The sequence below is a fragment of the Pseudomonas sp. B2021 genome (assembly GCF_018135665.1).
Taxonomy (GTDB): Bacteria; Pseudomonadota; Gammaproteobacteria; order Pseudomonadales; family Pseudomonadaceae; genus Aquipseudomonas; species Aquipseudomonas lactis.
The window spans coordinates 2,162,477-2,203,741 of the sequence record NZ_SMOF01000001.1 but is presented as its reverse complement, the minus strand read 5'-3'; the positions used below and the strand labels follow the sequence as shown (position 1 = coordinate 2,203,741).

The 41,265-nt window shown below is 60.3% G+C and carries 41 protein-coding genes and 4 tRNA genes; 29 read left to right on the top strand and 16 right to left on the bottom strand.

Annotated elements, in window-relative coordinates:
• Nucleotides 1-237: 237 nt before the first annotated feature.
• The 4 genes from rhtA (at nt 238) to E1K68_RS10060 (ending at nt 3,025) form a co-directional block, all read left to right on the top strand.
• Nucleotides 238-1,125: a threonine/homoserine exporter RhtA gene (gene rhtA / locus E1K68_RS10075; RefSeq protein ID WP_212614025.1), complete on the top strand. Its 888-nt coding sequence runs from the start codon at nt 238-240 to the stop codon at nt 1,123-1,125.
• Nucleotides 1,126-1,288: 163 nt separating this feature from the next.
• Nucleotides 1,289-1,570, top strand: coding sequence for a hypothetical protein (locus E1K68_RS10070; protein WP_003190182.1), 282 nt, complete (start codon nt 1,289-1,291; stop codon nt 1,568-1,570).
• A 98-nt stretch (nt 1,571-1,668) separates the two neighbouring features.
• Entirely contained in the window at nt 1,669-2,400 is a 732-nt protein-coding gene (locus tag E1K68_RS10065) for an SDR family oxidoreductase (RefSeq protein WP_212614024.1), read from the top strand.
• Nucleotides 2,401-2,434: 34 nt separating this feature from the next.
• The gene (locus tag E1K68_RS10060) at nt 2,435-3,025 is read left to right on the top strand and encodes a 2-hydroxychromene-2-carboxylate isomerase (RefSeq protein ID WP_003190179.1); all 591 of its coding nucleotides are present in this window, start codon (nt 2,435-2,437) and stop codon (nt 3,023-3,025) included.
• Between the two features lie 38 nt (nt 3,026-3,063).
• Here the strand turns inward: E1K68_RS10060 and E1K68_RS10055 are convergent, their stop codons facing one another.
• From E1K68_RS10055 to E1K68_RS10045, 3 genes are all read right to left on the bottom strand, one after another.
• Nucleotides 3,064-4,872: an aminopeptidase P family protein gene (locus E1K68_RS10055; protein WP_212614023.1), complete on the bottom strand. Its 1,809-nt coding sequence runs from the start codon at nt 4,870-4,872 to the stop codon at nt 3,064-3,066.
• 49 nt (nt 4,873-4,921) lie between these two features.
• The gene (locus E1K68_RS10050; protein ID WP_212614022.1) at nt 4,922-6,082 is read right to left on the bottom strand and encodes an aminotransferase class V-fold PLP-dependent enzyme; all 1,161 of its coding nucleotides are present in this window, start codon (nt 6,080-6,082) and stop codon (nt 4,922-4,924) included.
• 231 nt (nt 6,083-6,313) lie between these two features.
• Entirely contained in the window at nt 6,314-6,583 is a 270-nt protein-coding gene (locus E1K68_RS10045; RefSeq protein ID WP_212614021.1) for a hypothetical protein, read from the bottom strand.
• 266 nt (nt 6,584-6,849) lie between these two features.
• On the opposite strand from E1K68_RS10045, the gene E1K68_RS10040 reads away from it, so the two are divergent.
• The gene (locus E1K68_RS10040) at nt 6,850-7,947 is read left to right on the top strand and encodes a sigma-54 dependent transcriptional regulator (RefSeq protein WP_034134999.1); all 1,098 of its coding nucleotides are present in this window, start codon (nt 6,850-6,852) and stop codon (nt 7,945-7,947) included.
• On the opposite strand, the gene E1K68_RS10035 is transcribed toward E1K68_RS10040, so the two are convergent.
• Complete coding sequence (locus E1K68_RS10035) at nt 7,936-8,301, bottom strand: antibiotic biosynthesis monooxygenase (protein ID WP_003190171.1); 366 nt, start codon at nt 8,299-8,301, stop codon at nt 7,936-7,938. The two genes, E1K68_RS10040 and E1K68_RS10035, sit on opposite strands and share 12 nt — an antisense overlap.
• A 100-nt stretch (nt 8,302-8,401) precedes the next feature.
• Between E1K68_RS10035 and soxR the strand changes: the two genes are divergently transcribed.
• From soxR to E1K68_RS09985, 10 genes are all read left to right on the top strand, one after another.
• Nucleotides 8,402-8,851: a redox-sensitive transcriptional activator SoxR gene (soxR, locus tag E1K68_RS10030; RefSeq protein ID WP_034135000.1), complete on the top strand. Its 450-nt coding sequence runs from the start codon at nt 8,402-8,404 to the stop codon at nt 8,849-8,851.
• 84 nt (nt 8,852-8,935) lie between these two features.
• On the top strand, nt 8,936-9,397 hold the full coding sequence (locus E1K68_RS10025; RefSeq protein ID WP_094775472.1) for a VOC family protein: 462 nt from the start codon (nt 8,936-8,938) through the stop codon (nt 9,395-9,397).
• Between the two features lie 351 nt (nt 9,398-9,748).
• Nucleotides 9,749-10,951 (top strand): PepSY domain-containing protein, encoded by a 1,203-nt coding sequence (locus E1K68_RS10020; RefSeq protein ID WP_003190166.1) that lies wholly within the window; start codon nt 9,749-9,751, stop codon nt 10,949-10,951.
• The gene (locus E1K68_RS10015) at nt 10,948-11,484 is read left to right on the top strand and encodes a hypothetical protein (RefSeq protein ID WP_003190164.1); all 537 of its coding nucleotides are present in this window, start codon (nt 10,948-10,950) and stop codon (nt 11,482-11,484) included. The genes E1K68_RS10020 and E1K68_RS10015 overlap by 4 nt, the downstream gene beginning before the upstream one ends.
• The gene (locus tag E1K68_RS10010; protein ID WP_003190163.1) at nt 11,481-11,804 is read left to right on the top strand and encodes a hypothetical protein; all 324 of its coding nucleotides are present in this window, start codon (nt 11,481-11,483) and stop codon (nt 11,802-11,804) included. The genes E1K68_RS10015 and E1K68_RS10010 overlap by 4 nt, the downstream gene beginning before the upstream one ends.
• Nucleotides 11,801-12,361, top strand: a complete 561-nt coding sequence (locus E1K68_RS10005) for a DUF6162 family protein (protein WP_003190160.1) — start codon at nt 11,801-11,803, stop codon at nt 12,359-12,361. The genes E1K68_RS10010 and E1K68_RS10005 overlap by 4 nt, the downstream gene beginning before the upstream one ends.
• 19 nt (nt 12,362-12,380) lie before the next feature.
• A complete protein-coding gene (locus E1K68_RS10000; protein ID WP_034135210.1) occupies nt 12,381-13,301 on the top strand; it encodes a metal ABC transporter substrate-binding protein in 921 nt (306 codons plus the stop codon).
• Entirely contained in the window at nt 13,298-14,044 is a 747-nt protein-coding gene (locus E1K68_RS09995) for a metal ABC transporter ATP-binding protein (RefSeq protein ID WP_169912195.1), read from the top strand. The genes E1K68_RS10000 and E1K68_RS09995 overlap by 4 nt, the downstream gene beginning before the upstream one ends.
• Nucleotides 14,041-14,940: a metal ABC transporter permease gene (locus E1K68_RS09990; protein WP_054897877.1), complete on the top strand. Its 900-nt coding sequence runs from the start codon at nt 14,041-14,043 to the stop codon at nt 14,938-14,940. Before E1K68_RS09995 ends, E1K68_RS09990 begins: the two co-directional genes overlap by 4 nt.
• Nucleotides 14,940-15,893 (top strand): zinc ABC transporter substrate-binding protein, encoded by a 954-nt coding sequence (locus tag E1K68_RS09985; protein ID WP_212614020.1) that lies wholly within the window; start codon nt 14,940-14,942, stop codon nt 15,891-15,893. Before E1K68_RS09990 ends, E1K68_RS09985 begins: the two co-directional genes overlap by 1 nt.
• A 146-nt stretch (nt 15,894-16,039) precedes the next feature.
• Here E1K68_RS09985 and E1K68_RS09980 read toward each other — a convergent pair whose 3' ends face one another.
• On the bottom strand, nt 16,040-16,753 hold the full coding sequence (locus tag E1K68_RS09980; protein WP_034135004.1) for a UTRA domain-containing protein: 714 nt from the start codon (nt 16,751-16,753) through the stop codon (nt 16,040-16,042).
• Between the two features lie 351 nt (nt 16,754-17,104).
• Here E1K68_RS09980 and E1K68_RS09975 point away from each other — a divergent pair, with 351 nt between their 5' ends.
• From E1K68_RS09975 to E1K68_RS09940, 8 genes are all read left to right on the top strand, one after another.
• Nucleotides 17,105-18,181, top strand: coding sequence for an ABC transporter substrate-binding protein (locus E1K68_RS09975; protein ID WP_003190150.1), 1,077 nt, complete (start codon nt 17,105-17,107; stop codon nt 18,179-18,181).
• A gap of 179 nt (nt 18,182-18,360) precedes the next feature.
• Nucleotides 18,361-19,167 carry an alkaline phosphatase family protein gene (locus E1K68_RS09970; RefSeq protein WP_003190148.1) on the top strand — a complete coding sequence of 269 codons (807 nt, stop codon included), beginning with the start codon at nt 18,361-18,363 and terminating at the stop codon, nt 19,165-19,167.
• Nucleotides 19,164-20,009, top strand: coding sequence for an ABC transporter permease subunit (locus tag E1K68_RS09965; protein ID WP_003190145.1), 846 nt, complete (start codon nt 19,164-19,166; stop codon nt 20,007-20,009). The genes E1K68_RS09970 and E1K68_RS09965 overlap by 4 nt, the downstream gene beginning before the upstream one ends.
• Nucleotides 19,996-20,796 (top strand): ABC transporter permease, encoded by an 801-nt coding sequence (locus tag E1K68_RS09960; RefSeq protein WP_003190144.1) that lies wholly within the window; start codon nt 19,996-19,998, stop codon nt 20,794-20,796. The genes E1K68_RS09965 and E1K68_RS09960 overlap by 14 nt, the downstream gene beginning before the upstream one ends.
• Nucleotides 20,793-21,782: an ABC transporter ATP-binding protein gene (locus E1K68_RS09955; protein ID WP_003190143.1), complete on the top strand. Its 990-nt coding sequence runs from the start codon at nt 20,793-20,795 to the stop codon at nt 21,780-21,782. Before E1K68_RS09960 ends, E1K68_RS09955 begins: the two co-directional genes overlap by 4 nt.
• 33 nt (nt 21,783-21,815) lie before the next feature.
• On the top strand, nt 21,816-22,469 hold the full coding sequence (locus tag E1K68_RS09950) for an HAD family hydrolase (protein WP_192001921.1): 654 nt from the start codon (nt 21,816-21,818) through the stop codon (nt 22,467-22,469).
• 361 nt (nt 22,470-22,830) lie between these two features.
• Nucleotides 22,831-24,912, top strand: a complete 2,082-nt coding sequence (locus tag E1K68_RS09945; RefSeq protein WP_223816873.1) for a carboxy terminal-processing peptidase — start codon at nt 22,831-22,833, stop codon at nt 24,910-24,912.
• Between the two features lie 117 nt (nt 24,913-25,029).
• Nucleotides 25,030-26,799 carry a bifunctional diguanylate cyclase/phosphodiesterase gene (locus tag E1K68_RS09940; protein ID WP_003190139.1) on the top strand — a complete coding sequence of 590 codons (1,770 nt, stop codon included), beginning with the start codon at nt 25,030-25,032 and terminating at the stop codon, nt 26,797-26,799.
• Here E1K68_RS09940 and E1K68_RS09935 read toward each other — a convergent pair.
• From E1K68_RS09935 to E1K68_RS09920, 4 genes are all read right to left on the bottom strand, one after another.
• Nucleotides 26,796-27,167 carry a hypothetical protein gene (locus E1K68_RS09935; protein WP_003190138.1) on the bottom strand — a complete coding sequence of 124 codons (372 nt, stop codon included), beginning with the start codon at nt 27,165-27,167 and terminating at the stop codon, nt 26,796-26,798. The two genes, E1K68_RS09940 and E1K68_RS09935, sit on opposite strands and share 4 nt — an antisense overlap.
• Nucleotides 27,164-27,502: a helix-turn-helix transcriptional regulator gene (locus E1K68_RS09930; RefSeq protein WP_212614019.1), complete on the bottom strand. Its 339-nt coding sequence runs from the start codon at nt 27,500-27,502 to the stop codon at nt 27,164-27,166. The genes E1K68_RS09935 and E1K68_RS09930 overlap by 4 nt, the downstream gene beginning before the upstream one ends.
• Nucleotides 27,503-27,599: 97 nt before the next feature.
• On the bottom strand, nt 27,600-28,055 hold the full coding sequence (locus E1K68_RS09925) for a YkvA family protein (RefSeq protein WP_003190134.1): 456 nt from the start codon (nt 28,053-28,055) through the stop codon (nt 27,600-27,602).
• Nucleotides 28,056-28,726: 671 nt separating this feature from the next.
• A complete protein-coding gene (locus E1K68_RS09920; RefSeq protein ID WP_005786709.1) occupies nt 28,727-29,467 on the bottom strand; it encodes an FKBP-type peptidyl-prolyl cis-trans isomerase in 741 nt (246 codons plus the stop codon).
• 247 nt (nt 29,468-29,714) lie between these two features.
• Between E1K68_RS09920 and E1K68_RS09915 the strand changes: the two genes are divergently transcribed.
• Entirely contained in the window at nt 29,715-31,523 is a 1,809-nt protein-coding gene (locus E1K68_RS09915; RefSeq protein WP_212614018.1) for a di-heme-cytochrome C peroxidase, read from the top strand.
• A 29-nt stretch (nt 31,524-31,552) separates the two neighbouring features.
• Complete coding sequence (locus E1K68_RS09910) at nt 31,553-32,686, top strand: catalase family protein (protein ID WP_212614017.1); 1,134 nt, start codon at nt 31,553-31,555, stop codon at nt 32,684-32,686.
• 89 nt (nt 32,687-32,775) lie between these two features.
• Here the strand turns inward: E1K68_RS09910 and E1K68_RS09905 are convergent.
• From E1K68_RS09905 to E1K68_RS09890, 4 genes are all read right to left on the bottom strand, one after another.
• Nucleotides 32,776-32,852 (bottom strand) — tRNA-Asp (locus E1K68_RS09905).
• Nucleotides 32,853-32,871: 19 nt separating this feature from the next.
• A tRNA-Val gene (locus E1K68_RS09900) sits at nt 32,872-32,947 on the bottom strand.
• 176 nt (nt 32,948-33,123) lie between these two features.
• Nucleotides 33,124-33,200 (bottom strand) — tRNA-Asp (locus E1K68_RS09895).
• A 19-nt stretch (nt 33,201-33,219) separates the two neighbouring features.
• A tRNA-Val gene (locus E1K68_RS09890) sits at nt 33,220-33,295 on the bottom strand.
• 159 nt (nt 33,296-33,454) lie between these two features.
• On the opposite strand from E1K68_RS09890, the gene rdgC reads away from it, so the two are divergent.
• The 3 genes from rdgC (at nt 33,455) to sugE (ending at nt 35,928) form a co-directional block, all read left to right on the top strand.
• Nucleotides 33,455-34,375 carry a recombination-associated protein RdgC gene (gene rdgC / locus E1K68_RS09885; RefSeq protein WP_003190130.1) on the top strand — a complete coding sequence of 307 codons (921 nt, stop codon included), beginning with the start codon at nt 33,455-33,457 and terminating at the stop codon, nt 34,373-34,375.
• 166 nt (nt 34,376-34,541) lie between these two features.
• Nucleotides 34,542-35,501 carry a bile acid:sodium symporter family protein gene (locus E1K68_RS09880; protein ID WP_003190129.1) on the top strand — a complete coding sequence of 320 codons (960 nt, stop codon included), beginning with the start codon at nt 34,542-34,544 and terminating at the stop codon, nt 35,499-35,501.
• A 112-nt stretch (nt 35,502-35,613) separates the two neighbouring features.
• Nucleotides 35,614-35,928 carry a quaternary ammonium compound efflux SMR transporter SugE gene (gene sugE / locus E1K68_RS09875; protein ID WP_010211634.1) on the top strand — a complete coding sequence of 105 codons (315 nt, stop codon included), beginning with the start codon at nt 35,614-35,616 and terminating at the stop codon, nt 35,926-35,928.
• 108 nt (nt 35,929-36,036) lie between these two features.
• On the opposite strand, the gene E1K68_RS09870 is transcribed toward sugE, so the two are convergent.
• The 3 genes from E1K68_RS09870 to E1K68_RS09860 all read right to left on the bottom strand — a co-directional run bounded on the left by E1K68_RS09870 (nt 36,037) and on the right by E1K68_RS09860 (nt 40,418).
• Nucleotides 36,037-37,911: an MFS transporter gene (locus tag E1K68_RS09870; RefSeq protein ID WP_212614016.1), complete on the bottom strand. Its 1,875-nt coding sequence runs from the start codon at nt 37,909-37,911 to the stop codon at nt 36,037-36,039.
• Nucleotides 37,912-37,970: 59 nt separating this feature from the next.
• Nucleotides 37,971-39,119: a TDT family transporter gene (locus E1K68_RS09865; RefSeq protein ID WP_034135207.1), complete on the bottom strand. Its 1,149-nt coding sequence runs from the start codon at nt 39,117-39,119 to the stop codon at nt 37,971-37,973.
• A 111-nt stretch (nt 39,120-39,230) separates the two neighbouring features.
• A complete protein-coding gene (locus E1K68_RS09860) occupies nt 39,231-40,418 on the bottom strand; it encodes an MFS transporter (RefSeq protein ID WP_212614015.1) in 1,188 nt (395 codons plus the stop codon).
• A 91-nt stretch (nt 40,419-40,509) separates the two neighbouring features.
• Between E1K68_RS09860 and E1K68_RS09855 the strand changes: the two genes are divergently transcribed.
• Nucleotides 40,510-41,049 (top strand): TetR/AcrR family transcriptional regulator, encoded by a 540-nt coding sequence (locus tag E1K68_RS09855; protein ID WP_003190116.1) that lies wholly within the window; start codon nt 40,510-40,512, stop codon nt 41,047-41,049.
• Nucleotides 41,050-41,265: the final 216 nt, after the last annotated feature.

Below are 41,265 nucleotides of genomic sequence, written 5' to 3'. Positions count from 1 at the left end.
TTGTTTACCAAGGAGTTTTCCGTTTCGACTGCGCCGGAAGTGGGGCGAATTATAGGCTTCCAGAATCTGCCGTCAACCCAATTATTCAGTTTTCCTATCAAAAACCTCAAAAACCCGAAACTTCCACTATATAGATAGCAACGAGACAGTTTTTGCGCAATATATTGCTCATTCGCCGGCAGTTAAGCATCATAGCGCCACGTATTTATCGATCATGACTTCGGAAGAACTCCCGCAATGACCACCCCTCCTCGCAGCCTGGCATCCGCATTGTTTCCGATCGGCCTGCTATTAATCGCCATGGCGTCCATCCAATCCGGTGCGTCATTGGCCAAAAGCATGTTCCCTATCGTCGGAGCACAGGGCACCACTGCCCTGCGCTTGGTTTTTGCCAGTGTGATCATGCTGGTGCTATTACGCCCATGGCGCGCCACGCTGACAGCCAAGTCCTTGCGCACGGTGATCATTTACGGGATGGCGCTGGGCGGCATGAACTTCCTCTTCTATATGTCCCTTCGCACCGTACCGCTGGGGATTGCAGTAGCACTCGAATTCACAGGCCCGCTTGCCGTCGCTATTTATGCCTCGCGCCGAGCTGTCGATTTCCTGTGGATTGCCCTGGCAATCATTGGCCTGCTGCTGTTGATTCCGATGGGTGAGGCCAGTAGCGGTATCGACTGGATCGGCGCGGCTTACGCGCTGGGCGCAGGCGGATGCTGGGCACTCTATATTTTGTTCGGCCAAAAAGCAGGGAACGACAATGGTGTTCAGACCGCCGCACTCGGCGTGATGATTGCCGCCCTGTTCGTCGCACCGATCGGCATCGTGCATGCGGGCGCCGCGCTGCTGACACCTGCCCTGATCCCTATCGCCATCGGCGTCGCGATTCTCTCCACGGCCTTGCCCTATACGTTGGAGATGGTCGCGCTGACTCGGCTGCCCGCCCGCACGTTCGGCACGTTGATGAGTATCGAACCGGCGTTCGGCGCCCTTTCCGGCCTGTTCTTTCTGCATGAGCATTTATCTCTAGCCCAATGGCTGGCCATCACCTGCATTATCCTGGCTTCGGTAGGCGCCACGTTGACGATGCGTAACGAATCCAAACCGCTGGTGCCCGCCGACTGATCGTCTTTGAAGCCAGCGCTGGTATTTGCCGCTCATTTAGGCCATGTTTAGGCCGTAACCGAATGTCATTCATGGAGAATTTCGGCACGGACAGCATGAACGCTTCGCTCGAGAGCGAGTAAAGCGGCTCTGTTCTTTTGCAGGGCGGCTATTAAGGATGGGAATGAAACGAATTTTGATACTGTTGCTGGTTGTGGGCATCGCTGGCTGTGCTGCAACCACAAAAACAGAAGTGAAACGGGGTAAGAAAGGGCTGCATATCAACTGTTCGGGCCTGTCCTCCTCCTGGGACCAGTGCTACACCAGTGCTGCCAACTCATGCGGCGCCAAGGGCTACCGGGTGATCGCCAAATCCGGCGATAACTCCGAGGAGCCTGGGGACTACCCCTTCGGTCTCAACCCTGCCGGCTATACCAGCCGTAGCATGATCGTCATCTGCAAATAGTTGCCCGAGCAGTCTGTCCTGACTGCTCATCTTAAATCCCGGCCATTTGCGGCATGAAGGCTAAACTCCTGCTCGACCATCGAGCCAATGGAGTTCCCATGCCGCACAACAAGAAAATCGTATTAGTAGTGGGTGCCGGAGACGCAACCGGCGGCGCCATAGCCAGACGCTTTGCCCGCGAAGGCTACATCGCCTGCGTCACCCGTCGCAGCGCCGACAAACTGCAGCCCCTGGTAGACAGCATTCAGTCAGCCGGCGGTGAAGCCCATGGCTTTGCCTGTGATGCACGTAAAGAAGAAGACGTGATCGCACTGGTCGAGCAAATCGAAACCGAGCTGGGGCCTATTGAAGCGTTCGTCTTCAACATCGGCGCCAATGTGCCTTGCAGCATTCTGGAAGAAACCGCGCGCAAGTACTTCAAGATCTGGGAGATGGCGTGCTTCTCCGGCTTCCTGAACGCACGGGAAGTCGCCAAGCGCATGGTCACGCGCAACCGCGGCACTATCCTGTTCACCGGCGCCACCGCCGGCTTGCGCGGGAGCGCAGGGTTTGCCGCCTTCGCCGGCGCCAAACACGGGATACGCGCCCTGGCACAAAGCATGGCGCGGGAGTTGGGCCCGATGAACATCCATGTCGCCCATGTGGTGGTCGACGGCGCCATCGATACCGACTTCATTCGCGAGAATTTCCCGCAAAAGTACGCCCTCAAGGATCAGGACGCCCTCCTCAACCCTGACCATATTGCCGACAACTATTGGTTCCTGCATCGCCAGCCACGGGACGCCTGGACGTTCGAACTGGACCTGCGCCCCTGGAACGAAACCTGGTGACGCCCCCTATAACAATAAGCAGCGAGTACAGACCATGAGTAAAACCCTGGAGTTTTTCTTTGATCTCGGCAGCCCCGCCACTTACCTGGCCTATACCCAGTTGCCGGCGCTGTGTGCCGAAACCGGCGCACAGGTGGTGTATCAACCCATGCTATTGGGCGGTGTATTCAAGGCCACGGGCAATGCCTCGCCGATCACGGTGCCCGCCAAGGGTCGCTACATGCTCGATGACCTGGCGCGTTACGCCAAACGCTACAACGTGCCGCTCAGGTTCAACCCGCACTTTCCCATCAATACCTTGCTGCTGATGCGCGCTGTCACCGGCATTCAAATCCACCAGCCTGAGCGCTTCCTCGACTTCATCGACTGCCTTTTCCGAGCACTATGGGTGGAAGGCCGTCACTTGGGCGACCCAGAGGTCGTGGCCAATGTGCTCACCGAACAGGGGTTCGATCCCGAGCAGGTACTGGCCCTGTCAAACGATGCAGCCGTCAAGGACGCTCTCAAGGACAAAACCGAACAAGCCATTAAGCGCGGCGTGTTCGGCGCTCCCAGTTTCTTTGTAGGAAACCAGCTGTTCTTCGGCCAGGACCGTCTGGACTTTGTGCGTGAAGCGCTCAGCTAGATATCGATTGCAGCCGGCAATGCCTTGGCTGCAACCGATCAAATCGCCGCAGTGCGCACCTGCAACCACTCAAGCGCTGCACCATTGAGCAGCGGGCTCAAACGCTCACGCACCTGGGCGTGATACGCGTTGAACCATTCACGCTCATCCGCCGTCAGCAACGACGGCTCCAAGCACCGGGTATCAATCGGGCACAGGGTCAGGGTTTCGAACTTGAGGAATTCGCCAAACTCGGTCTTGCCCGCTTCACGGTTCAACACCAGGTTCTCAATGCGCACGCCCCAACGGCCAGGGCGATAAGTACCCGGCTCAATTGACGTAATCATCCCTGGCTGCATCGCCGTTTGTGGCGCCGCAGCGGCTTGATAGGCAATCACCTGCGGGCCCTCATGCACGTTGAGGAAATAACCTACGCCGTGGCCTGTACCGTGACCGTAGTCCACGCCTTCTGCCCAGATCGGTGCCCGGGCAATGGCATCCAGCAACGGTGAAAGAATGCCTTTGGGGAACTGCGCACGGGACAGGGCAATCACGCCCTTGAGTACCCGCGTGCAATCGCGCTTCTGTTCCTCACTCGGTGTACCGATGGGCACCATCCGCGTGATGTCCGTGGTTCCGCCCAGGTACTGGCCGCCCGAGTCGATCAACAGCAAGCCATCACCTTCGATCAGCGCATGCTCTTCTTCGGTGGCGTGGTAATGCGGCATCGCGCCGTTGGCATTGAAGGCGGCAATGGTGTTGAAGCTCAGCGATACATAGCCTGGGCGGCGGGTACGCGCAGCGGTCAGGTGTTCGTCAATCGTCAGTTCGGTAATGCGCTCGCGGCCCAGGGCACTGTCGAGCCAGGCAAAGAATTCGCACAGCGCCGCACCATCCTGTTCCATGGCTTGGCGGATATGTTCCGCGTCTGCCAGGCTCTTGCGGGATTTGGCCAGTGTGGTGGGGTTGAGGCTTTCAACCAGCTTGACGCCCGCGTCGAGGTTTTCCAGCAAGCCGGCGGTGACGCGGGCCGGGTCTACTTGCAAGCTTGCGCCCGCCGGTACCGCTCGCAGCGCGTGCGCCACCTCGCTGTAATCACGCAGGGTCACGCCATCCTGCTCAAGCACCGCCCGCAGAGGCGCATCGACCTTGCCCAACGCCACAAACAAAGTCGCCTGCTGCTGATTGATCAAGGCAAAGGACACAAACACCGGATTGAACGACACATCAGCGCCGCGCAGGTTGAATAGCCAGGCGATGTCATCCAGCGTCGCGATGAAATGCCAGTCGGCGCCCTTGTCTTTCAAACTGGCGCGCAAAGCGGCCAGTTTCTCGCCACGACTGACCGTGGCCTGGGGCGGCAGATGCTGATAGATCGGCTGGTTCGGCAGCGCCGGGCGGTCTTGCCAGACATCATTGAGTACATCGATATCGGTACGCAGACGCGCGCCACGCTCGGCCAACTTGCCACCCAGGGTGCGTGCCGAGGCCACGGCCATGACCGCGCCGTCCACCGCCACCACGCCACCCTCAGGGGTTTGCTCCGCCAACCACTCCAGCGGCCCAGGCTGACCCGGTTGCAGCTTCACCAACTCGATACCGCTGCCCTTGAGTTCCTTGGTCGCCTGTTCCCAGTAACGGCTGTCCGCCCAGACCCCGGCAAACTCCGCCGTGACGATCAGGGTGCCCACCGAACCATGAAAGCCGGACAACCACTGACGCCCTTGCCAGTAACCCGGCAAATATTCGGACAGGTGCGGGTCCGCCGATGGCACCAGCAGGGCATGAATGCCTTCGCGGCGAATCAGTTCACGGGTGTGCGCCAGGCGCTGGGGAACCGTTCCATGGGTCAAAGGCTGCGTACTCATTGTGTCTCCTGCTAACCACTAATAATTGTTATGTGTTGCGAATGATAAATCAGACCGCCCAGAATGCCGGCGCACTCGCCAACGCGGCCTTGATCAACTGCGCGGCCTGGTCGATATCCTGTTCGGTGGTGAACCGGCCCAGGCTCAAGCGAATAGTGCGAGCGGCACTGCGGGCGTCATGCCCCAAGGCCAGGAGCACATGGGACGGCGCATTGCTGGCCGAATTGCACGCTGAAGTCGCGGAAAAGGCAATGCCTGCACTCAATGCGGCTGAATTGAATTCGCCTTCGCTGAAGGTAAGGCTCAATGTGTGCGGAATACGCTGGGTTGGGCTGCCATTAAGACGCAAGCCGGCAACCGACGCCAACTGATCCAGCAAGCGCTGGCGCAGCGCGACAATCGTGGCCTTCTCATCCGCGAAAGACGCCGCCGCAAGGGCAAACGCCGTGCCCATACCGGCAATCTGATGGGTCGCCAGGGTGCCGGAGCGCAAACCGCCTTCGTGGCCACCGCCGTGAATCTGCGCCAATACCTTCTGCTGCGCCCGCGGCCCGACATATAACGCGCCGATGCCCTTGGGCCCATACAACTTATGAGCAGAGAACGACATCAGGTCCACCGGCCACTGGGCCAGGTCGATAGCCACCTTGCCCGTCCCTTGCGCCGCGTCCACATGGAACAACGCGCCCTGCTCACGCACCCGCGCGCCAATGGCCGGGATATCGTTGAGGGTCCCGAGTTCGTTGTTGACCAGCATCAGCGAGACAAGAAAGGTGTCCTCGCGCAAGGCTTCGCTGACCGCCTCGACGCTGATCAAGCCGTCTGCATCCGGTACCAGGTAAGTCACTGCCACACCGGCTTCCTGCAATTGCCGCGCGGTGTCCAGCGTGGCCTTGTGTTCGATCTGGCTGGTGATGATATGCCCACCCGCCACACCACGGCCCTGGGCCACGCCCTTGAGCGCAAGGTTGTTGGATTCTGTGGCACCGGAGGTCCAGACGATCTGCTCGGCCTGCGCCCCCACCAACTCGGCCACCTGGCGACGCGCCTGTTCAACCTTCTGCCTAGCCGCTTGGCCGAATGCATGGGAACTGGACGCAGGGTTGCCGAAATGGGCGTTGAAACCCAGACACTCGACCATCACCTGGATAACTCGCTCATCCACCGGCGTGGTGGCGGCGTAGTCGAAATACAACGGACGTTTATTCATGAGGTTAAAACTCGCAGAGCGTATTCCCAAGAGCAGCGTCTCGGGGGCATCGACCAGAACAGAGGTCGTCAGGTTTAACCGATCGAATGCCATTAAAGAAGGTAACTTTATTTAAATGTGCGTAGGAACGCTCCTGGAATTGAGCTTAACAGGCTGAAGTAGCCCCATGGCAAACAAAAAGCCCGAGGTTCCTTGTGGGAAGCCTCGGGCTTTTTGATGCAAGAAGCGCGCTCAACTGGGGCGGCCATGCAGGACCACGCTGCGCTCGGCGTTCATTTCACCTTGGCGATCAAAACCGAAAGGCTTTTGTGGCTGGCCAAGCAACGCGGCGCGCTGGCGTTGATAGTCGTCAAACGACAAGCCGCGACGGCCCAGGGCTTCCAGGGCCAACTGCTTGGTTTCCTCGGCCGTATAGGGACGCAACTCCGGGGAAGGCTGGGTCGCACAACCCGCAAGGACAGAGGTGACAAGTAAAAAGGAAACAGCGAGGAAACGTTTCATGGCGTTGGCCCTGCGAAGGTGGTTTCGAGTCAATGAACACAGGCTACTCCCGGCCCCTCTCGCTGAAAAATCATCGTCCGTGATAGTCGCTATCACGCGTATCGGCGCCTAGGCGGAAACACCTCCATATTCATTTAAGTTCTATAAATATAGAAACACCTTCATTTACGAATTAAGACGCTACCTCTATAAAGACTTTGCGTGCAGCCCGCTGCCCATCAGGCAACAGCCCTTCAACAAAGCCCGAACTCCCATGAGAGGTCACCATGCAGCTGTTCACCCTGCCGCCCTCGCCTGCCCTAGCCACCTCGATCCGCGCCACAGCCCAGGTTTTCGAAGACCCAAAGTCCCAGGCCCTGCTCGACCATATCCAGCAAGTGGCCCCCAGCGAAGCCAGCGTGCTGATCATTGGCGAAACCGGCACCGGCAAAGAACTTGTTGCACGGCATATCCACCACCTCAGTGCGCGGCGAAACCGGCCCTTCGTGGCGGTGAACTGCGGGGCCTTTTCGCAATCCCTGGTGGAAGCCGAGTTGTTCGGCCATGAGAAAGGCGCCTTTACCGGTGCCCTCAGCGCCAAGGCCGGCTGGTTCGAAGAGGCTGACGGCGGCACCTTGTTTCTAGATGAGATCGGCGATTTGCCGATGGCCATCCAGGTCAAGCTGCTGCGGGTGCTACAGGAGCGAGAGGTGGTGCGCCTGGGTTCGCGCAAGCGCATTGCTATCGATGTGCGAGTCCTGGCGGCCACCAATGTACAACTGGAAAAGGCCATCAATGTTGGGCGTTTCCGTGAAGACCTCTACTACCGCCTCAATGTAGTCAGCCTGGCATTGAGCCCGCTGCGCGAACGTACCGGCGATATCCTGCCACTGACCCGGCACTTCATCCAAACCTACAGCCAGCGCCTGGGTTACGGCCCGATCAGCGTGAGCCACCTGGCCGAGCATAAGCTCAAGCGCTACAGCTGGCCGGGCAATATCCGTGAGCTGGAGAACGTGATTCATCACACCCTGCTGATCTGCCGCAACGCTGTGATCGAACCCGACGACCTGCGCCTGTCGGGCCTGCGCATCGAACGCCAGAACGACAACGACACCGATCCCAGTGCAGAAGCCCTGCTGGCGCGGGCGTTTCAAAAGCTCTTCGAGGAACAGGCCGGCGCCCTGCATGAAAAGGTCGAGGACGCTTTATTGCGCGCTGCTTATCACTTCAGCCACCACAACCAAGTGCACACCGCCAACTTGCTGGGACTGAGCCGCAACGTCGCTCGCGCTCGCCTGATCAAGATCGGCGAACTGGCGGTAAGCAAGCGCAGGCCCGGGGAAAATGTGCAAGGCGAACGGATGCTGCACCTATCCATTTAGTCGGCAGTGCAAGGCATCGTCCTGATTGCGCTCAAAACTGCGCAGTACCTGGAATGCGCCAAAGGTCACGGCCGTGGCCCGGTGAGCACGGATCAGCGTCCAGAAATCTTCGCCGCCTTGCTCAAAACATTTAAAGGCGGCCTCACCCTCCTCGCGCGACTGCCATTGCAAATAATTGAGCACCCTGCGCCCGTCATCGCTGACCTGTACGCTGGCACTCAAGAAGCCGCCATGGCGCACGGCCAGACGCTCGCTCTGGGTGGCCAAGGCGGCCACCAGGGCGGATTGCTGACGGGGTTCGATGTGAAATTCGATCAGTTGAGTGAAGCTGCGACTCTTCTCTGATACCGGCATGAAAACTCCCCTCTCTCTGTAGGCAGAATCTTGCGATTCGATGCCACGCAGGGTAAAACCTCTAGTTAAGTCGAGGTCAAGCACTGTTTGGGAGAGGTTCATGCTCACTAAGGAACTCAGCGTCGGTCAGCTCGCAGCCCGCAGCGGCGTGGCGGTGACCGCCCTGCACTTCTACGAGGCCAAAGGGCTGATCAAGAGTAATCGCAATGCCGGTAACCAGCGGCGTTATCCACGTGATGTGCTGCGGCGCGTGGTGCTGATCAAGATCGCCCAGCGCTTGGGCATTCCGCTGGCCAACATTGGCGAGGCATTGCAGGCCTTGCCCGATGGGCGCACACCCAATGCTCAAGACTGGGAGCGCCTGTCGGCGTTGTGGCGTGAAGACCTGGATGAGCGCATCAACAAGCTGATGCTGCTACGCGACAAGCTCAATGGCTGCATCGGTTGCGGGTGCTTGTCGATGGAGGCGTGCCCGTTGCGCAATCAGGACGATAAGCTCGCTGAGTATGGGCCAGGCGCCCAGTTGCTGGAGCCCACCACACAGCCTTGATAAAAGCACCTCGTCGGTTGCCCGCAGACCACGCATTACGTGGCCTATAGTGAAATGCTCGTACCTCGACTCAAGGAGAACGTTATGAGCGTTAAAGCTATTCCCGAGGGTTATCAGGGCATTACCCCCTATCTGGGCATCAACGAGGCCGCAAAGGCAATCGAGTTCTACAAGAAGGCCTTTGGCGCCTCAGTGTTCATGCGCCTGGACATGCCTGACGGCAGGGTCGGCCATGCGGAACTGCGCATTGGCGAAGCGGTGATCATGCTGGGCACGCCCTGCGACGAAACGGCCCTGCGCAATCCCGACGCACATCCCAGTGTCGGCCTGCACCTGTATGTGAATGACGTGGACGAACAATTCAAACAGGCAATTGATGCCGGCGCCAGCGTGTTATCCAAGCCGCAGGATCAGTTCTATGGGGATCGCTCGGCGAGTGTGAAGGATCCGTTCGGGCACCTGTGGTTCCTGGCGACTCACAAGGAAGACCTGAGCGAGGAACAGATCCGCCAGCGTGCCATGCAAATGTTCAAGCAAGGCGGATAGTTGCAGCGCAATCAGCGCCCGGCATCAATCCCCTGTGGGAGCGGGCTTGCCCGCGATGGCGACGGGTCAGTCAATTAATCTGCAACTGAACCACCGCCATCGCAGGCAAGCCAGCTCCCACATTTAGACCTCAGCGCGTCAGATAGAAAGGCGTCGGCTGGCAGGCAGCTATGTCTCAAAGGTTACGCCACACACCCTGAAAGCGATCCTGAAACATTTTCTTTCATATCCCCCTTAGGGATTTCTCATTCTCATCCGTCTTAACTTAGATACAGCCTGTCGCGTCAGCAAAAGCTACGACTGGCCTTTTCCGGGCCTCTATCGCCCCCTCCGATCAAGACCCCCATTCATATGTCGAAGAAGTCACGCTCCAAACTCTGGTTTCTCGTCCATAGCTGGCTGGCATTGCCCATCTGGTTCTTTGTACTGATCGTCTGCGTCACCGGCACCCTGGCCGTGGTGAGCCAGGAAATCGTGTGGCTGGCCAACCCGGATATCCGCGCCAGCAAGCCGTCGGATGATGCCCAGCCGCTGAGCTTTGACCAGGTGATCGCGGCCATAAAGCGCGATGAACCCAAGGCTATTGTCCAGTCCATCATCCGCCCGGATGAATCGCACTTCGCGCTAAGCGTTGGCCTCAGCTACCCGGATGGGCGCTCCGTGGAGGTGTATGCCAACCCCTATACCGGCGCGATCCAGGGCATCAGCCCCTCGTTCAACTTCCAGCAATTCACCCGCGCCCTGCATGGTTGGTGGCTGGTGCCGTTCACCAATGGGTACAGCTGGGGCTGGTACCTGGTGTCTGCGTTGGGCTTGCCGCTGCTCGCTTCGCTGGTCACCGGGCTGGTTGTGTACAAGCGCTTCTGGAAAGGCTTCCTGCGCCCTACCCTGCGCATCCGCCACGGCGCGAGAATCTTCTGGGGCGACTTTCACCGTCTGAGCGGCATCTGGTCGATCTGGTTTATCGCGGTCATTTCAATCACCGGCACCTGGTTCCTGATCGAGGCTGTCCTGGGCGACAACCAGATATCCATTTCCAGCGAACCCATCGTGCCAGTGATTGCGCGGGAAAAGGTGCCGTTGTCGGCACCGGGCGTACCGGCACCGATGATCCCCATCGACAAGGCGATCGACATCGCCGCCGAGAAAATCCCCGGCCTGGACGCCAGCTTTGTGTTCATGCCAAGCAACGCCTACAGCCACCTGCAGATCGGCGGGCGTGGCTGGTACCCGTTGATGTTCCAGACCGCACAACTGAACCCCTATGACGGTGAAATCGCGCTCTCGAACTTATTGTCCGACCGCACCCCGCTGGAGTTCGTCACCGAGTCGATGCGCCCGCTGCACACCGGGGACTTTGGCGGTTTGTGGATCAAGCTGATCTGGGCGTTCTTCGGCCTGGTGCTGAGCATGATGGTATTGAGCGGCCTGCTGATCTGGACCAAGCGCACTGCCCTGGCCACCCTCAACGCCCTCAAGCGCGAGGCCAAGACGCAACGTCAAACCGCGCCCATCCCGGCCATGCACGCCGAAACCTCGGAGGCCCAGCGATGAGCAAGGTCGCGACCGTACCGCCGTCCCCGCTGCGCGCCTTCTGGCTGAAATGGCGTTTCCATATCAACATCCTGCTGTTGCTGGTGCCGTTGGGGTTCATGCCCAAGTACTTTGCCGACGCCGCGCTGTTTCGCGGGGATACCGGCATCGGCGAACGCGTGGCCGGGCAAGTGCAAGTCGGGCCCTGGAGCCTGACGCTGGCTGAGTTTCGCAACGAAGGCCCGAGCCCGGATCCGGCTGGCCCGATGAAGTTCTTCAACGCAGCCCTGTGCGACACCTGCGCCGAGCAGGTCAAGGCCACTTACCTGCGTATCGGCAAACCCCGCAGCCTGCGCGCCGCCGGAGTGATCTTCTTCGGCACGCCGTATCGCATGGGCGCCGCCCTGCCAATCCCCGAACGCACCCCGGCGGACGCCGAAATATGGGTGACCATGGAAGGCTGGGACGGAAGCATGCACCAGGGTTCCATCCCGCTGAGCCAGGCCTCGCCTGCCACCATTGCCTGGCTGAACAAGCAAGGAGTCAAACCATGATGTTCAAGCGCCTCACCCGCGCCGCGCTGTTGCTGTGCGCCGGCCTGAGCACCACCGCCTTCGCCCATAACCCGATGTGCGAATGCAAGGAAATCCCCGGCGAGCAGATCCAGTGCAAAGGCGGTTTTTCCGACGGCAGTGGCGCCCCCGGCGTAACCCTGGATGTGATCGGCTACGACGAAACCATCCTGGTGCCGGGCAAGCTCGGCGAGGATTCGACCCTGACCTTCAAGAAGCCCACCGCCGAGTTCTACGTGCTGTTCGATGCCGGCCCCGGCCACGTGGTGGAAATCGACCAAGCGGATATCCCGTCGCAATGAGTACCACACAGGTTGTACGCCCCGCCGGGGCGGGCCACGAAACCCTTTATGTGCTGCTGTTGTGTCTGATCATCCTCGCGGTGGCGGGCACGGTCGTGGCGCTGCACGGGGAAACCCAGGAAGTCGCGGCGGTACCAAGCCACCAGCTGGACGCCCGCCGCGACCTGAGCGCGGCCGAGCAAGGCATCTACGCCGACCTGCGGGTGACCCTGGATGAAATCCACCTGTTGCAGCAGGAGCACAGCGCCCTGCCGACGCCTGAGCAACTGGCCGAAGAAGGCTTCGCGCCGTTTGCCCAGGACGCCAGCTCGGTCAGCCGTGGTGGCCATCGCTGGGAGTTGCTGGCACCCGCCGCCTACCTGGGTTTGAGCCAGGCGCCGGCCACCAGCGGTTCGCTGCTGATGCGCGTGCAAGGCAGCGAGCCGGATATCTGGCTCAACCGCAGCGCCAACCTTGCCGCCCCGTCCGACCTCACTGACCAAGCGCTGATCGCGGCCGGCTGGCAGCAGGTGGTCGCGCAATTCGATGCCGGCGTCACCCGCCAGCACCGTCACTGAACGAGAAGACCGATTGCCCATGTCTATGTCATCGCCCCTGTTACGCCTGTTAATGGTTGGCCTGTTCAGCCTGATGCTCGCCCCCCTTGCCAACGCCGAGGCGGCCAAGCGCCTGCGTATCGGCATTACCTTGCACCCCTATTACAGCTATGTAACCAATATCGTGGGCGACAAGGCCGAAGTGGTGCCGCTGATTCCCGCCGGTTTCAACCCCCACGCCTACGAGCCGCGCGCCGAAGACATCAAGCGCATCGGCACCCTGGATGTCATCGTGCTCAACGGCGTCGGCCATGACGACTTCGCCGACCGCATGATCGCCACCAGCGAGCGCCCGGACATCAAGGTGATCGAAGCAAACGCCAACGTGCCGTTGCTCGCCGCCACCGGTAACGCGGCACGCGGTGCGGGCAAGGTGGTCAACCCGCACACCTTCCTGTCGATCAGCGCGTCGATTGCCCAAGTCAATAACATTGCCCGTGAGTTGGGCAAGCTCGACCCGGACAACGCCAAAACCTACACCCAGAACGCCCGCGCCTATGGCAAGCGCCTGCGCCAGATGCGCGCCGACGCCCTGGCCAAGCTGACCAGCGCGCCCAACCCGGACCTGCGCGTCGCCACTGTGCACGCGGCCTATGACTACCTGTTGCGCGAGTTTGGCCTGGAAGTCACCGCCGTGGTCGAGCCGGCCCACGGTATCGAGCCAAGCCCCAGCCAGCTGAAAAAGACCATCGATGAACTGCGCGCCCTGGATGTGAAAGTGATCTTCTCGGAGATGGACTTCCCGTCCACCTACGTCGATACCATCCAGCGTGAATCTGGAGTCAAGCTGTACCCGCTGTCGCATATTTCCTACGGCGAATACAGCGCCGAGAAGTACGAAGTGGAGATGACCGGCAACCTCAACACCGTGGTCCGCGCGATTCAGGAGTCGGGAGCATGACCGCCGCGCAGCAACTGAACGCCGCCAGCGTCGGCCCGACCCTGAACTTCGACCAGGTCTCGCTGACCCTGGGGCGCACCGTGATTCTCGATGGCGTGAGCTTCCAGGTACAGCCGGGCAGCATCCATGCGCTGGTCGGCCCCAATGGCGGCGGCAAAAGCTCGCTGATCAAGACCCTGCTGGGGCAAACGCCGCACCAGGGGCGCTTGAGCCTGGAGTGGCCAACCACACCCGGCACCGTCGGTTACGTGCCCCAGGCGCTGGAATTTGATCGGGGCCTGCCGATGACCGTGGACGATTTCATGGCTGCCATGTGCCAGCGTCGCCCGGCGTTTCTGGGCCTGTCCAGGCATTACGCGGCGGCGATTGGCGATGCCCTCGAGCGCGTCGGCATGCAAGACAAGCGCAAGCGCCGCATGGGCGCGTTGTCCGGCGGTGAGCGCCAGCGCGTACTGCTGGCCCAGGGGCTGATTCCTGCGCCGCAGTTGCTGGTGCTGGACGAGCCGATGTCGGCCCTCGACGAGGCGGGTATCCAAGTGTTCGAACGGCTGCTGAACGACTGGCGCCTGGCCGGGATTACGGTGCTGTGGATCGAGCACGACCTGGAGGCCGTGGGCCGCCTGGCGGATCGCGTCACCGGTCTGAACCGCCGCGTGCTGTTCGACGCCACACCCAAAGAGGCGCTGACCCCGGACCGCCTGCTCACTCTGTTCTCCACCCACCCTCGGAGCCCGGCGCCATGAATTATGAAGCCTTTCGCTTGATGGTCCAGGGCTGGGCCTCTTCCGGTTACCTGCCCGAAGCCCTGGCCTACGGTTTTGTGGTCAACGCCCTGCTCGCCGGCTTGTTGATCGGCCCGGTACTCGGCGGCCTGGGGACGCTGGTGGTGGTCAAGCGCTTTGCGTTTTTCTCCGAAGCGGTCGGCCATGCCGCACTGACCGGCGTGGCCGTGGGCATCCTGCTGGGCGAACCCTATACGGGGCCCTATGGCAGCCTGTTTGGCTACTGCCTGCTGTTCGGCATCCTGCTCAATTACCTGCGTAACCGCACCGGCCTGGCGCCCGACACCTTGATCGGCGTGTTCCTGTCGGTGTCCCTGGCACTGGGGGCAAGCCTGCTGCTGATCCTGGCCGGCAAGATCAACGTGCACATTCTCGAGAACGTGCTGTTTGGCTCGGTGCTGACGGTCAACGGCAACGACCTGCTGGTACTGGCCATTGTCGGCTCGCTGGTGATGGCCCTGGCATTGCCACTGTACAACCGCATCATGCTGGCCAGTTTCAACCCGCAATTGGCGGCAGTGCGCGGGGTGGCGGTGAAAAGCCTGGACTACTTGTTCGTGATCCTGGTGACCCTGATCACCGTGGCTGCGGTCAAGGTCATCGGCGCAATCCTGGTCGGTGCCTTGCTGGTGATTCCTGCCGCGGCGGCGCGCCTGTTGAGCCAGTCACTCAAAGGGTTTTTCTGGATCTCGGTGCTGATCGCTACCGTCAGCACCCTGTGCGGCATCCTGCTGCCGATCATCTTTGACCTGCCCATCCCCTCCGGCGCCGCCATCATTCTGGTTGCCGGGATCGCCTTCGCCTTCGCCGCCATCGCCCGTGGCGTTGTGCCCAGCCTCAAAGGGAATCTTGGATAATGCGCCCTGCCTTTCGCCCACTGGCCTTGGCCATCGCTTGCTTGATGAGTACGTCGGCGCTGGCCGTCGACGGTTTCGACGCCAAGGACTTCAAAGTCAACCAGGGCCTCGGTCACGCAGCCCTGACCAAGACCAAGCCGCCGGTCAAGGTGCTGGCCTCGCTGCCGATTACCTATGGTCTGGCCGAAGCGCTGCTCAAAGGCACCAACGTAGCGCTTGAACGCGCCGCGCCGGCCAATTTACCCGGCTCGCGGCAGGTGTCCTACTTCACCGGCCGCGGTGCTGCGGCATTGAACAAGTTGGCGCTGGACGCCGACGCGGCCATCGGCCTGCGCTCGCTGTGGGCCGATGACCCGCTGTACCCCGTGGCACGGCGCAGCAATATCCGCATCGTCGAAGTCGATGCCGCACGCCCGGTGGACGGTGGCTTGCCGGGTATCGCAGTACAACCGGGGGTCACCGATGGCTTGAACAGCCAACCCTGGCAATCGAGCAACAATATGGGGCGCATGGCCGACGTAATGGCCGCCGACCTGGGCCGCCTGGCCCCGGCAGCCAAACCCAGGATCGACGCCAACCTGGCCGCGCTCAAACAGCGTTTGCTCAAGCTCACCGCCGACAGCGAAGCGCGATTGGCCAAGGCCGACAACCTGAGTGTGGTCAGCTTGAGCGATCACTTCGCGTACCTGGTCAGCAGCCTGAACCTGGAAGTGCTCAGCACCGATGCACGGCCCGACGCCGAGTGGACGCCTGAGGCGCTGCAGAAACTCAGCGCCGAGTTGAAGGACAACGACGTGGCGGTGGTGCTGCATCACCGTCAACCGAGTGATGCGGTCAAAGCCGCCGTAAATGCCGGCGGCTCCAGACTATTGGTATTGAATGTGGACGGTGCCGACCCGGTGACGGAGTTGGAAACCAATGTGGACCAAGTGATCAAGGCACTTACGCCCTAGGCGAGCCACCGATCCGTCAGCGATAAACTCGGTTCAATGTGGGAGCTGGCTTGCCTGCGATGCGGGCGCCTCGGTTTATCAGGCATACCGAGTCGATGCCATCGCAGGCAAGCCAGCTCCTACATTGGATCGCGGTGCATCAGCCGCTACACCACATCCACCCCCACATGAATCGCATCATGCCGCCAGAACTCCAGGTCACAGTCGATCAGGCGTTGATGCTGGTCGTAGTTCACCCGGGCGATGCGCAAGCCCGGGCTACCCACCGAGACACGCAGCGCAGCGGCCGCTTCCACCGGCAGTGAGGTGGGCACAATTTCGAAACGCACCCGCCCGTAGTGCAAGTCATATTTGCGCGCATACAGCTCAGTCATCGACTGATTCAAATCGCACGCCAGGATCCCCGGAAAATACTGCGGGTTCAGGTAGTGCTCCACGTACAACACCAGGCGTCCGTCAATCCTGCGGCCCCGGCAAATCTGGATCACGCTCGACAACGCCGGCAATTGCAACCAAGCGCACACCGCCGCAGACGCCGGTTGCAAGCGTGCGGAAATGACCTGCGTGGAAGCCTCACGCCCCTGATCGCTGACCATCGCGTGAAAGTGGCTGCGCTGCATCAGGTTATAGGCCAGCCGTGGCGGCGAGACGAACCATCCCCGACGCTCTTCGCGGTAGATCTGCCCTTGGGCTTCCAGTTGTAACAAGGCTTCCCGCACGGTAATCCGAGTGGTACCAAACAACTCGCTGAGCTTGCGTTCGGCGGGCAGTTTGCTGGCAGGCGGCAACAGGCCATGGTCGATCTGCTCTTGCAGCGCCAGGCCGATGGAAGTTACCGCCTTGATTGCCTCATCACGCATCAACGTTACCTATCTGGACTAGACCAGCACCGTTCAGGTGCACAAAACGCGCTCTATCTGGGCTTTTGCTGCTGGGTGCCAGCCTAGGCACTCCAGATGACCGACAGATGACAAAGGCTGTCGACTGCGTCTTCCACACCCTGCAATACATCGGCCAAGTCCAAGGCCTGCGGCCACTTGGGCATGGTCTACGCTAAGTCGGAGCTGAACGACATCAGCGCTTCAAAAACGACATCGACATGAAACTGTCATCCAGGGGGCCTAGATTGGCTCAGGTATTGCTGACCTAGACCAAACCACCGCTAACGTTCAGATAAAACGCCGCGTTGAAAACGCCCAAAGGAGCTTCGGATGAAACAGCTTTTCCTGGCATCACTGTTAGGCTCGACCATTGCCATGTGCACCGCCGCCATGGCTGCTGATACCGATCTAAAAACCTTGGAAGCCGCCGCCAAAGCGGAGGGCGCCGTCAACAGCGTCGGCATGCCCGATGACTGGGCCAACTGGAAAGGCACCTGGGAAGACCTGGCCAAAACCTACGGCCTCAAGCACATCGACACCGACATGAGCTCGGCCCAGGAAATCGCCAAGTTCAAAGCCGAAAAAGACAACGCCAGCGCGGATATTGGTGACGTGGGCGCGGCCTTCGGCCCGATCGCGGTGAAGCAGGAAGTCACCCAGCCGTACAAACCGTCTACCTGGGCCCAGGTGCCGGATTGGGCGAAAGACAAAGACGGTCACTGGGCCCTGGCCTACACCGGCACCATTGCCTTTATCGTCAACAAGAAACTGCTGCACGGCTCCGAAGTGCCTACCACCTGGGCTGACCTGCAAACCGGCAAGTACAAGGTATCGGTGGGTGACGTGAGCACCGCCGCCCAGGCTTCGAACGCAGTACTCGCCGCGGCCATCGCCAACAAAGGCGACGAGAAAAACATCGCGCCGGGCCTGCAATTTTTCACCAAGATCGCCCAGCAGGGTCGCCTCTCACTGTCCAACCCGACCATCGCCACCATGGAAAAAGGCGAAGTCGAAGTGGGTCTCGTCTGGGACTTCAACGGCCTGAGCTACAAGGCCAAGATGGCCAACCCGGATGACTACGTGGTGCTGATCCCCTCGGATGGCTCGGTGAAATCCGGCTACACCACCATCATCAACAAATACGCCAAGCACCCGAACGCCGCCAAGCTGACCCGCGAATACATCTTCAGCGATGCCGGCCAGCTCAACCTGGCACGTGGCAACGCGCGTCCGATCCGCGCTGAAACCGACTTGAAACTGCCGGCGGACGTTGCCAAGAACCTGATCCCGGGCGAGCAGTACACCAAGGCCAACCCGCAGCCGATCAAGGATGCCGATGCCTGGGAAGCGACTTCCAAGAAGCTGCCACAGATGTGGAACGAGCAGGTCATCGTAGAAATGAAGTAATCGGTCTCTCTGATCGAGGTGCGGTCAGTGTGGGAGCTGGCTTTCCTGCGATAGCGGTCTGACACTCAATATTTGTGTCCACTGATACACCGCCATCGCAGGCAAGCCAGCTCCCACATTTGATTCCATTCCAAGTTGATACTGAGCCATACCATCTTGTTGCGGAGCCCCAGTCCCCCATGAAGCACAATGTCATCCTTGTGGTGCTCGACGGCCTCAACTTCGAGGTCGCCCGGCACGCCATGGGGCACTTGCAGGCCTATGTCGGCGCAGGACGCGCAGCCCTTTACACACTGGAATGTGAACTGCCTGCCCTGTCCCGCCCGCTGTACGAGTGCATCCTCACCGGCGTGCCGCCGATTCAAAGCGGTATCGTACACAACAACGTCTCGCGCCTGTCCAACCAGCGCAGCATTTTCCACTACGCCACCGACGCAGGCTTGAGCACCGCGGCGGCGGCTTACCATTGGGTCAGCGAGTTGTATAACCGCACGCCCTTTCTCGCCGCCCGCGATCGTCACACCGACGACCAGGCGCTGGCGATCCAGCATGGGCATTTCTACTGGAATGACCACTACCCTGATTCCCACCTGTTCGCCGATGCGGAAAGCCTGCGGATCAAGCACGCGCCAAACTTTTTGCTGGTGCACCCGATGAACATCGACGATGCCGGCCACAAGCACGGCCTCGACACCGCGCAATACCGCAACAGCGCACGCTCGGCGGACATCATCCTGGCCGACTACCTGCAAGGCTGGCTCGATGCCGGCTACCAGGTACTGGTCACCGCTGACCACGGCATGAACAACGACCGCTCCCACAACGGCCTGTTGCGCGAAGAACGAGAAGTGCCGCTGTTTGTCCTGGGTGACGCCTTCAGCCTGGACACTGACGCTGCGCCGAAACAGACCGACCTGTGCGGCACGGTCTGCGAACTGCTGGGCGTGCCCCACGACAAACCTGTGTGCCGGGAGTTGCTCAAGTGAATGCATTGACCCGCGGCAAATGGCTGGCCCTGCTATGCCTGCTGCCCTTCGCACTGTTCTTTATCGTGTTCGAAATCGCGCCGCTGGTGTGGGTGCTGATCAGCAGCCTGCAAACCGAAGAGGCCGGCTGGAGCCTGGAAAACTTCACCCGCATCTTCACCTCGAAGTTCTACCGGCAGGCGATCCAGTTCAGCCTGGAGATCAGTTTCTACTCCAGCATCTTCGGCATCATCATCGCCACCCTGGGTAGCTATTCACTGCGCCGAGTGGATTCGCCGCTGCGCAACTTTGTCACCGCGTTCGCCAACATGACCAGCAACTTCGCCGGCGTACCCCTGGCCTTCGCGTTTATCATCCTGCTGGGGTTCAACGGCAGCATCACCCTCATGCTCAAGCAGGCCGGGATCATAGAAGACTTCAACCTGTACTCGAAGACCGGCTTGATCATCCTGTATACCTACTTCCAGATTCCCCTCGGCGTGCTGCTGCTCTACCCGGCCTTCGACGCACTGCGCGAAGACTGGCGCGAGTCGGCCGCCCTGCTCGGCGCGAATGGCTGGCAGTTCTGGCGGCATATCGGCCTGCCGGTGCTCACCCCGGCCCTGCTCGGTACCTTTGTGATCCTGCTGGCCAACGCCCTCGGCGCCTACGCCACGGTCTATGCGCTTACTACCGGCAACTTCAACGTGCTGCCGATTCGCATTGCGGGCCTGGTGTCCGGCGATGTGTCGTTGGACCCGAACATGGCCAGTGCCCTGGCCGTGGTGCTGGTGGCGCTGATGACCGTGGTCACGGTGGTGCATCAATTGCTGCTCAAGAGGAGCTACCATGTCTCGCGCTGAAGCCGGCCCGGCCTCCCTCTACCATCGGGTGGTGGTGTACCTGTTGTTCCTGATCCTGGTGCTGCCTTTGGTAGGCACCTTTGTCTACTCGATTTCCAGCAGTTGGTCGGCAACCATCCTTCCCGCCGGCTTCAGCGTGAAGTGGTATGTACAGCTGTGGAGCGACCCGCGTTTTCTGATGGCCTTCGGGCAATCGTTGCTGGTGTGCGTGGGCGCACTGATCCTTTCGGTGGTGTTGATTTTGCCGCTGCTGTTCGTGGTGCATTACCACTTTCCCAAGCTCGACGCGCTGATGAACATCCTCATCCTGCTGCCCTTCGCGGTGCCGCCGGTGGTGTCCTCGGTGGGTCTGCTGCAACTGTACGGGTCCGGGCCGCTGGCGATGGTGGGCACGCCGTGGATTTTGATCGGCTGCTACTTCACCGTCGCGCTGCCGTTCATGTACCGCGCGATCACCAACAACCTGCAAGCCATCAACCTGCGCGACCTGATGGACGCTTCGCAACTGCTCGGCGCCAGCACCTGGCAGGCCGCGATCCTGGTGGTGCTGCCCAACCTGCGCAAGGGCCTGATGGTGGCGCTGCTGCTGTCGTTCTCGTTCCTGTTCGGCGAGTTCGTGTTCGCCAACATCCTCGTCGGCACCCGCTACGAAACCCTGCAGGTGTACCTCAACAACATGCGCAACAGCAGCGGCCATTTCACCAGTGCCGTGGTGATCTCCTATTTCTTCTTTGTGCTGGTGCTCACCTGGGCCGCCACGCTCTTGAACAAGGACAAAAGCCAATGAGCTTCGTCAGCGTCCAACACCTGCAAAAAGGCTACACCGGCACCCCGGTGTTCAGCGATATCAATTGCGAGATCGCCAAAGGCGAGTTCGTCACCCTGCTCGGCCCGTCCGGTTGCGGCAAATCCACCCTGCTGCGCTGTATCGCCGGGCTTACCCCGGTGGACAGTGGCCAAATCCTCCTGGATGGCCAGGACATCGTGCCCCTGAGCCCGCAGAAACGCCAGATCGGCATGGTGTTCCAGAGCTACGCGCTGTTCCCCAACATGACCGTAGAGCAGAACGTTGCCTTCGGCCTGCGCATGCAGAAAGTCAACGCCGACGACAGCCACAAGCGCGTACAAGAAGTGCTGCAACTGGTGGAGCTCAAGGACCTGGCCGGCCGCTACCCGCACCAGATGTCCGGTGGCCAGTGCCAGCGCGTCGCCCTCGCCCGCTCCCTGGTGACCCGCCCGCGCCTGCTGCTGCTCGATGAACCGCTGTCGGCATTGGATGCACGGATTCGCAAGCATTTGCGCGAACAGATCCGCCAGATCCAGCGCGAACTGGGGTTGACCACGATCTTCGTGACCCACGACCAGGAAGAAGCCCTGACCATGTCCGACCGCATCTTCTTGATGAACCAGGGCAAGATCGTGCAGAGCGGCGATGCCGAAACCCTCTATACCGCGCCGGTGGATGCGTTCGCTGCCGGGTTTATCGGCAACTACAACCTGCTCGATGCCGACAAGGCCAGCCAACTGCTGCAACGGCCGATCAGCGGGCGCATCGCGATTCGCCCCGAAGCCATCGAGTTGAGCCGCAGCGGCGAGCTCGATGCGCTGGTGCGTAGCCACAGCCTGCTGGGTAACGTGATTCGCTACCGCATCGAAGCCCGCGGTGTCGAGCTGGTGGTGGACGTACTCAATCGTTCGGCCGACGACCTGCACCCGGATGGCCAGCGCCTGGCACTTTCCATCGACCCCAGCGCACTGTGTGAAGTAGCCTGACAGGCAGCGACCTATTGAGAGAGAGCATGAAGGATGGCATTGGTAATTTTTGATCTGGACGACACCCTGATTCACGGCGACTGCGCCACGCTGTGGAGCGAACAGATGGGCCGCCTCGGCTGGGTAGACCCTGAGTCGTTCATGCGCCGGAACAACGAGCTGATGGACGCCTACAGCCAGGGCCAGCTGCGGATGGAAGATTTCATGGATTTCAGCCTGGAGCCGATGATCGGCCGCACTCCGGAAGAAATCGAGCACCTGGTGGAGCCGTGGGTCGAGGACGTGATCGAGCCGCTGATCTACAGCGACGCCACCAAGACCATCGCCCGCCACCGCGCGAACGGCGACCGGATCCTGGTGATTTCCGCGTCGGGCACTCACCTGGTCACGCCGATTGCGGCGCGTATCGGCATTGAGGAAGTGCTGGGGATCAACCTAGAAGTCAGCCACGGCGTGTACAGCGGTAAGACCGTAGGCGTGCTGACCTATCGTGAGGGCAAGATCACGCGCTTGGTGGAATGGCTGGCGCAGGAAGGCGAAACCCTTGAAGGTGCCTATTTCTATTCGGACTCGCGCAATGACTTGCCGCTGCTACTCAAGGTGGATCACCCGCAGGCAGTGAACCCGGATCCGGTGTTGCGCGCCCATGCCGAAAAGGCCGGCTGGCCGGTCCATCACTGGACCTGACTCAATAGAGATCAACCTGTGGGAGCTGGCTTGCCTGCGATAGCGGTGCAACAGTGAAGAATTCTTCATCTGGTACACCGCTATCGCAGGCACGCCAGCTCCCACACTGACTGCATTTCAATCTAGGTTTCGGCCAGGCTATTGGCAATATGGACTACACCGAACGTAGGACGGGGTTGTTCTAGCCCCCCACATCACCGTCAACGCCTTGCAATGCTTTCACAGTGCCTCCATAGTGAGTCTGGACTGAGCCCGGTGCTGTAGCGCCGGGCTTTTTGCATTATGCGACCGGACCATATGGAACCGGCTCCCTCAAAGACGGCCTAATATGCGTTATCAATTGCCCCCGCGTCGAATCAGCATGAAGCATCTGTTCCCCAGCACCGCCCTCGCTTTTTTCATTGGTCTCGGCTTCGCGTCGATGTCGACCAATACGTTCGCAGCCAATAGCTGGGACAACCTTCAGCCTGATCGCGATGAGGTGATTGCCAGCCTTAACGTCGTCGAGTTGCTCAAGCGCCATCACTACAGCAAGCCGCCGCTGGACGACGCTCGCTCAGTGATCATCTACGACAGCTACCTCAAGCTGCTGGACCCGTCGCGCAGCTACTTCCTGGCCAGCGATATCGCTGAGTTCGACAAGTGGAAGACGCAATTCGACGACTTCCTCAAGAGCGGCGACCTGCAGCCTGGCTTCACCATCTACAAGCGCTACCTGGACCGCGTCAAAGCGCGTCTGGACTTCGCCCTGGGTGAGCTGAACAAAGGCGTCGACAAGCTCGATTTCACCCAGAAAGAAACCCTTCTGGTGGACCGCAAGGACGCCCCTTGGCTGACCAGCACCGCAGCCCTGGACGACCTGTGGCGCAAACGCGTCAAGGACGAAGTGCTGCGCTTGAAGATCGCCGGCAAAGAGCCCAAGGCCATTCAAGAGCTGTTGACCAAGCGCTACAAAAACCAGCTGGCGCGCCTGGACCAGACCCGTGCCGAGGATATCTTCCAGGCCTACATCAACACCTTTGCGATGTCCTACGACCCGCACACCAATTATCTGTCGCCAGATAACGCGGAAAATTTCGATATCAATATGAGTCTGTCCCTGGAAGGCATCGGTGCCGTCCTGCAAAGCGACAATGACCAGGTGAAGATTGTACGTCTGGTGCCGGCAGGCCCGGCTGACAAAACCAAGCAAGTGGCACCGGCCGACAAGATCATCGGCGTGGCCCAGGCCGACAAAGAGATGGTCGATGTGGTCGGCTGGCGCCTGGACGAAGTGGTCAAGCTGATCCGTGGGCCTAAAGGCAGCGTGGTGCGCCTGGAAGTGATTCCGCACACCAATGCACCGAACGACCAGACCAGCAAGATCGTGTCCATCACCCGTGAAGCGGTGAAGCTCGAAGACCAGGCCGTGCAGAAGAAAGTCCTCAACCTCAAGCAGGATGGCAAGGACTACAAGCTGGGGGTGATTGAAATCCCGGCCTTCTACCTGGACTTCAAGGCGTTCCGTGCCGGTGATCCGGACTACAAGTCCACCACCCGCGACGTGAAGAAAATCCTCACAGAACTGCAGAAAGAGAAAGTCGACGGCGTGGTCATCGACCTGCGCAACAACGGCGGCGGCTCCCTGCAGGAAGCCACCGAGCTGACCAGCCTGTTTATCGACAAGGGCCCGACCGTGTTGGTACGCAACGCTGACGGCCGTGTCGACGTGCTCGAAGACGAGAACCCGGGGGCCTTCTACAAAGGGCCGATGGCGCTGCTGGTCAACCGCCTCTCGGCCTCGGCCTCGGAGATTTTCGCCGGTGCCATGCAGGACTACCACCGTGCACTGATCATCGGCGGCCAGACCTTCGGCAAAGGCACCGTGCAGACCATCCAGCCGCTGAACCATGGCGAGCTTAAGCTGACACTGGCCAAGTTCTACCGGGTCTCCGGGCAGAGCACCCAGCATCAGGGCGTACTGCCGGATATCGATTTCCCGTCGATCATCGACACCAAGGAAATTGGCGAAAGCGCCCTGCCTGAAGCCATGCCGTGGGACACCATCCGCCCTGCGATCAAGCCGGCGTCGGATCCGTTCAAGCCGTTCCTGGCACAGCTGAAGGCTGACCACGACACCCGCTCTGCCAAGGATGCCGAGTTCGTGTTTATCCGCGACAAGCTGGCCCTGGCCAAGAAGCTGATGGAAGAGAAGACCGTCAGCCTCAACGAAGCGGATCGCCGTGCACAGCACTCCAGCATCGAGAATCAGCAACTGGTGCTGGAAAACACCCGCCGTAAGGCCAAAGGTGAAGACCCGCTCAAAGAGCTGAAGAAAGAAGATGAAGACGCGCTGCCGACCGAGGCGGATAAAACCAAGCCGGAAGACGACGCCTACTTGGCCGAGACTGGCCGGATCCTGCTGGATTACCTGAAGATCACCAAGCAGGTGGCCAAGCAGTAAATGATGGCGATTTAATGTGATCGCTCCTCGGAGTGTCATCATATAGACATCATTCTGTCGTGAAATAAAAGGACCGCAGGTTTACGCCTGCGGTCCTTTTTTTTGATCGAGACCGCCATGACCATGACCGAACAGCTGAATGCATTGGGCTCAATCCTGGCTCAAGGCAGTTTGCACAGCCTGTTCCAACCGATCATCTGCCTGTCAGAGCGGCGCATCCTCGGTTACGAAGCCCTCAGTCGCGGCCCGTCCAACAGCCCGCTGCACTCCCCCGTCGCGCTGTTCTCGGTGGCCAGCCATGCCGGGCGCCTGAGCGAGCTGGACATGGCGTGCCGAGAGCGTGCATGCCGACGCTTCAGCGAGCAGAAACTGCCGGGCAAGCTGTTCCTCAATATCTCGCCGGAATCGTTGATGGAGCACGCGCATCAGCCAGGGCGCACCCTGCAACTGTTGCGCGACTTCGGTATTTCTCCCAGCCAGGTGGTGATCGAACTCACCGAGCAGGCGCCCACCGACGATTTCGCGCTGTTGCAAACCGCCTTGCACCACTACCGCGACATGGGTTTTGCCATCGCACTCGATGACCTGGGCGCCGGTTATTCCAGCTTGCGCTTGTGGTCGGAACTGCGCCCGGACTACGTGAAGATCGACCGGCATTTTATCGACGGCATTCACCAGGACGCCCTCAAGCGCGAGTTTGTCGGCTCCATCCTGCAGATCGCCAAGGCGTCCCGCGCCCAAGTGATTGCCGAAGGCATCGAGTTGCCGGAAGAACTGGCGGTATTGACCGAAATGGGCGTCGACCTGGTCCAGGGCTACCTGCTCTGCCGCCCTCAGGAACAGCCCCCGCAGGAAGCGCGCCTGATGCTGCCCAAACCGGATAACGCCATGCTGGCCCTCAATGATGAAGGCAGTGACCTGAGCGCCCTGCTCAATGAGCAGCCCGCCGTGGATCAAGACACCGCCACCGCCCAAGTGCTGGAATCGTTCCGCCGCCAGGCCAACCTCAACTCGCTGGCGGTGTTGGACGGCTGCGGTCGCCCGGTCGGCATTGTGCACCGGCATTCGCTATCGGACGCGCTGCTCAAGCCATTCGCGACCGACTTGTTCGCGCGCAAACCCATCAGCCGCTTGATGAGCGATGATTTTTTGGCGGTGGAACTGAGCCAGTCCTTGCAGCAGGTCAGCCGCTTATTGACCAGCCGCGCACGACAACGCATCGAAGAGGATTTCATCATCACCCTGAACGGTGATTATCTGGGGCTGGGCCGGGTTATCGACGTGCTCAAATTGATCACCGAACTGAAAATCCAGCAGGCCCGCTACGCCAACCCGCTGACCTTGCTGCCTGGCAACGTGCCGATCCAGCAGTGCCTCACTAGGCTGTTGCAGCAACAGCGCGAGTCGGTGATCTGCTATGTGGATATCGACAGTTTCAAGCCGTTCAACGATATCTACGGCTACGGGCGCGGGGATGAAGTGCTGCTGTGCCTGGCGCAGTGCTTGAACGATCGGGTAGACCCCAGCCGCGACTTTGTCGGGCACATTGGCGGCGATGACTTTCTGCTGGTGTTGGGCCCGCAGGATTGGCGCAAGCGGCTCAACCAATTGCTGGACGATTTCCACACCCAATGCCGGCGCTTCTACCGCGCTGAACACCTTGAGGCTGGGTGCTTCGTGGCCCTCAACCGCCAGGGCGCGCGCCAGGAATTTGCATTGCTGTCGCTGTCCATCGGCGTGGTGCATTTGTATCCACAGGCCTGTGCGCAACTCGATGCCAGCCAATTGGCAGAGCTGGCTTCACAAGCCAAGCACCATGCCAAGGATGTTGCGGGCTACAGCATCCACGTGATCGACAGCATGGACACCTGCTCCCAGGCGCTTTAGGCCTCGGCAGATTCCGGGTACTCGTACTCGAACACCCGCACCACTTCGGATGCATGCCAGGACGCAGCGGCCACACCATCGGAAGGCCCGCTGAACCGCCCCAGGCGCTCCACACACTCAAAAAAACCGGTGCGTGGCAGGCGGCTCGCGCCCTGGCTGATCACCAGGGAACTGCGCAGCGGTTGCTCCGCCTTGGCATCCAGCGCCGCCAGGTGCTCCAGGGCCGCAGCCAGGGTCTGCATGGCCGGCGTGGGGAATTGCAGGCGCTCCAGCAGCGCACGATACGTCAGCAAATGGCGCTGGCGACGTGCCTGGTCCAGTTCATTGATTAACCCATCCCAGTGTTGACGGCTGATACGTAGGCTCAATACTCATCCCTCCAACCTGCAACGCCCAATTCCCAGGCCAGGCTGCGGCGAATGGCGGCATCCGGCTGGCGTTCACCACTTTCTATCAATCCAAGATACGAAGGGCTGATGCCCACGGTACGCGCCAGGGCCTCGATTGCCAGGCCCTTGGCCTCACGCAGGCCGCGCAGGGCTGCAAGCGGGCGCAGGTCCTGCTCGGAGGCGGTGGGTGCAACAGAAGGAGAAGCGCGTGGCGGTTGCAACTGACCGGCGGCTTTTAGCAGCGCCTGGTACTGGTCCCATGGCAACACCGCATACTCGGGTTCGCCATCGCGTGAAATGATCTGGATATCCATGACTGCCCCGTAGGATAAAAACACTTACTAAGTAAGTTATTTCCTTAAGAGTGTAATCCTAACAGCCACGAAGGTCGCCGGGGGATACCAGGCATCATTAGTTTTTTTGCGGGTTTTCCCGGGCCAACAGCTCAGGCGTCGCAGGCAGGCGCTCAACCACCGCAAGTTTTTCCGGACGTTGCGCATCGCGCCAGGTACGAAAGGCGCTCAGCTCGCCGCTCAGGGTCTTCATGACCCACGCCAGCACGGCGATGTCGTCGAGCATGCCGAACATGGGAAGAAAATCCGGAATCGCATCAATCGGGCTAAGAAAATACATCAGCCCCGCCACCACCGAGATCAACGCCTTAGGGCTGATCGCACGGTATTCGCCGCGCCAGTAAGCCAGGCACAGGGCCTGCAGCAACTTGAGATCATCCTTGAGCTGGCCGAGCCGATTGCCCTGGCTTGAGCCTTTGGCAGCGACGGCAAACAGCAAGGTTGGCAAACGCCCACGACCGAGCAAGCGCGCGGCCATAGGCAGGAAACGGGTGAAATTGAACGGTGGTTTCATAGGGCACTCCAGTTCCAGGCGACATAAAAGGTTATCCACACAAATTGTGGATAACCTTGTGAACAGAGCCTGTTTTATCGGCTGAAAGCCACGGACTACAAGGCCTACAGTCAGATCGGGCGTTTTTTGCGCACATAAAAAAAACCCAAGAATTCATTGACTTGGCATGTATGTGCGGCTACCCGTGCTCGAGTCTTATATCAGACTGTGTCCGATTGCGGACGTTCGTTTGGATTTGCAGAGGCTTCAACGTAGGGGCTGGCTTGCCTGCGATTGCCATAAGTCTCTACACAACACTACAGGCTATAGCAGCCAACGCTAACCACGATGCGAAGCGAGCCGCTCTTGATCTGCTTGTGATCTTGATCTTTGGCGCCCCGTTAAACCACGCTGGCCGGAATTCGACAGGGGTTTGGGGGGTAAACCGGCAGGGATGCCGGTTTAGCCGCCCCAAATCACTGGCGGATTACGGGCACACCGAGCCTAGGCGAGGTGCCGAGTGGTGGGGCAAGAGCGTTTTGCTTACTTTTGCATGTACACCATCCAACTGTGTTGACTGCCAAGCCGCTTTCGCGAGCAAGCCCGCTCCCACAGGGAATTTTGCGTCGTTTGACCAACGCCGAAAACAACAACGCCCCGTCGAGACGGGGCGTTGTATGTTCAGGCGCCGATTACTTCTTGGCGGCTGGTGCAGCAGGTGCGTCAGCCGCTTCTGCCTTGGCTGGGTCCTTGATGCCCAGCAGTTCCAGGTCGAATACCAGCACGGAGTTCGCTGGGATCGCCGGGCTCGGGCTCTGGGCGCCGTAGGCCAGGTCGGACGGGATGTACAGCTCAACCTTCTCGCCCACGTGCATCAGTTGCAGGCCTTCGACCCAACCCGGGATCACGCCGCTGACCGGCAGGTCGATCGGGCTACCGCGATCTACGGAGCTGTCAAAGGTGGTGCCGTTGGTGAGCTTGCCGGTGTAGTGAACAGTCACCACGTCGGTTGGCTTAGGCTGGGCGCCGTCGGCCTTCTTCACGATCTTGTACTGCAGGCCGGAAGCGGTGGTGACGACACCGTCTTTCTTGGCGTTGTCTTCGAGGAATTTCTTGCCAGCGGCTGCCGACTCTTCGCTCATTTTGGTCATGCGTTCTTCAGCACGCTTTTGCAGTGCGGCAAACGCTTCAACCAGCTCATCGTCCTTGAGCTTCTGCTCTTTCTTGCCTACGGCATCTTCGATGCCCTGGGCAACAGCTTTGGAGTCCAGGTCGTCCATGCCTTCTTGGGCAAGGCTCTTGCCCATGTTCAGGCCGATGCCGTAGGAAGCTTTTTGCGCCGGGGTTTTCAGCTCTACGCTGGTCTGCGAATCACAACCCGCAAGTACCAGGCTAACCAGGGCCACCGCCGCCGCCAACCGATGCTGTTTCATGCTATTTCCTTGTTCATGCGCCATAAGGGCATTCGAATAAAGTCGCGAGCTTATCAGGCGGCCACGACCAATGGCTACCGGCATGTGAGCAGGAAACTTCTGATAAGTTCACGTGTTTAAAAGCATTTCCATTTATCATGGGGCCCCGCGACGGATCGCGGGACCGCCTGATAGCGGGCCAATTGCTACTTGCCGCACCTGTGGCGCAGTGGCATAACAACGCGACAATTCGACAAGGATAGTTATCTTGCGCATTTTTTCCCGTGTTTTACTCCTGATACTGATCGCACTGGGCCTGATTCTGGCCGTGGTGCTCTACTACACCCTCAACCCAAAGCTGCCGGACTACGTTCCAGTAAAGCAGGTGCACTACCAGGAGCAATGGAGTGCCGCCGACCGCCAGACCTACTACTTCACGCCCCAGGGCACCCAAGTAAAAGGCCTGCACTACGACTGGTTCACCGCCCTGGAGCTGCCGTTCTCCGAGCAACGCTTTGCCGCGCCGGAATACCTGGCGCGCTTCGGCTTCCTGGTCGACCCCAAGCAGACGGCCACCGCGCAAAACCCTGGCAACCTGCCGGTAGGGTTCGCCCGGCACCAGAACGCCGACAGCAAGGCTCAGTACCTGGATATCACCTGTGCGGCCTGCCACACCGGCGAATTGCACTTCAAGGGCCAGGCCCTGCGCATCGACGGCGGCTCGGCGCAACACGTGCTGCCCTCCAGCGTTCCCACGTTGCGCGGCGGCAGTTTCGGCCAGGCCCTGGTCGCCAGCCTGGCCGCTACCTATTACAACCCATGGAAGTTCGAGCGCTTCGCCCACAAGGTGCTGGGGGATCAGTACGATGCTCAGCGCGATCAACTGCGCACGGACTTCAAGCAATCGTTGAACCAGTTCCTCAAAGTCGCCTGGAATGACACCCATCGCGGCCTTTACCCCACCGAAGAAGGCCCGGGCCGTACGGATGCCTTTGGGCGCATCGCCAACGCCAGTTTTGGCGACGCTATTTCCCCAGACAATTATCGCGTCGCCAATGCGCCGGTGGACTACCCGCAGCTGTGGGACATCTGGACCTTCGATTGGGTGCAGTGGAATGGCTCGGCCCAGCAGCCGATGGCGCGCAACATCGGCGAAGCCCTTGGCGTAGGCGCGACCCTGGCGTTCTTCGACGCAGCCGGGCAACCGCTCAAAGGCGATGCCCGCTACCCGTCCAGCGTACGGGTGCGCGACCTGCACCTGATCGAAGAAACCCTGCAACGGCTCAAGCCGCCGACCTGGCCGCAAGACTTGTTCGGGGCCATCGACAAATCCCTCGCCGCCCAGGGCCGCACACTCTTTGCCGAGAACTGCGCCGGCTGCCACCTGCCCACCGTTACCCAAGAAAACGGCCGCCCGGTGCAGCAGTTGAAAATGCTGCCGGTGGACTACATCGGCACCGACCCCGGCACGGCCAACAACATTGCCGACCAACGCTACGACCTCAGTGCCCTGCAATGGGACCCGGCCGAACTGGCCCGGCTCAATGTCGAACTGCACCCCACCCCCACCGCGCCGATGGACCTGAAAAAAATGTCGGTGGCCCAGGGCCTGGCCTATGTCACGGCCTTCGTCGAAGAGCATGCCTACCGTGCGGCCGGCGTCACCCCGGCCGAGCGCCCAGGCCTGGACGGGTTCGGCCTGCCCATCGGCGTGCGCGAGTTGCGTGCCTACAAGGCGCGGCCGCTGGCCGGCGTATGGGCCACCCCGCCGTTCCTTCACAACGGTTCGGTGCCGACGATCTACCAACTGCTCTCGCCCCAGGACGAACGCAGCACCACCTTCTATAAAGGCACCTTCAACTACGACCCGCGTCACCTGGGGTTTGAGACCATCGCCTTCAAGAATGCCTTCCTGTTCGATACCAGAATCACCGGCAACCACAACAGCGGCCACGAATTCCGTGCCGGCGAGCGTGGCAATGGCGTTATCGGCCGTGGCCTGCTGCCGCAGGAACGCTGGGCGCTGCTCGAATACCTCAAAGTGCTGGGCGGCCCTCTGGAGCAACAACTGCCATGATTATCCGATCGCAAAACAAGGACCGCTCCATGCTTGCTCGTCTCTGGCTGCGCCTTGGCGCCTTTGTGGGTAAAACCCTGCTGTGGCTACTGGGCCTGGGCCTGCTGGGGTGGGTGTTGGCCACGGCCTGGTTCGCCTGGCAGCACAGGGGCCCGGTGTCGGTGAAGGAACAGATCCCGCCGGGTGAAGCGACGATGACCCAAGGCATCATCCAGACCGCCGTGCGCATCGTTGACCAGCATCGCGAAGGCACTCGCTACCTGCGTGATGCCCATGCCAAGGCCCATGGGTGCGTGAAAGCCGAGGTCAGCGTTCTGGCAGATCTCGACCCGGCCTTGCGCCAGGGCGTGTTCGCAGAACCAGGCAAGACCTGGCAGGCGACAATGCGCCTGTCCAACGGCAACGCCTACCCGCAATTCGACAGCATCCGCGATGCCCGCGGCATGGCGATCAAGCTGTTGGATGTGCCGGGCAAGCAACTGATGGCCGACCAGCAAGCGCGTACCGAGCAGGATTTCGTGATGTTCAGCCATCCGAACTTCTTTGTCAGCGATGTCGCGGAATACGCGCAGAACGTCGGTGCGCAAGCGGATGGCAAGAAGGTCCTGGCGTTCTTTCCCAAGCTCGACCCGCGCAGCTGGCAAGTGCGTCACTTGTTTATCGCCCTGGCAACCCTGGCGCCCGCACCGGCCAGCCCGACGCAGACGACTTACTTTTCAGTGTCGCCCTACAAGTTTGGCGCGGCCAACGCCAAGTTTCGCGTCGCGCCCGACCCGCAAAGCTGCCCGGATTATGTGCTGCCCAAACAGAACGAGGACCTGCCCAACTTCCTGCGCAGCGCGCTCAACCAGCAACTGTCCACCGATCGTGTAGATGCGTGTTTTGTGCTACAGATCCAGCGGCAAAACCCGCAGGCGTTCATGCCCATAGAAGACACCAGCATCGAATGGAAGGAAAGCGACGCGCCGTATGAAACCGTGGCCAAGGTCAGGATTCCCGCTCAGGACTTCGACACGCCGGCGCAGAACCTGGCGTGCGATAACCAGTCGTTCAACCCCTGGTTCGGTTTGGAAGCGCACCGCCCCATCGGCGGCATCAACCGGCTGCGCAAAGCGGTGTACGAAGCCGTCAGCGATTACCGCCACAGCCGCAACGCACCGTAAGGCGCGTTAAATCGCAGGCGAAAAAAAACCCGCTCAATGAGCGGGTTTCTTGTGGCTACCTGGCGTTCAGTGTTCCAAGTTGCCGAATATGGCGCAGCGGACGGGACTCGAACCCGCGACCCCCGGCGTGACAGGCCGGTATTCTAACCGACTGAACTACCGCTGCGCGTAACACATGAAGCGAATGGTGGGTGATGACGGGATCGAACCGCCGACATTCTGCTTGTAAGGCAGACGCTCTCCCAGCTGAGCTAATCACCCTTCGTTTCGGTGTGGGCGCATCATACACCAAAAAATCGTAATGTCTTGATTTAAATGCAATTTATTTAAAAAAAGTTTAGCGCACGATTTTTTGCCATATTTCGGGCAGAAAAAAGCCCGCTCAATGAGCGGGCTTCTTTGGCTACCTGGCGTTCAGCGTTCCAGGTGACCGAATATGGCGCAGCGGACGGGACTCGAACCCGCGACCCCCGGCGTGACAGGCCGGTATTCTAACCGACTGAACTACCGCTGCGCGTAACACATGAAGCGAATGGTGGGTGATGACGGGATCGAACCGCCGACATTCTGCTTGTAAGGCAGACGCTCTCCCAGCTGAGCTAATCACCCTTCGTTTCGGTGTGGCGCGCATTCTACGGAGCGACCTTAAGTCTGGCAAGCACTTTCTTAAATCTTTTTTTTCAGCCCTTCCAATGGCTTAGGCAGGGTTGGCCTGCGGCGTGATCAAGAGAATAATGCCCCCCTTTGTATAGAGGAGAGACTCACCCCATGTGGTTCAAGAACCTGCTTATCTATCGCCTGACCCAAGATCTGCCTGTTGATGCCGAGGCGTTGGAAGCGGCCATGGCCACCAAGCTGGCGCGCCCTTGTGCAAGCCAGGAGTTGACTACTTACGGTTTCGTCGCACCGTTTGGTAAAGGTGAAGATGCTCCCCTGGTTCACGTCAGCGGCGATTTCTTGCTGATTGCCGCCCGCAAGGAAGAACGCATCCTGCCGGGTAGCGTGGTGCGTGATGCACTTAAAGAGAAAGTCGAAGAGATCGAAGCCGAGCAGATGCGCAAGGTCTATAAGAAGGAGCGCGACCAGATCAAGGATGAAATCATCCAGGCCTTCCTGCCCCGTGCCTTTATCCGTCGCTCGTCGACCTTCGCTGCGATCGCGCCGAAACAGGGCCTGATCCTGGTCAACTCGGCCAGCCCCAAGCGCGCCGAAGACCTGCTGTCGACCCTGCGCGAAGTGATCGGCACCCTGCCGGTCCGCCCGCTGACGGTAAAAACCGCCCCAACTGCAATCATGACCGACTGGGTCACCACCCAGAAACCGGCCGACGACTTCTTCGTCCTCGACGAATGCGAACTGCGCGACACCCACGAAGACGGCGGCATCGTGCGTTGCAAGCGCCAGGACCTGACCAGCGAAGAGATCCAGTTGCACCTGACCACCGGCAAGGTCGTGACCCAACTGTCCCTGGCGTGGCAGGACAAGTTGTCCTTCATGCTCGACGACAAGATGACCGTCAAACGCCTGAAGTTCGAAGACCTGCTGCAAGACCAGGCGGAACAGGACGGCGGTGATGAAGCCCTGGGCCAACTGGATGCCAGCTTTACCTTGATGATGCTGACCTTCGGCGAGTTCCTGCCGGCGTTGGTTGAGGCACTGGGCGGCGAAGAGACACCACAGGGCATCTAAGCAACACCGATCCAATGTGGGCACGGTCAGTGTGGGAGCTGGCTTGCCTGCGATAGCGGTGTATCAGTCGCCACTATTCTGGCTGATACACCGCTATCGCAGGCAAGCCAGCTCCCACACTTGATTGCATTGACAACTCAGAAATCGAATAAAAAAGGACATCCCCATGCGCGCACTCGCCGCCTTGAGCCGCTTCGTCGGCAACACCTTTGCCTATTGGGTGTTGATCTTTGCCGTTGTCGCCTTTCTCCAACCCAGCTGGTTCATTGGCCTGAAAAGCGCCATCGTCCCACTGCTGGGCCTGGTGATGTTCGGCATGGGGTTGACCTTGAAACTGGAAGACTTCGCCGAAGTCGCTCGCCACCCCTGGCGCGTGGCCTTGGGCGTGGTCGCGCATTTCGTGATCATGCCGGGCGTGGCATGGTTGCTGTGCCAGGCGTTCCATTTGCCAGCGGAAATAGCCGTTGGCGTGATCCTGGTCGGCTGTTGCCCAAGTGGCACGTCGTCCAATGTCATGACCTGGCTGGCCCGGGGTGACCTGGCGTTATCGGTGGCGATTGCCGCGGTCACCACCCTCCTCGCTCCGCTGCTCACACCGGCATTGATCTGGCTGCTGGCCTCGGCCTGGCTTCCGGTGTCGTTCATGGAGCTGTTCTGGTCGATCCTGCAAGTGGTGCTGCTACCCATCGTACTGGGCGTGGTCGCGCAGCGCTTGCTCGGTGATCGGGTAAGGCATGCGGTGGACGTGCTGCCACTGGTGTCGGTGGTCAGCATTGTGATCATCGTCGCGGCCGTGGTTGCCGCAAGCCAAGGCAAGATTGCCGAGTCGGGCCTGCTGATCATGGCCGTGGTGATGTTGCACAACAGCTTCGGTTACCTGTTGGGCTACTTCACCGGGCGCCTGTTCAAGCTGCCCCTGGCGCAACGCAAGTCGCTGGCCCTGGAAGTGGGCATGCAGAACTCCGGGTTGGGTGCCGCCTTGGCCAGTGCACACTTTTCGCCGCTGGCGGCAGTGCCCAGCGCGTTGTTCAGCGTCTGGCACAATATTTCCGGAGCGTTGCTGTCGACCTACTTCCGGCGCATGAGCGAGAAGGAAGACCGTCGCGCGCTGGAAACCACGCCGTAACTTGATCGCACGGTCCAATTTCGGCACTCTACCGAACTTCGCGGGGACGACCTCGCGACGCTATCAAGCGCTTACCCGGGGACGACCCCACTTTGATAGAAGCGAGGTCATCATGTCCTGGATCATTCTGTTCTTTGCCGGGTTGTTTGAAGTGGGCTGGGCCGTCGGCCTGAAGTACACCGACGGGTTCAGCAAGCCGCTGCCCACCGCCCTGACCATTGCCGCCATGGCCGTCAGCCTTGGGCTATTGGGGCTGGCCATGAAGGAACTGCCGCTGGGTACCGCCTATGCCATCTGGACCGGCGTGGGGGCCGTAGGCACGGTGATTGCCGGGATTATCCTGTTTGGGGAGTCCATGGCGCTGTTTCGGTTGGCCAGTGTGGCGTTGATTATTTGTGGGTTGATTGGCCTCAAGATCTCGACATAAGCCACTATCGCTATCGCAGGCAAGCCAGCTCCCACAGTTTGAATTGTGAATACAGTCAAATGTGGGAGCTGGCTTGCCTGCGATGAGGCGCTGACAAACAACGAAAAACTACCTGACACTCCCCCGCAAACCACCCACCACAGCCTGCAACTGCTCAGGCGTCGCCCCCTCCACGGCCACCGGCTCACCCGCCACCAACACCACCCGCGACCAGATCCGATGGAAAAAACCCTTGTTCGGATCGCGGCTGAAGAAACTCCCCCACAACCCCTGCAATGCCATCGGGATCACCGGCACCGGCGTCTCCTCCAGGATGCGCGTCACCCCGCCGCGAAACTCATTCATCTCGCCATCGGCCGTCAGCTTGCCTTCCGGGAAGATGCACACCAACTCGCCATCCTTGAGGTACTGGGCAATGCGCGCGAACGCCTGTTCGTAGATCTGGATGTCTTCATGGCGCCCGGCAATCGGAATCGCCCCGGCGGTGCGGAAGATAAAATTGAGCACCGGCAAGCGGTAGATCTTGTAGTACATGACAAAGCGAATCGGCCGACGTACTGCACCGCCAATCAACAGCGCATCGACAAACGACACATGGTTGCACACCAGCAACGCCGCGCCTTCATCCGGGATGGCTTGCAGGTTGCGATGCTCCACGCGGTACATGGAATGGCTGAGCAGCCAGATCATGAAGCGCATGGTGAACTCGGGGACGATTTTGAAGATGTAAGTGTTAACCGCGATGTTGAGCAGCGACACCACCAGGAACAGCTCGGGGATCGACAGCTTGGCCACGCTCAACAGCAGGATCGAAACGATGGCCGAGACCACCATGAACAGTGCATTGAGAATGTTGTTGGCCGCGATCACCCGCGCCCGCTCGTTCTCGGCGGTGCGCGACTGGATCAGCGCATACAGCGGCACGATGTAAAAGCCGCCGAACACACCCAGGCCGAGGATATCGAGCAGCACCCACCACGCCTGGCCGTAGCTGAGCACCGCGAGCCAATCGTTGGGTTGCACGTTCTGCGGGAAGCCGCCGGAGTGCCACCACAGCAGCAGGCCGAACACGGTCAGGCCAAACGAACCAAACGGCACCAGACCAATTTCCACCTTACGCCCGGAGAGCTTTTCGCACAGCATCGAGCCCAGGGCGATGCCCACCGAGAACACCGTTAGGATCAAGGTCACCACGGTTTCGTCGCCGTACAACCATTCCTTGGCATAGGCCGGGATTTGCGTGAGGTAAATCGCACCCACAAACCAGAACCATGAGTTGCCGACAATCGAGCGCGACACTGCTGGCGTCTGCCCCAGGCCCATGCGCAACGTCGCCCACGACTGAGTGAAGATATTCCAGTCCAGGCGCAGTTGCGGTGTCGACGCCGCCGCGCGCGGGATGCTGCGGCTGGCCAAATAGCCCAGCACCGCCACGGCCACAATCGCCACCGCCACCACCGGCGCGTATTGAGTGGAAGACATCATGATCCCGGCGCCGATGGTGCCGGCCAGAATCGCCAGGAACGTGCCCATCTCTACCAGGCCGTTGCCACCGACCAACTCATCGTCGTGCAACGCCTGAGGCATGATCGAGTACTTCACCGGGCCGAACAGTGCCGAGTGAGTGCCCATGGCAAACAGCGCCAGCAGCATCAGCTCAAGATGATTGGTCAAAAAGCCCGCCGCGCCCACCGCCATGATCACGATCTCGCCGATCTTGATCGCGCGGATCAACGCGTCCTTGTTGAATTTCTCGCCAAACTGCCCCGCCAACGCCGAGAACAGGAAGAACGGCAGGATAAACAACAAGGCGCACAGGTTGACCCAAATGGAGCGGTCGCCCTCGATGGTGAGCTTGTAAAGGATGGCCAGGATCAGCGACTGCTTGAAGATGTTGTCGTTGAACGCACCCAGCAATTGGGTGATGAAAAACGGCAAGAAGCGCCGCGTGCGCAGCAAGGTGAATTGGGAAGGATGGCTCATCGTCGTCCGTGTTCCTGCGTGGCCTTTATTTATCAGGCCACGACTTTACCTAATACTGCTTACTTATTCGCTAGCCCGGCAATACAAGGCGAAACAAAAAGCTCGCCTTTATAAGCGCCCTGCACGGTGCGCTTGGCCACGATCAGCCACATCAGCGCCAGCGCAACCACCAGCACACTGCCAAACACACTGAAAAATTCCAGCTGCAGCAGGCTCGCCAATTTCAGCGTGGCCAGGGCGTAAACCCCCAATGGGAAGGTGAACCCCCACCAGCCCAGGTTGAACGGGATACCGGCACGCAGATAGCGCAGGGTGATCAACACCGCAATCAACATCCACCACAAGCCGAACCCCCACAGGGTGATGCCCGCAATCAGGCCCAGGCCGTGGGCCATTTCACCGACACTGGCCAGGCCATTGGCGGCGAAGATCGCAGGGGCATCCGTACCGAGCAACAACATGCCCAGAGCACCGGTACCGATGGGGCCCAGCGCCAACCAGCTCGACGCTGCCATATTGGCGTGAGGCAACTTATGCAAGGCCATGCGCAGCATCAGGATGGTCAGTATGCTGAACGCCACCGGCAGGGAAAACGCCCACAGCACGTAGCTGGTCACCAGCATCACCAGTTGCGAATGGGCGTCTAACAGGTGCGGCGCGAGTAAGCCGCCGCTGGCCGCCGCCACTTCGGCAGCCACTACAGGCAACAGCCAGACAGCGGTCATCTGGTCGATGCTGTGCTCCTGGCGGGTGAACATCATGAACGGGATCAGTACGCCGCAGGCCAGGGACATGGCCACGTCCAGCCACCACAAGGCCTCGGCCAACGGGATCACATCACCGCCCCATCGCGGCAGGCCGAACAGCAGCAAACCGTTGAGAATGGTCGCCAGCCCCATGGGGATGGTGCCGAAAAACATCGAGACCGTTGAGTGCCCGAAGATGCGTCGCGCCTCGTGGAAAAACATCACCCAGCGGGCGGCATACAGCACGCTGAACAGCACAAACAAGCCGATGGTGAACAGCCACAGGCCCTCGGCGACAGCGTGCAAACCTGGCAAGTTGACTGGCAACTGAGCCAAGGCCAGCGCCAGCACACCGGTGCCCATGGTCGCGGCGAACCAGTTCGGGGTGAACTGGCGAATCACTTCCCGGGGACGGGTCAGGTGACTGAAGGGTTTGTAGCGGTGAGTGGTCGAGCAGGTCATGGGTAAATCCTCTTCCTCATTTGAGGTTGAAACCATGATAGAACCTGATCGAATATCTATATAACGGGTAATATCTCTAACTGTTATCTATTTTACCTATATTAATCGCAATCATGCGCTTGCCCTTGCCTGCGCCGTGTCCCGCCACAACAACCCAACAAGCGCGCCGAGAGACAGCAAAATAAGCACCGCACCGTAGCCGTCCGTAGTCGCGATCAGGCCAAACACGCGGCTCAGGTTACCCGCCAACAGTGCTGGCACGCAGAACGCCAGGTAGCTCAATACGTAGAACGCCGACATCAGGCCCGCCCGCTCATGGGGCAACGCCAGGCCCACGATACTGCGCACACTACCCATGAAACCGCCGCCGAAGCCCAGGCCTGCGATCACACTGGCGATAAAGAACAGCCACAGGCTGGCGGTGTTTACGGCAACCAGCAGCAACCCCACGCCCACGGCCAGCAGTGCAGCCGACAAGCGCGTCACCCTGTCAGCCGCATGGTTGCGCAGGCTGTAGATCATCACCGCACCGCTCAAGGTCACCACCGCCACCAGCCCGCCGCCGATCAAGTGCGAGGTCGAACCCGTGGCGACGCGCACCAACGACGGCGCCAACGAGGAAAAGAACCCACCCAGCGCCCACACGGCCACATTCAATGGCATCGCCAACCACAACGCGCGGCGCGCTTGCGGTGGCACATGCAGGGTTGGCGCCAGGGACTTCAAGGCGCCCGGTATGCGACTGACCGTTTCAGGCAGGCGCCACACATACAGAGCCTGCAACACCATCAAGCCCAGCAGGGCGTAATAGATCAATTGGGTCGGCCATGGCGCGAACTCCACCAGCAGCCCACTGCCCAGGCCACCACTGGCCATGCCGAGCATCGGTGCAAGGCTGTTGAGCATCGGGCCGCGCATGCGGTCGGTGTCGAGCAGCGTCGCCCCCAATACCGCGGTCGCCGTGCCGGTCGCGAAACCCTGCAAGGCGCGGGCGGCCAGCAGGCAGGCGGTGCTGTCAGCAACGATAAACAGCAGCATCGCCACACTATTGAGCAGCAGCGCGGCGAAGATCACTGGCTTGCGCCCCAGGTAATCCGAAAGCGAGCCCACGGTGAGCAGCGCCGCGAGCAGGCTCACGGCATACACGCCGAAAATCGCCGTGAGCATCGCCGCAGAAAAATGCAGGTGGTCTTGATACACCTGATACAACGGCGTCGGCGCGCTGGAGGCAGCGAGAAAGGTCAGCACGGTGATCACCAGAAACGCCAGGCTGGACCGCTGAGAGATGACGCTGGACATGGGCACGCTCCGCTAAAGCTAATACTTTGCTTTTGCGCAGTGTGCTACTCGCTGGCGCTTAAAGCAAATTCTTTGTGTTAAGGTCCTGCCCATGGCGATCAAAGAAGGCCTCCGCCCGGGGGGCCGTAGTGCCCGGGTACAAGAATCCGTCCACGGAGCGGTGCGCGAACTGCTGGAAACCCATGAGCGGTCCAGCGTCACCGTGCCGATGATTGCGGCGCGCGCAGGCGTCACGCCTTCTACTGTCTACCGCCGGTGGGGCGACCTCTCCGTGCTGCTGGCCGATGTGGCCTTGGCGCGCATGCGTCCAGACTGCGAGCCGGCCAACACCGGCAGCCTGCGCGGCGACCTGCAAGCCTGGGCCGAGCAATACCTGGACGAGATGAGTTCGGAAGTGGGGCGCAACATGATGCGCGACGTGCAAAGCAGCCCCACGCCTGGGTATTGCGTGAGCATCCTGAGTGGGCAGTTGCAGGTGATCGTGGACCGCTACCCGCAGGAACAGCCGCCGAGCGTTGACCATCTGATCAACCTGCTCGCCGCACCGACGGTGTTTCGTATTCTGTTTTCGGCCCAGCCGTTGGCGGTAGAAGAGCTGCACGCCCTGATCGAACTGACACTAAAAAACTAAAGCGCGTGCGCCGACCAAAATGTGGGAGCTGGCTTGCCTGCGATGACGGCCTTCCAGCCGATGCTTATCTACCTGACACCCCACGATCCCACTGTGGGAACGGGCTTGTTCGCGAAGGCGGCATGACAGCCGAGACTGTTATACCGAGTACCTATCCATTCCTGCGGTAACGGCCACTTAGGGTTCCGCCCTGACGGCGGCTCACTTTGCAAAAGC

Excerpts from the sequence above, each read along its gene's own strand:
- rhtA (WP_212614025.1), top strand. The coding sequence starts at position 238 with ATGACCACCCCTCCTCGCAGCCTGGCATCCGCATTGTTTCCGATCGGC.
- E1K68_RS10070 (WP_003190182.1), top strand. The coding sequence starts at position 1,289 with ATGAAACGAATTTTGATACTGTTGCTGGTTGTGGGCATCGCTGGCTGT.
- E1K68_RS10065 (WP_212614024.1), top strand. The coding sequence starts at position 1,669 with ATGCCGCACAACAAGAAAATCGTATTAGTAGTGGGTGCCGGAGACGCA.
- E1K68_RS10060 (WP_003190179.1), top strand. The coding sequence starts at position 2,435 with ATGAGTAAAACCCTGGAGTTTTTCTTTGATCTCGGCAGCCCCGCCACT.
- E1K68_RS10055 (WP_212614023.1), bottom strand. The coding sequence starts at position 4,872 with ATGAGTACGCAGCCTTTGACCCATGGAACGGTTCCCCAGCGCCTGGCG.
- E1K68_RS10050 (WP_212614022.1), bottom strand. The coding sequence starts at position 6,082 with ATGAATAAACGTCCGTTGTATTTCGACTACGCCGCCACCACGCCGGTG.
- E1K68_RS10045 (WP_212614021.1), bottom strand. The coding sequence starts at position 6,583 with ATGAAACGTTTCCTCGCTGTTTCCTTTTTACTTGTCACCTCTGTCCTT.
- E1K68_RS10040 (WP_034134999.1), top strand. The coding sequence starts at position 6,850 with ATGCAGCTGTTCACCCTGCCGCCCTCGCCTGCCCTAGCCACCTCGATC.
- E1K68_RS10035 (WP_003190171.1), bottom strand. The coding sequence starts at position 8,301 with ATGCCGGTATCAGAGAAGAGTCGCAGCTTCACTCAACTGATCGAATTT.
- soxR (WP_034135000.1), top strand. The coding sequence starts at position 8,402 with ATGCTCACTAAGGAACTCAGCGTCGGTCAGCTCGCAGCCCGCAGCGGC.
- E1K68_RS10025 (WP_094775472.1), top strand. The coding sequence starts at position 8,936 with ATGAGCGTTAAAGCTATTCCCGAGGGTTATCAGGGCATTACCCCCTAT.
- E1K68_RS10020 (WP_003190166.1), top strand. The coding sequence starts at position 9,749 with ATGTCGAAGAAGTCACGCTCCAAACTCTGGTTTCTCGTCCATAGCTGG.
- E1K68_RS10015 (WP_003190164.1), top strand. The coding sequence starts at position 10,948 with ATGAGCAAGGTCGCGACCGTACCGCCGTCCCCGCTGCGCGCCTTCTGG.
- E1K68_RS10010 (WP_003190163.1), top strand. The coding sequence starts at position 11,481 with ATGATGTTCAAGCGCCTCACCCGCGCCGCGCTGTTGCTGTGCGCCGGC.
- E1K68_RS10005 (WP_003190160.1), top strand. The coding sequence starts at position 11,801 with ATGAGTACCACACAGGTTGTACGCCCCGCCGGGGCGGGCCACGAAACC.
- E1K68_RS10000 (WP_034135210.1), top strand. The coding sequence starts at position 12,381 with ATGTCTATGTCATCGCCCCTGTTACGCCTGTTAATGGTTGGCCTGTTC.
- E1K68_RS09995 (WP_169912195.1), top strand. The coding sequence starts at position 13,298 with ATGACCGCCGCGCAGCAACTGAACGCCGCCAGCGTCGGCCCGACCCTG.
- E1K68_RS09990 (WP_054897877.1), top strand. The coding sequence starts at position 14,041 with ATGAATTATGAAGCCTTTCGCTTGATGGTCCAGGGCTGGGCCTCTTCC.
- E1K68_RS09985 (WP_212614020.1), top strand. The coding sequence starts at position 14,940 with ATGCGCCCTGCCTTTCGCCCACTGGCCTTGGCCATCGCTTGCTTGATG.
- E1K68_RS09980 (WP_034135004.1), bottom strand. The coding sequence starts at position 16,753 with ATGCGTGATGAGGCAATCAAGGCGGTAACTTCCATCGGCCTGGCGCTG.
- E1K68_RS09975 (WP_003190150.1), top strand. The coding sequence starts at position 17,105 with ATGAAACAGCTTTTCCTGGCATCACTGTTAGGCTCGACCATTGCCATG.
- E1K68_RS09970 (WP_003190148.1), top strand. The coding sequence starts at position 18,361 with ATGAAGCACAATGTCATCCTTGTGGTGCTCGACGGCCTCAACTTCGAG.
- E1K68_RS09960 (WP_003190144.1), top strand. The coding sequence starts at position 19,996 with ATGTCTCGCGCTGAAGCCGGCCCGGCCTCCCTCTACCATCGGGTGGTG.
- E1K68_RS09955 (WP_003190143.1), top strand. The coding sequence starts at position 20,793 with ATGAGCTTCGTCAGCGTCCAACACCTGCAAAAAGGCTACACCGGCACC.
- E1K68_RS09950 (WP_192001921.1), top strand. The coding sequence starts at position 21,816 with ATGGCATTGGTAATTTTTGATCTGGACGACACCCTGATTCACGGCGAC.
- E1K68_RS09945 (WP_223816873.1), top strand. The coding sequence starts at position 22,831 with ATGAAGCATCTGTTCCCCAGCACCGCCCTCGCTTTTTTCATTGGTCTC.
- E1K68_RS09940 (WP_003190139.1), top strand. The coding sequence starts at position 25,030 with ATGACCATGACCGAACAGCTGAATGCATTGGGCTCAATCCTGGCTCAA.
- E1K68_RS09930 (WP_212614019.1), bottom strand. The coding sequence starts at position 27,502 with ATGGATATCCAGATCATTTCACGCGATGGCGAACCCGAGTATGCGGTG.
- E1K68_RS09925 (WP_003190134.1), bottom strand. The coding sequence starts at position 28,055 with ATGAAACCACCGTTCAATTTCACCCGTTTCCTGCCTATGGCCGCGCGC.
- E1K68_RS09920 (WP_005786709.1), bottom strand. The coding sequence starts at position 29,467 with ATGAAACAGCATCGGTTGGCGGCGGCGGTGGCCCTGGTTAGCCTGGTA.
- E1K68_RS09910 (WP_212614017.1), top strand. The coding sequence starts at position 31,553 with ATGCTTGCTCGTCTCTGGCTGCGCCTTGGCGCCTTTGTGGGTAAAACC.
- rdgC (WP_003190130.1), top strand. The coding sequence starts at position 33,455 with ATGTGGTTCAAGAACCTGCTTATCTATCGCCTGACCCAAGATCTGCCT.
- E1K68_RS09880 (WP_003190129.1), top strand. The coding sequence starts at position 34,542 with ATGCGCGCACTCGCCGCCTTGAGCCGCTTCGTCGGCAACACCTTTGCC.
- sugE (WP_010211634.1), top strand. The coding sequence starts at position 35,614 with ATGTCCTGGATCATTCTGTTCTTTGCCGGGTTGTTTGAAGTGGGCTGG.
- E1K68_RS09870 (WP_212614016.1), bottom strand. The coding sequence starts at position 37,911 with ATGAGCCATCCTTCCCAATTCACCTTGCTGCGCACGCGGCGCTTCTTG.
- E1K68_RS09865 (WP_034135207.1), bottom strand. The coding sequence starts at position 39,119 with ATGACCTGCTCGACCACTCACCGCTACAAACCCTTCAGTCACCTGACC.
- E1K68_RS09860 (WP_212614015.1), bottom strand. The coding sequence starts at position 40,418 with ATGTCCAGCGTCATCTCTCAGCGGTCCAGCCTGGCGTTTCTGGTGATC.
- E1K68_RS09855 (WP_003190116.1), top strand. The coding sequence starts at position 40,510 with ATGGCGATCAAAGAAGGCCTCCGCCCGGGGGGCCGTAGTGCCCGGGTA.